Source organism: Nocardioides sp. CCNWLW239 (assembly GCF_037137035.1).
GTDB lineage: Bacteria > Actinomycetota > Actinomycetes > Propionibacteriales > Nocardioidaceae > Nocardioides.
Genome location: NZ_JBBBNW010000003.1, coordinates 1007970 through 1064027 on the forward strand (window position 1 = coordinate 1007970; position 56058 = coordinate 1064027).

45 protein-coding genes, 1 pseudogene and 1 riboswitch are annotated in these 56058 nt (G+C 70.1%); of the genes and pseudogenes, 16 read left to right on the forward strand and 30 right to left on the reverse strand.

Features of this window, described 5'->3' with window-relative positions; translation table 11 throughout:
• Positions 1-106 precede the first annotated feature (106 nt).
• On the reverse strand, positions 107-541 hold the full coding sequence (locus WBG06_RS16715) for an OsmC family protein (RefSeq protein WP_336738004.1): 435 nt from the start codon (positions 539-541) through the stop codon (positions 107-109).
• 37 nt (positions 542-578) lie between these two features.
• On the opposite strand from WBG06_RS16715, the gene pepN reads away from it, so the two are divergent.
• From pepN to WBG06_RS16730, 3 genes are read left to right on the forward strand one after another with little or no spacing between them, the layout of a single operon-like run.
• Positions 579-3029: an aminopeptidase N gene (pepN, locus tag WBG06_RS16720; protein WP_336738005.1), complete on the forward strand. Its 2451-nt coding sequence runs from the start codon at positions 579-581 to the stop codon at positions 3027-3029.
• Positions 3030-3089: 60 nt separating this feature from the next.
• Complete coding sequence (locus WBG06_RS16725; RefSeq protein ID WP_336738007.1) at positions 3090-4289, forward strand: exonuclease SbcCD subunit D; 1200 nt, start codon at positions 3090-3092, stop codon at positions 4287-4289.
• Positions 4289-7234 (forward strand): SMC family ATPase, encoded by a 2946-nt coding sequence (locus WBG06_RS16730; RefSeq protein ID WP_336738008.1) that lies wholly within the window; start codon positions 4289-4291, stop codon positions 7232-7234. Before WBG06_RS16725 ends, WBG06_RS16730 begins: the two co-directional genes overlap by 1 nt.
• Positions 7235-7362: 128 nt before the next feature.
• On the opposite strand, the gene gcvP is transcribed toward WBG06_RS16730, so the two are convergent.
• The 12 genes from gcvP to WBG06_RS16790 form a co-directional block, all read right to left on the reverse strand.
• Positions 7363-10251 carry an aminomethyl-transferring glycine dehydrogenase gene (gene gcvP, locus WBG06_RS16735; RefSeq protein WP_442945469.1) on the reverse strand — a complete coding sequence of 963 codons (2889 nt, stop codon included), beginning with the start codon at positions 10249-10251 and terminating at the stop codon, positions 7363-7365.
• 59 nt (positions 10252-10310) lie between these two features.
• A riboswitch (glycine riboswitch) is annotated at positions 10311-10401 on the reverse strand.
• A 103-nt stretch (positions 10402-10504) separates the two neighbouring features.
• Positions 10505-11122, reverse strand: a complete 618-nt coding sequence (locus WBG06_RS16740) for a MerR family transcriptional regulator (protein ID WP_336738010.1) — start codon at positions 11120-11122, stop codon at positions 10505-10507.
• Between the two features lie 341 nt (positions 11123-11463).
• Positions 11464-11931: a bifunctional nuclease family protein gene (locus WBG06_RS16745; RefSeq protein WP_336738011.1), complete on the reverse strand. Its 468-nt coding sequence runs from the start codon at positions 11929-11931 to the stop codon at positions 11464-11466.
• Between the two features lie 29 nt (positions 11932-11960).
• Positions 11961-12713 (reverse strand): transcriptional regulator FtsR, encoded by a 753-nt coding sequence (ftsR, locus tag WBG06_RS16750; RefSeq protein ID WP_336738012.1) that lies wholly within the window; start codon positions 12711-12713, stop codon positions 11961-11963.
• Positions 12714-12716: 3 nt separating this feature from the next.
• Entirely contained in the window at positions 12717-13199 is a 483-nt protein-coding gene (locus WBG06_RS16755) for an FHA domain-containing protein (RefSeq protein ID WP_336738013.1), read from the reverse strand.
• Between the two features lie 101 nt (positions 13200-13300).
• On the reverse strand, positions 13301-13687 hold the full coding sequence (gene gcvH / locus WBG06_RS16760; RefSeq protein ID WP_336738077.1) for a glycine cleavage system protein GcvH: 387 nt from the start codon (positions 13685-13687) through the stop codon (positions 13301-13303).
• A gap of 93 nt (positions 13688-13780) precedes the next feature.
• Positions 13781-15178, reverse strand: a complete 1398-nt coding sequence (locus tag WBG06_RS16765; RefSeq protein WP_336738014.1) for a DUF881 domain-containing protein — start codon at positions 15176-15178, stop codon at positions 13781-13783.
• Positions 15171-15503, reverse strand: a complete 333-nt coding sequence (locus tag WBG06_RS16770; RefSeq protein ID WP_179657782.1) for a small basic family protein — start codon at positions 15501-15503, stop codon at positions 15171-15173. The genes WBG06_RS16765 and WBG06_RS16770 overlap by 8 nt, the downstream gene beginning before the upstream one ends.
• Positions 15500-16429 (reverse strand): DUF881 domain-containing protein, encoded by a 930-nt coding sequence (locus WBG06_RS16775; protein WP_336738016.1) that lies wholly within the window; start codon positions 16427-16429, stop codon positions 15500-15502. The genes WBG06_RS16770 and WBG06_RS16775 overlap by 4 nt, the downstream gene beginning before the upstream one ends.
• Positions 16422-17162: a CDP-alcohol phosphatidyltransferase family protein gene (locus WBG06_RS16780; RefSeq protein WP_336738017.1), complete on the reverse strand. Its 741-nt coding sequence runs from the start codon at positions 17160-17162 to the stop codon at positions 16422-16424. Before WBG06_RS16780 ends, WBG06_RS16775 begins: the two co-directional genes overlap by 8 nt.
• Positions 17163-17178: 16 nt before the next feature.
• Positions 17179-18237, reverse strand: coding sequence for a hemolysin family protein (locus WBG06_RS16785; protein ID WP_336738018.1), 1059 nt, complete (start codon positions 18235-18237; stop codon positions 17179-17181).
• The gene (locus tag WBG06_RS16790; RefSeq protein ID WP_336738019.1) at positions 18237-19580 is read right to left on the reverse strand and encodes a hemolysin family protein; all 1344 of its coding nucleotides are present in this window, start codon (positions 19578-19580) and stop codon (positions 18237-18239) included. Before WBG06_RS16790 ends, WBG06_RS16785 begins: the two co-directional genes overlap by 1 nt.
• Before the next feature lie 258 nt (positions 19581-19838).
• Between WBG06_RS16790 and WBG06_RS16795 the strand changes: the two genes are divergently transcribed.
• Complete coding sequence (locus tag WBG06_RS16795; protein ID WP_336738020.1) at positions 19839-21479, forward strand: GMC oxidoreductase; 1641 nt, start codon at positions 19839-19841, stop codon at positions 21477-21479.
• Positions 21480-21771: 292 nt separating this feature from the next.
• On the opposite strand, the gene WBG06_RS16800 is transcribed toward WBG06_RS16795, so the two are convergent.
• Together WBG06_RS16800 and WBG06_RS16805 are read right to left on the reverse strand one after the other, a co-directional pair.
• Positions 21772-23556, reverse strand: a complete 1785-nt coding sequence (locus tag WBG06_RS16800; protein ID WP_442945470.1) for a gamma-glutamyltransferase family protein — start codon at positions 23554-23556, stop codon at positions 21772-21774.
• Between the two features lie 22 nt (positions 23557-23578).
• Complete coding sequence (locus WBG06_RS16805) at positions 23579-24673, reverse strand: threonine aldolase family protein (protein ID WP_336738022.1); 1095 nt, start codon at positions 24671-24673, stop codon at positions 23579-23581.
• Between the two features lie 211 nt (positions 24674-24884).
• Between WBG06_RS16805 and WBG06_RS16810 the strand changes: the two genes are divergently transcribed.
• Both WBG06_RS16810 and WBG06_RS16815 read left to right on the forward strand, forming a co-directional pair.
• Positions 24885-26006 carry a calcium:proton antiporter gene (locus WBG06_RS16810; protein WP_336738023.1) on the forward strand — a complete coding sequence of 374 codons (1122 nt, stop codon included), beginning with the start codon at positions 24885-24887 and terminating at the stop codon, positions 26004-26006.
• Between the two features lie 156 nt (positions 26007-26162).
• Positions 26163-27560, forward strand: a complete 1398-nt coding sequence (locus WBG06_RS16815) for a Gfo/Idh/MocA family protein (protein WP_336738025.1) — start codon at positions 26163-26165, stop codon at positions 27558-27560.
• A gap of 152 nt (positions 27561-27712) precedes the next feature.
• On the opposite strand, the gene WBG06_RS16820 is transcribed toward WBG06_RS16815, so the two are convergent.
• From WBG06_RS16820 to WBG06_RS16830, 3 genes are read right to left on the reverse strand one after another with little or no spacing between them, the layout of a single operon-like run.
• A complete protein-coding gene (locus WBG06_RS16820; protein ID WP_336738079.1) occupies positions 27713-31069 on the reverse strand; it encodes an ATP-binding protein in 3357 nt (1118 codons plus the stop codon).
• A 2-nt stretch (positions 31070-31071) separates the two neighbouring features.
• The gene (locus WBG06_RS16825; RefSeq protein ID WP_336738026.1) at positions 31072-31734 is read right to left on the reverse strand and encodes a DUF4194 domain-containing protein; all 663 of its coding nucleotides are present in this window, start codon (positions 31732-31734) and stop codon (positions 31072-31074) included.
• Positions 31727-33226: a DUF3375 domain-containing protein gene (locus tag WBG06_RS16830; protein WP_336738027.1), complete on the reverse strand. Its 1500-nt coding sequence runs from the start codon at positions 33224-33226 to the stop codon at positions 31727-31729. The genes WBG06_RS16825 and WBG06_RS16830 overlap by 8 nt, the downstream gene beginning before the upstream one ends.
• Before the next feature lie 99 nt (positions 33227-33325).
• Here WBG06_RS16830 and WBG06_RS16835 point away from each other — a divergent pair, with 99 nt between their 5' ends.
• Positions 33326-34504, forward strand: a complete 1179-nt coding sequence (locus WBG06_RS16835) for a L,D-transpeptidase (RefSeq protein WP_336738028.1) — start codon at positions 33326-33328, stop codon at positions 34502-34504.
• A 19-nt stretch (positions 34505-34523) separates the two neighbouring features.
• Here WBG06_RS16835 and WBG06_RS16840 read toward each other — a convergent pair whose 3' ends face one another.
• The 3 genes from WBG06_RS16840 to ptsP all read right to left on the reverse strand — a co-directional run bounded on the left by WBG06_RS16840 (position 34524) and on the right by ptsP (position 37311).
• Complete coding sequence (locus tag WBG06_RS16840) at positions 34524-35075, reverse strand: hypothetical protein (RefSeq protein ID WP_336738030.1); 552 nt, start codon at positions 35073-35075, stop codon at positions 34524-34526.
• Between the two features lie 108 nt (positions 35076-35183).
• The gene (locus WBG06_RS16845) at positions 35184-35609 is read right to left on the reverse strand and encodes an SRPBCC family protein (protein ID WP_336738031.1); all 426 of its coding nucleotides are present in this window, start codon (positions 35607-35609) and stop codon (positions 35184-35186) included.
• A 25-nt stretch (positions 35610-35634) separates the two neighbouring features.
• A complete protein-coding gene (gene ptsP, locus WBG06_RS16850; RefSeq protein WP_336738032.1) occupies positions 35635-37311 on the reverse strand; it encodes a phosphoenolpyruvate--protein phosphotransferase in 1677 nt (558 codons plus the stop codon).
• 106 nt (positions 37312-37417) lie between these two features.
• Here ptsP and WBG06_RS16855 point away from each other — a divergent pair, with 106 nt between their 5' ends.
• The 5 genes and pseudogenes from WBG06_RS16855 to WBG06_RS16875 all read left to right on the forward strand — a co-directional run bounded on the left by WBG06_RS16855 (position 37418) and on the right by WBG06_RS16875 (position 42329).
• A complete protein-coding gene (locus WBG06_RS16855; RefSeq protein ID WP_336738033.1) occupies positions 37418-38200 on the forward strand; it encodes a DeoR/GlpR family DNA-binding transcription regulator in 783 nt (260 codons plus the stop codon).
• Positions 38197-39150, forward strand: a complete 954-nt coding sequence (locus tag WBG06_RS16860; RefSeq protein WP_336738034.1) for a 1-phosphofructokinase family hexose kinase — start codon at positions 38197-38199, stop codon at positions 39148-39150. The genes WBG06_RS16855 and WBG06_RS16860 overlap by 4 nt, the downstream gene beginning before the upstream one ends.
• A pseudogene (locus tag WBG06_RS16865) lies at positions 39147-41221 on the forward strand (PTS fructose transporter subunit IIABC). The gene WBG06_RS16860 and the pseudogene WBG06_RS16865 overlap by 4 nt, the downstream one beginning before the upstream one ends.
• A 37-nt stretch (positions 41222-41258) precedes the next feature.
• Complete coding sequence (locus WBG06_RS16870; RefSeq protein ID WP_091042092.1) at positions 41259-41516, forward strand: HPr family phosphocarrier protein; 258 nt, start codon at positions 41259-41261, stop codon at positions 41514-41516.
• Between the two features lie 201 nt (positions 41517-41717).
• The gene (locus WBG06_RS16875) at positions 41718-42329 is read left to right on the forward strand and encodes a DUF5134 domain-containing protein (RefSeq protein WP_336738035.1); all 612 of its coding nucleotides are present in this window, start codon (positions 41718-41720) and stop codon (positions 42327-42329) included.
• A 7-nt stretch (positions 42330-42336) separates the two neighbouring features.
• On the opposite strand, the gene WBG06_RS16880 is transcribed toward WBG06_RS16875, so the two are convergent.
• From WBG06_RS16880 to WBG06_RS16910, 7 genes are all read right to left on the reverse strand, one after another.
• The gene (locus WBG06_RS16880) at positions 42337-43614 is read right to left on the reverse strand and encodes a pyridoxal-phosphate dependent enzyme (RefSeq protein ID WP_336738036.1); all 1278 of its coding nucleotides are present in this window, start codon (positions 43612-43614) and stop codon (positions 42337-42339) included.
• Positions 43615-43616: 2 nt separating this feature from the next.
• Complete coding sequence (locus tag WBG06_RS16885; RefSeq protein WP_336738037.1) at positions 43617-44996, reverse strand: alanine racemase; 1380 nt, start codon at positions 44994-44996, stop codon at positions 43617-43619.
• The gene (locus WBG06_RS16890; RefSeq protein ID WP_336738038.1) at positions 44993-46210 is read right to left on the reverse strand and encodes a copper chaperone; all 1218 of its coding nucleotides are present in this window, start codon (positions 46208-46210) and stop codon (positions 44993-44995) included. The genes WBG06_RS16885 and WBG06_RS16890 overlap by 4 nt, the downstream gene beginning before the upstream one ends.
• Positions 46211-46213: 3 nt before the next feature.
• Positions 46214-47392, reverse strand: a complete 1179-nt coding sequence (locus tag WBG06_RS16895) for an aminotransferase class V-fold PLP-dependent enzyme (RefSeq protein ID WP_336738039.1) — start codon at positions 47390-47392, stop codon at positions 46214-46216.
• Positions 47393-47410: 18 nt separating this feature from the next.
• Positions 47411-47635, reverse strand: a complete 225-nt coding sequence (locus tag WBG06_RS16900) for a heavy-metal-associated domain-containing protein (protein WP_336738040.1) — start codon at positions 47633-47635, stop codon at positions 47411-47413.
• A 106-nt stretch (positions 47636-47741) separates the two neighbouring features.
• Entirely contained in the window at positions 47742-48446 is a 705-nt protein-coding gene (locus tag WBG06_RS16905) for a GAP family protein (protein WP_336738041.1), read from the reverse strand.
• Positions 48447-48544: 98 nt separating this feature from the next.
• Entirely contained in the window at positions 48545-48694 is a 150-nt protein-coding gene (locus WBG06_RS16910) for a hypothetical protein (protein WP_336738042.1), read from the reverse strand.
• Positions 48695-48834: 140 nt separating this feature from the next.
• On the opposite strand from WBG06_RS16910, the gene WBG06_RS16915 reads away from it, so the two are divergent.
• The 3 genes from WBG06_RS16915 (at position 48835) to WBG06_RS16925 (ending at position 52413) form a co-directional block, all read left to right on the forward strand.
• Positions 48835-49527, forward strand: a complete 693-nt coding sequence (locus WBG06_RS16915) for a hypothetical protein (protein ID WP_336738043.1) — start codon at positions 48835-48837, stop codon at positions 49525-49527.
• Between the two features lie 130 nt (positions 49528-49657).
• Positions 49658-50758: a flavin-containing monooxygenase gene (locus WBG06_RS16920; protein WP_336738044.1), complete on the forward strand. Its 1101-nt coding sequence runs from the start codon at positions 49658-49660 to the stop codon at positions 50756-50758.
• Between the two features lie 32 nt (positions 50759-50790).
• Positions 50791-52413 carry a helix-turn-helix transcriptional regulator gene (locus WBG06_RS16925; RefSeq protein ID WP_336738045.1) on the forward strand — a complete coding sequence of 541 codons (1623 nt, stop codon included), beginning with the start codon at positions 50791-50793 and terminating at the stop codon, positions 52411-52413.
• 66 nt (positions 52414-52479) lie between these two features.
• On the opposite strand, the gene WBG06_RS16930 is transcribed toward WBG06_RS16925, so the two are convergent.
• On the reverse strand, positions 52480-53061 hold the full coding sequence (locus WBG06_RS16930) for a GIY-YIG nuclease family protein (protein ID WP_336738046.1): 582 nt from the start codon (positions 53059-53061) through the stop codon (positions 52480-52482).
• A gap of 242 nt (positions 53062-53303) precedes the next feature.
• Between WBG06_RS16930 and WBG06_RS16935 the strand changes: the two genes are divergently transcribed.
• Entirely contained in the window at positions 53304-53657 is a 354-nt protein-coding gene (locus WBG06_RS16935) for a hypothetical protein (protein WP_336738047.1), read from the forward strand.
• A gap of 664 nt (positions 53658-54321) precedes the next feature.
• On the opposite strand, the gene WBG06_RS16940 is transcribed toward WBG06_RS16935, so the two are convergent.
• Positions 54322-56007, reverse strand: coding sequence for a nuclease-related domain-containing DEAD/DEAH box helicase (locus WBG06_RS16940; RefSeq protein ID WP_336738080.1), 1686 nt, complete (start codon positions 56005-56007; stop codon positions 54322-54324).
• Between the last annotated feature and the right edge of the window lie 51 nt (positions 56008-56058).

Here is a 56058-nt window from a genome sequence, read left to right on the forward strand (position 1 = left end):
GCGCGGGCGTGTGGGGGGGGGTCGGGGGGCGGCCACCTGGCTTCCCCCCGCGTTAACACGCGATGTTGCCCCCCGGACTACCCCGACAGAGCACCAGAACCAACCCTCAGAGATCGCCCTCGACGTAGCTGATCGGGGTGCCGACCGCGACGGTGCGGCCGACGGTGCACAGCCGGGTCTCGGACTTCTTGATCGCGTCCGGGAGGACCGTGCGGGCTGCGTCGCCGGCCTCGCCCTCGGGGAAGGTGATGTCGAAGGTGACCGAGATGTCGACGAGGCGGTTGCCCTGCTCGTCGCGGATCTTCGTGGCCGCGGCGAGGGCCTCGAAGGTCTCCATCGGGGCGCGCTTGCCGGTGATGAAGTCGACGTCCAGGGCGCTGCAGCCGGCGAGCGCGGCGAGGAGCAGCTCGACCGGGGTGAAGTCGGGGTCGTCGCCGTGGCCGAGCACGACGGTGCCGCCGCGGGCGTTGGTGGCACGGAAGCGGTGCTCGCCGATCTTCTCCAGGGAAACGGCGCGCTGGGCTGCCTCAGAGGAACTCATGAGGGTAAGAGTGCCACCTGGCGTTAGCCTGTGCGACGTGACCACCCAGAGCATTCCCCTGCGCCGTGACGAGGCTGCCGCCCGTGCCGGTCTGCTGACGATCGAGGACTACGACGTACGCCTCGACCTGACCACCAGCGAGGACACCTTCGCCTCGACGACGACGATCCGGTTCACCTCCAACGGTGGCCCGACGTTCGTCGACCTGAAGCCGGTCTCGGTCGGGCGGATCACCCTCAACGGCAACCCGGTGGACCCGGCCACCCTCGCGAAGGGGCGCCTGCCGATCACCACGCAGGAGGGCACCAACGAGCTCGTGGTGGAGGCAACGATGCCGTTCCGCAACGACGGGGAGGGGCTGCACCGTAGCGTCGACCCGGCGGACGGGCGGGCCTACGTCTACGGGATGTGCTTCATGGACGCCGCCCCGACGATCTTCGCCTGCTTCGACCAGCCCGACCTGAAGGCGCCCTACACCTTCCACGTGACCGCTCCGCACGACTGGACGGTCATCGGCAACGCCCCCGGGACGCAGACCGAGCCGGGAACCTGGGAGTTCGAGCGGAGCCAGCCGCTGTCGACGTACTTCGTCACGCTCGTCGCCGGCCCGTGGCACATGATCTACGACGAGCACGACGGCATCCCGCTGTCGCTGAGCGCGCGGCAGAGCATCGCCGCCGACCTCGACAAGGACGCCGAGGAGCTCTTCACGATCACCAAGCAGTGCTTCGACGAGTTCCACCGGCTCTTCGGCATCCGCTACCCGTTCGGCAACTACCACCAGGCGTTCGTGCCGGAGTTCAACGCCGGCGCGATGGAGAACCCGGGCTGCGTGACCTTCCGCGACCCGCTCGTCTTCACCTCCCGCGTGACCCGTGGCATGCGGATCCAGCGGGCCACCACGGTCGCCCACGAGATGGCCCACCAGTGGTTCGGCGACCTGGTCACGCCGCAGTGGTGGGACGACCTGTGGCTCAACGAGTCGTTCGCCGAATACATGGGCAACCGGGTGACCGCCGAGGTCACCGAGTACGCCGACGCCTGGGCCGACATGTCCTACGCCCGCCGCCAGTGGGGCCTGACCGCCGACCAGCGCGGCTCCACGCACTCGGTCGCCGGCAACGGCGCCGAAGACGCCGTCTCCGCGCTGCAGAACTTCGACGGGATCTCCTACTCCAAGGGATCGGCGATCCTCCGTCAGCTCGCGGCGTCGCTGGGCGACGACGTCTTCTTCGCGGGCGCGATCGACCACTTCACCAAGCACCGGTTCGGCAACGCCACCATGCACGACCTGTTCGCGTCCTGGGCCTCCGCTGCCGCCGCGGCAGGCGTCGAGTTCGACCTCGACACCTTCACCTCCCAGTGGCTGCTCACCGCCGGACCGGACACGCTCTCCTGGGACCCGGCCAAGATGGTCGTCAACCGCACTGCCCCCTCGCTGCACCCTGCGGACCGTTCCCACACCTTCCGCGCGGCGATCCTCAACGGCACCCGGTGGACCACCGAGGAGATCACGGTGACCGGTGACCAGACGCCGTTGAAGGTCGCCGCCAACGCCGTCGTGCTCGACCCCTACGACGACACCTGGGCCGCCGCGATCCCCGACTGGGAGACCGTGCAAGCGCTCAAGGCAGCGCTCCCCGAGGTCACCGACGACGGCCTGCGTGCGGGCGTGTGGAACAACCTGCGCAGTGCCTGGTTCAACGCCGCCGTCGACCCCGCCGACGTCATCGACATCGCCGAGGCGTCCCTGCCGATCGAGGACGTCGAGGACACCCCGCGGCGCACCATGCCCTGGCTGTTCGGCGCGGTCGTGCCGCTGGCGCCCGCCGGGGCTCGTGAGCGGCTCCACGAGGCGGCGCTGCGCAAGCTCGACGAGGTCCCGCCCGGCTCCGAGCTGCAGCTGTCGGCCTATCGCGCCGCCATCCGGTCGGCGACCTCCGAGTCGCTGCTGCGGGAGTGGCTGGCTGCTCCCCCGGCCGGCATCGAGACCGACCTGGACCTGCGCTGGCGGATCCTCGCCAAGCTGGCTGAGAACGGCTTCGCTTCTCGTGAGGAGCTCCAGGCGGCGTACGACGCGGAGCCGGCCAACGACGCCCGCATCCACCTCAACGGCGCGCTGGTCAGCATCCCCGACGCCGAGGCGAAGACCTACGGTTGGTCGGTGTTCACCGGCGAGACCGATCTGCCCAACTACGACATCCTCGCCGCCGGTCGCGCGTTCTGGACCGGGCCGGCCGAGCTCACCGCGAGCTATGTGGAGCGCTACTTCGCCGAGCTTCCCGCCACCGCCGACAAACGGTCGGGCTGGAGCCTCGCCGAGGCGGCCGAGGCGTTCTTCCCGAGCGGGGCGGTGTCCGAGGAGACGCTCGCCGCCGCGCGGGCGGTTATCGAGCTGGATCTGGATCCGGGCGTACGTCGCCGGGTCTCGGACGCAGCTGACAACCTGCAGCGACAGCTGGCGATCAAGGTGACCTACCCCGCGTAGCAGGGCTCCGGCGGTGAGTCGGCGGCACGACTGTCCGTGCTCACCGATAGTTTTCGTTTCATGCGGATCCTGCACACCTCCGACTGGCACCTGGGCCGGTCCTTCCACCGGGAGGGCATGCTCGGGCACCAGGCGGCGTACGTCGACCATCTCCTCTCCGTGGTGGAGCAGGGATCGGTCGACGTGGTGTGCGTCTCCGGCGATGTTTACGACCGTGCACTTCCGCAGGTCGACGCGGTGCGGCTGGCCTCCGAGGCCCTTGCACGGCTGGCGGCGTCGCGGGCGAAGGTCGTCATCACCAGCGGCAACCACGACTCGGCCCAACGGCTGGGCTTCGGTTCCGAGCTGATCGATGCCGCAGGGATCTTCATCCGCACCGACCTGGCCGGAGTGGGACGCCCGGTGATGCTCCCCGACGAGCACGGCGCGGTCGCCTTCTACGGCCTCCCCTACCTCGACCCCGACGCCGCGCGGGCGTCCTGGGGGCTGGAGTCACGCTCCCACCAGGCTGCGCTCACTGAGGCGATGCGACGGGTCCGCGCGGACCTCGCCGACAGGGGTGGCCGCAGCGTGGTGATGGCCCACGCCTTCGTCACCGGCGCAGAGCCGTCCGACTCCGAGCGAGACATCTCCGTCGGTGGCGTCTCGATGGTGCCGGCAAGCATCTTCGACGACGTCTCCTATGCCGCCCTCGGCCACCTCCACGGCCGCCACACGATCACCGAGACGGTGCGCTACAGCGGCTCGCCGCTGGCCTACTCCTTCTCCGAGGCCAACCACATCAAGGGATCCTGGCTCATCGATCTCGACGAGTCGGGCTTCGTGGCCAGCGAGTTCGTGGAGGCACCGGTCCCGCGCAAGCTGGCCAGGCTGCGCGGCACGCTCGAGGAGCTGCTCAGCGACCCGCGCCACGAGGTCCACGAGCAGTCGTGGGTGCAGGTCACCCTGACCGACCGGATCCGCCCGGCACAGGCGATGGAGCGCCTGCGCCGACGTTTCCCGCACACCCTGGTGCTGGGATTCGAGTCCACCGCGCCGGTCCTGGGCGCGCTGTCACGGCCCGACCCGTCCCGGCCGCGACGCGACATCGACCTGGTCACCGAGTTCGTGGCCCAGCTGCGCGGCGAGCCCGCCGCCAAGGCGGAGCTGGCGCTGCTGCAGACGGCTGTGGACGCCTGCTGCGAGGATCCCGAGGTCGACACCCTCGACTCCGCCGCCGGCGGTGCCGAGGACGAGGAATGGCTCGAGGTGCTGTTCTGATGCGCCTTCACCATCTGGAGGTGACCGCTTTCGGGCCGTTCACGGGCACGGTCGACGTCGACTTCGACCAGCTCTCCGAGGCAGGGCTGTTCCTGCTCTCGGGCGCCACCGGCGCCGGCAAGACGAGCGTCCTGGACGCCGTCTGCTTCGCCCTCTACGGCGACGTACCCGGTGACCGTTCCGTCGCGAAGCGGCTGCGGAGCGACCGAGCGCCGGCCGAGGTCGCGACCCGTGTCGTCCTGGAGGCGACGCTCGCCCAACGCCGCTTCCGGATCACCCGCTCGCCGTCGTGGGAGCGGCCCAAGCGGCGCGGCGCCGGCACCACGACCCAGCAGGCCTCGGTCGTGCTCATGGAACAGGTCGGCGATGAGTGGCGCACCCTCACCACCCGCCTCGACGAGGCCGGCCACCTCGTCTCCGAGCTGCTCGGGATGACGCTCACCCAGTTCGTCCAGGTCGCGATGCTCCCCCAGGGCCGTTTCCAAGCCTTCCTCCGTTCCAGCGCCGAGGAGCGCAAACGCCTGCTCGAGCGGCTCTTCCGCACCGAGCGATTCGCGGACGTCGAGCGCTGGCTCCGGGAGCGCCGTGTCGAGCTCCGGCGCCGCTCCGAGGAGCTCAACGCGGGCGTCGCCGAGGTGGTCAGCAGGATCAGCGAGACCGCCGCTGTCACGCTTCCCGAGGACTGGGACGTCCACGACCTCGGGCTCCCGGCCGGCGACGGCGCGATCGCCACCTGGGCCCGTGCCCTGACCGAGGAGGCCACCGAGGCGCAGGCTGTCACCTCCGGCGCCGCGATGGAGGCTCTCGCCGCGGAGTCGGAGACCCTCAGCGCCCTCGACGCCGCTCGTGCGACGGCCGAGAAGCAGCGCGGTCTCCGCGCGGCCGCTGCGGCCGAGAGCCGCCTCCTCGCCGCAGCCGAGGAGCAGGAGGAGCGCGTACGCCGCGTCGAGGCCGCCCAGCGGGCCGAGGCCGTGGCCGGGGTCAGCGAGCTCGCCGACCAGGCGCGCCGCGAGCACGCTTCGGCAGCATCCCTGGCGCCGCGCAACCTGACCCTTGCCGAGGCCAAGGCTGCCGTCGACCGGATCTCTGCACGCGTGGCCCAGGCCCGCACCCTGGTGCCGGTCCAGCGCCGCCTCAGCGAGGTCACTCGTGCCATCGCCGCGACCGAGGCCGAGCGCGACCGCCTGCTCACCCGGATGCGCGAGCAGGAACAGCTCGCCGAGGACCTGCCAGAGAAGGCCGAGACGCTCACCGTCGAGCTGGCGACGGCCACCGAAGCGGCCGCGGCGATCCCGGTGCTGCGCGCCCAGGTCGCAGCGTTGGCCGAGGTCGGCCGGCTCACCGCGGACCTCGCCGACGCCCGGATCCGACACGAGTCGGCCCGGACGGCCGCCATGGAGGCGCGCACCCACTATCTCGACGTACGACAGGCCCGCTTGGACGGCATCGCCGCCGAGCTCGCCGGCGCGCTCGCGGTCGGCGCGGACTGCCCGGTGTGCGGTTCCCACGAGCATCCCCACAAGGCCTCTCCTGCCGACGGCGCACCCGACGCTGCCGCGGAGAGGTCCGCTCAGGCGGCCTACGACAACGCCAGCGCCGAGGAGCACGCGCGCGACCAGCACGTGCGCGACCTCACCGTCCGTCTCCAGCTCGCCCAGGCGGCTGCCGGGGAGACCGACGAGCCGGCAGGGTCGGCACAGCATGCCGATCATGCCGAAGCAGCCGAGCGGCTCGCCGGCCTGGAGCGCCGGGCCGCTCGCGAGCCCTCCCTCCGCGCCGACCTCGCCGCTCTCGAAGAGACCCGGGCCCGCTCGGCCAAGATCCGTGTCGAGCTCGAGACCCGCGCGGCCGAGCTCGAGACCACGCTGCGCCATCTCACCGAGGAGTGCGAGCGTCTCGAGGAGCAGCTCGCCGACGTACGCGGCACCCACGCCGATCTCGATGCCCTGCTGACCGGCCTCGAGCGCGACCAGCAGGACGCGACCACCGCCCTCGAGCGTCTCGAGGCCGCGACTCGCGCGGCCGAAGCACTCGCCGGGGCCGAACGCACCCTGAGCGCGACCGCGGCCCGCGCCGGTTTCGACTCACCCGAAGCCGCGCTCGCCGCCGCTCTCCCACCGGAGCAGCTCGCAGCGCTGAACGGCCAGATCAAGACGTACGCCGACAGTCTCGCGGCCGCCCGCGCGACCCTGGACTCCCCCGGAGCCGCCGAGATCCTGGCGACCGCCGAGCCCGATCTACCGGCGCTCGCCGACGCCCACCGTAAGGCCGCCGACGCCGCCGACGCCGCTCGCTCGGCGGCTGACACCGCCGCCACCCGGGCCGCCCGTCTCGACTCGCTGCAGCGCGATCTGGCTCAGGCGCTCTCCACCTGGGCCCCGGTCCGCGCCGATCTCGAGGTAGCGGCCCGGCTCGCTGCCTTCGCCGAGGGGAAGAGCAGCGACAACCAGCTCCAGATGAGCCTGTCGGCGTACGTCGTCGCCTACCGCCTCACCCAGGTCGTCGCGGCCGCCAACGAACGGCTGGCGAAGATGAGCGACCAGCGCTACGCCCTCGAGCACTCCGCCGCCAAGGGCGCCGGCGACCGCCGCGGCGGACTCGCGCTGATGGTGCGTGACGACTGGTCCGGCGAGTCGAGAGATCCCGCCACGCTCTCCGGAGGCGAGACCTTCGTGGTCTCCCTCGCCCTCGCGCTCGGCCTGGCCGACGTGATCATGAACGAGGCCGGCGGGCAGATGCTCGACACCCTCTTCGTCGACGAGGGCTTCGGCTCCCTCGACGCCGACACCCTCGACGACGTGCTCGACGTCCTCGACACTCTCCGTGAGGGCGGCCGCATCATCGGCGTGGTCAGCCATGTCACCGAGATGCGCGAGCGCATCCCCACCCAGCTCGCGGTCACCAAGGGCCGCGAGGGCTCGACCCTCCAGATCCACGGCGCCTGACCCAGCCAGCCGAGGCGTCGCTCCGGTCGGCCGAGAGGTCACTGTCGTGCCAGCTCGGCCGACCGTGGCGACCTCTCGGCCGGCAGAACTGACGTCTGGGCCGACGTACGTGACGCCTCGGCTGGGGTTTACTCGGCGAAGGACTCGACAGGCGGGCAGGAGCAGACCAGGTTGCGGTCGCCGTAGGTGTTGTCGATACGGGCCACGGGCGGCCAGTACTTGTCCGGGTCGATGCCGCGGGGGAAGACGGCCTCTTCGCGAGAGTAGGGGCGGTCCCACTCGCCGACGAGCGCGCGCGAGGTGTGCGGGGCGCCGCGCAGGACCGAGTTCTCGGCGGTCCACTCCCCCGAGGCGACCCGGTCGATCTCGCCCTTGATCGCGATCATCGCGTCGATGAACCGGTCGAGCTCGGCGAGGTCCTCGGACTCGGTCGGCTCTACCATGAGCGTGCCGGCGACCGGGAAGGACATCGTCGGGGCGTGGAAGCCGTAGTCGATGAGGCGCTTGGCGACGTCGTCGACGGTCACGCCCGTCTCCTTCGTCATCGGGCGCAGGTCGAGGATGCACTCGTGCGCGACCAGGCCGGTCTCGCCGCGGTAGAGCACCGGGAAGTGCTCGTCCAGGCGCGCGGCCACGTAGTTGGCCGACAGCACAGCGGCAGCGGTCGCCCGGGTCAGGCCTTCGGCACCCATGAGCCGGATGTAGGCCCACGAGATCGGCAGGATGCCGGCCGATCCGTACGGAGCAGCCGAGATGGCGCCGATGCCGGAGCGCTTCGAGGCGTCGGGGTGCAGCGAGTGCGAGGGCAGGTAGGGGGCCAGGTGGGAGCGGACCGCCACCGGACCGACGCCCGGACCGCCACCGCCGTGCGGGATGCAGAAGGTCTTGTGGAGGTTGAGGTGAGAGACGTCGCCGCCGAACTCGCCCGGCTTGGCGTAGCCCAGGAGAGCGTTGAAGTTGGCGCCGTCGATGTAGACCTGGCCACCCGCCTCGTGCACCAGCTCGCAGACCTCGGTGATGCCCTCCTCGTAGACCCCGTGGGTCGAGGGGTAGGTCACCATGATCGCGGCCACCTTCTCGCCGTGGTCGGCCAGCTTCGCCCGCAGGTCGTCCAGGTCGACGGTGCCGTCCTCGGCCGACTTCACGACCTGGACCTTCATCCCGGCCATCGCCGCGGAGGCAGCGTTGGTGCCGTGGGCCGAGGACGGCATCAGGCAGATGTCGCGGTGTCCCTCGCCCTGTGCGTCGAGATAGCCGCGGATCGCCATCAGCCCGGCGAACTCACCCTGCGAGCCGGCGTTCGGCTGGATGGAGACCTCGTCGTAGCCGGTGACCTCGGCCAGCCAGCCCTCGAGCTCGCCGACGAGCCGTGCGTAGCCGGCCGCGTCCTCGGCGGGCACGAACGGGTGCAGGTCAGCGAAGCCGGGCAGCGAGATCGGCTCCATCTCGGTGGTCGCGTTGAGCTTCATGGTGCACGAGCCGAGCGGGATCATGCCCTTGTCGAGGGCGTAGTCGCGCGCGGAGAGCTTGTGGAGGTAGCGCAGCATCTGGGTCTCGCTGTGGTGCGCGTTGAAGACCTCGTGGGTGAGGTAGTCGGTGGTGCGCAGCAGGCCGTCGGGCAGCGCGCTCGCCGTGGTGCGGTCGATCTCCTCCAGGTCGAAGCCCGAGACGCCGAAGGCGTTGAGCACGGCCGACAGGGTCGAGCGCGTCGTCGCCTCGGAGGTCGAGATGCCGACCGTGTCTGCGTCCACGAGACGCAGATGTACGCCGAAACGACGCGCCGCGGTGACCACATCGGCCGCCCGGCCGGGCACGGTGACACACAGCGTGTCGAAGAACGTCTCCGAGACCAGCGGAAGCCCGGCCGACCGGAGCGCGGCAGCCAGGACCGCGGCGTAGCGGTGGGTGCGGGTCGCGATCGTCTTCAGCCCGGCGGGACCGTGGTAGACGGCGTACATCGAGGCGCCGACGGCCAGCAGCACCTGCGCAGTGCAGATGTTGGAGGTCGCCTTCTCGCGACGGATGTGCTGCTCGCGGGTCTGCAGGGCGAGCCGGTAGGCAGGCCGCCCCTCGGCATCGACGGAGACGCCGACGAGGCGACCGGGAAGGTGCCGCTCGATCCCCTCGTGGACGGCCATGTAGCCGGCGTGCGGACCACCGTAGAAGAGCGGGATGCCGAAGCGCTGGGTCGAGCCGACCACGACGTCGGCGCCGAGCGTGCCGGGCGCCTCCAGGACGGTCAGCGCCAGGAGGTCGGCGGCGACGACCGCGAGGCCGCCCCGCTCGTGGGTGGCGTCGATGATCGGCTTCAGGTCGGGAACGCGGCCGGAGGCACCGGGGTACTGGATCAGCACGCCGACCACGTCGCCCTCGGGCAGACCCTCGGAGAGGTCGGCGACGACGACCTCGAGCCCCATCGCCTCGGCGCGTACCTTCACGACCTCGATCGACTGCGGCAGCGCGTCGGCATCGATGACGAACGGACCGGAGCCCTTCCGGTTGGCCCGGTGCACCAGCGCGAGCGCCTCGGCGGCCGCGGTGCCTTCGTCCAGGAGGGAGGAGTTGGCCACCGGCAGGCCGGTCAGGTCACCGACCATCGTCTGGAAGTTGATGAGCGCCTCGAGACGCCCCTGGGAGATCTCGGGCTGGTAGGGCGTGTAGGCGGTGTACCAGCTCGGGTCCTCGAGCACGTTGCGGCGGATCACCGGCGGCGTCACGGTGGCGTGGTAGCCCAGCCCGATCATCGCCTCGCCGGGCTTGTTGGAGGCGGCGATCTCGCGAGCCAGCGAGGCGACCTGCGCCTCGGTCAGGGCACCCGGCAGGTCCAGCGACTCCGCCGACCGGATCCCGGCCGGGACCGCAGCGTCCATCATCGCGGCTACCGAGTCGTATCCGAGCCGCGAGAGCATGGTCGCCTCGTCAGCGGCCGAGAGCCCGACGTGGCGCTCCACGAACGGGGAGGCGGCATCGAGCTCGGACAGGGTGGGCGTGTCGGACACAGTGGCTCCTGAGGGCATCTAAGACAACTCGTAAGCCCTCCCCCTCTGTCACCGCACCTGCGCCGCTTCAGAGTTGCCTGGTCCGCACGGTCGTGGGTGCCTGAGAGTTTCCGGGGAGGAATTGCCCCTTCGGCGCCCCTTCAAGAGGAGCTCTCCCGTGCGGGATGGTCAGCACCACCAGCATAAAGGAAAGACCCCGAGGTCCCGCCTCCGCGGTGCCTCGGGGTCTTGTCGATGCTGAGAGTTCAGCTCCGGGCTTCGCCCGGTCGTCTCATCCGGCGTTGCGGGCGGCGCGCCTGGCGGCCAGCTCGTCGGAGGCCGAGCCGGCCGGCTCGCCGTCCTCGGCCGTACGCTCGCTGGGGAGCTCGGAGAGCGTCCCCTCGATCTCGCGCCAGACACCACCGATGGCGATGCCGAAGACGCCCTGCCCGCCCTGGAGCAGGTCGATGACTTCGTCGTTGCTGGTGCACTCGTAGACCGAGGCGCCGTCGCTCATCAGGGTCACGCGGGTCAGGTCATCGGTGCCCCGCTCACGCAGGTGCTGCACGGCGGCGCGGATCTGCTGCAGCGAGATGCCGGCGTCGAGCAGCCGCTTGATGACCTTGAGGATCAGGATGTCTCGGAACGAGTAGAGGCGCTGGGTGCCGGAGCCGGTGGCACCACGCACACTCGGCTCGACGAGTCCGGTGCGGGCCCAGTAGTCGAGCTGCCGATAGCTGATCCCAGCCGCGTTGCAGGCCGTCGGCCCGCGGTAACCGGTGTCGCTCGGCAGTGGCGAGACATCGTCGGTGAAGAGAAGGCCCTGCTCGTCAGCCTGCTCCGCCGCGCGTTGCGCGTCGACGTCGCCCTGGCTGGGCTTCTGCTCGTGGTCGAACACGATGTCCTCCATCGTCTACTCCGTTGCGCGTAACTCCACTCGGGGAATGAACGGCTGCGGCGGGGGGACCACATCGTTGGAGTTACAACAGAGACAACTACAAGGTAAGCGCCGCAAGGGCCCCGGTCAAAGAACCTGTTCCGGCGTGTCGCCAACCCTAACCCTACGGTTGAACGTGAGGGTTGCGCTGACTCCAGCGCTGCGCGAACTGCGAAGCAATCGCCCACAACCCAGCGCTGGAGCGCTCCTCGTCTGGACTGACCAGAGCGAGGGAGCGAAGCGACTGAGCGGCCGGAAGGAAGACGAGGATCAAGCGCAAGCGCTGCGCGAATTGCGAAGCAATCGCAAATAACTCAGTGGGACTCGAAGTCCTCGGGCGTGATCTCGTCGAGGAACTCGCGGAACTTCTCGATCTCGTCCTCCTGCTCGGCCGGGACGGCGAGTCCGGCCTCATCGAGGACCTCGTCGGAGACCACGATCTTGGTCCCCGTACGCAGCGCCAGCGCGATCGAGTCCGAAGGCCGAGCGCTCACCTCGACACCCGAGGCGAAGACCAGGTTGGCGTAGAAGACACGGTCGGTCACCGACGTGATCTGGACCTCGGAGAGCTCGTTGCCGGTTGCCTCCACGACATCCTTGAGCAGGTCGTGGGTCAGCGGCCTCGGCGGCACCACGCCCTGCTGGGCGAAGGCGATCGCGGTCGCCTCCACCGCGCCGATCCAGATGGGCAGGTATCGCTCACCCGCCACCTCGCGCAGCAGCACGATCGGCTGGTTGGAGGGCATCTCGACTCGGACTCCGAGCACATCGACCTCGCGCATGGGACCAGCCTACCCGCCCGCGCACGCACTCAACGGTCGCGGAGCCCGGACTTCACCAAGGTGGCGTGCAGACGCACCGCGAGGGAGGCGATCTCGCTGCCGATCTGCTCGGCCCGGCCCTGCGCGCCGGTGTTTCCGGGCCGCCGCAGCGGCGCGACGATCTGCTCGATCAGGCCGACCTCACGATCGGCGGCGGCCTTCATCCCCCGCAGGTGACGGGGTTCGATGCCGAACTCGGCCAGCTCCTTGGCCGTGCGCGCGATCGCGAGAGCGTCGGTGTCGTAGTGACCGCTGCGCAGCGGAACCACCAGCGCCATCTTCTCCAGCTCGCTCAGCAGCTCGTCGTCGACCTCGGCCACCTTGAGGAGCTCGCGGCGCGAGATCCGCATGTTGTCGGTGCGACGGAACGCCTCGGGCCCCGGCGCCCCGTCGGGCGTCAGGGCTACCGTCGGGACGGTGGGCACGGTCGCCTCGATCTCGGGCGGCTCGAGACCGCGGTCGATCGCGTCGAGGTGCTCGCCGATGACCTTGAGCGGCAGGTAGTGGTCGCGCTGCATCCGGAGGACGTAGCGCAACCTCTCCACGTCCCGCCGGGAGAACTTGCGGTAGCCCGCGGGCGTGCGCTCCGGCTTGATCAGTCCCTTGTCCTCGAGGAACCGGATCTTCGGGATCGTGACCGTCGGGAAGTCGGGACGCAGCTGGTCCAGGACCTGCCCGATGTTGAGCCGCTCCCCCGAGTCGCTGGCCGGCCGTTGAGGGTCAGGCGTAGCGGCGGCGGCCATCGGCTAGGCGCCTTCGTGCCCGGCGTAGAAGACGAGCCGGAACTTGCCGACCTGGACCTCGTCGCCGTCCTTGAGGACAAACTTCTCGATCCGGTCGCGGTTGACATAGGTGCCGTTGAGGCTGCCGACATCGGAGACCTCGAAGGTGTCGCCGGTGCGCGCGAACTCTGCGTGACGACGCGAGACGGTGACATCGTCGAGGAAGATGTCGCTGTCCGGGTGACGACCCGCGACCACGGTGTCCTGGTCGAGCAGGAAGCGGCTTCCGGCACCGGGACCACGCTGCACGACGAGCATCCCGTTGCCCCGTGGCAGCGCCTCGACGGTGGCCGCCTCGATCGGGCTGAGCACCCGGTCGGAGGTGTCGGCGTCAGCCCCGAGCTGAATCGTCGAGGTCTGGTCGGTCCCGGTCAGGCTTACGCCACACTGCGAGCAGAACCGCGCTTCGTCGGGGTTCTGGCTGCCGCAAGCGGGGCACACGGACATTTTTGAGCTCCAGGTTCATCGAGGGCCGGGCACACACCCTCAAGTGAACGTTGAGGGATGGTAACCGCAACCTATCAGGTCGGCCCAGGTGTTCGGTTGAGTTACGCGTCGAGCGATGCCTCGTACGCCGCAGCGTCGAGGAGGCTCTCCAGCTCGGCAGGATCGGCCGGGGTGATCTCGAAGAGCCACCCACCGCCGTAGGGATCGTCGTTGACCAGCTCGGGCGTGGCGTCGAGCGAGTTGTTGACTGCGACGACCTCACCGGAGATGGGCGCGTAGATGTCGCTGACAGACTTGGTCGACTCCAGCTCACCGCAGCTCTCACCGACCTTGATGGTGTCGCCGATCGCAGGCATCGAGACGTAGACGATGTCGCCGAGGGCGTCCTGGGCGTAGTGGGTGATCCCGATCCGTACGGACCCCTCGGTCTCGCCGGGGTTGCGCAGCCACTCGTGCTCGCTGGTGTACTTCAGGTCCTCGGGGTACACGGGCATCTCCTCATCATGTGTACAGGTCTGGCTACGGAAGATCGTCCCGCGAGCCGGTTGACGAAACCCTACTGCGCCCTACCGGTGAAACCTTCAGCGGGACACGGTGTGGATCGACTCGATGTCGATCTTCTCCTCCGGCTCCACCGTGACCTCCGCGCCCTGCTCCTCGAGCTGGTCCTGCGGGCCCTGGTAGAAGTCGATCGCGCCGGCCAGCGTGTCGGGCGGCCCGATCACCTGGAGTCGGTAGGGCGGGGTGATCAGCTCGCCGCCGACGTTGAGGCCCGGAGCGGGCTGGCTGACCTCGATGGAGGACGACGCGACCAGGCGCACCGCCTCGCCGTCGGCACCCTCGATCTCCATCGCCTCGGCACCGCTGGTGCGCAGCTCCTCGATGAGGTCGAGCAGCGCCGTCAGGCGCAGCGGGTCGGCACCCGGGTCGATCTCGATGGTGATGCCCGGGCCGCTGACGGGCACCGTCCCGGCGATCACCCGGAGCGTGTCGACCTGCTCCTCGGCGCGCTGCAGCGCGGTCTGCTGCTGCAGGGTCTGGTCCTCGAGCTCGTCGCGGGTCGCCTCCAGCTCCTCGATCTGCTCCTGGGCCTTCTGGGTCGTGCCGGCCAGGCCGGAGAGGATGTCGATCAGCTCCTGCTCGCGCAGACCGGCGTACGTCGAGTCCTCGGTGTTCGTCTGGACCTGCACCACCGCCGCGTAGCCGAGTACGCAGAGCAGCACCGCGACGGCCACCTGCCCGCGCCGGAAGTGGGTGAGTGCGTCGAAGAGCCGTGCCCGGCCGACCAGCGGGGCCGGCTCCTCAGCCTCCTCAGGGTCCGTGGGCTCCTGAGGCTCATCAGCCTTCTTGGGCGGCTCAGGTGTCTCGGCGACCTGCTCGGACTGGTCGGATTCGTCGGACTGCTCGGGCGTGTCGTCCGCGGCAGGATCGGCGGGTTCATCGGGCTTGTCGCCCTCCTCCCCCACAGGCTCCTGCGGTTCGGCCGGGGCTTCGGCCTCGACGGTCCCCGGCTCCGCGTCATCGGTCGGCTCGTCCGTCGCTGCCTCGGCGTCGGCCACCTCCTCGGAGTCGACGACGGGCTCCTCCTCGGCAGCCTGCGGCTCCTCAGGCTCGCCGGCGATGACATCGTCCGCTGTCTCGTCAGCAGCGGACTCCTCCGCAGCGGACTCCTCGGTAGTGCCGGTCTCGGGCTCATCTGCGGACTCGTCGGCAGCCTCGTCTGCGGACCCGTCCGTGGCCTCGTCGGTCGTGTCGTCGGTCGTGTCGTCGGTCGTGTCGTCGGTCGTCTCGTCGGTCGTCTCGTCGACCGAGCCCGGCTCAGCAGCCGACTGCGTACCCTCGTCCGAGGCCTCGGCCGTGACCAGGTCCTCGACGACGGTCTCTTCCGCCGGCGCGGCGGGCTTCTTCGCCGCCGCCTTCTTCGCAGGGGTCCGCTTGGCCGCGGTCCGCTTCGCGGGCCGCCTCTTCCGCTCAGGCATGGAAGATGTGCCTCCGGATGGCGGCGACGTTGGTGAAGATGCGGATACCGAGGACGACGATCACGCCCGTGGAGAGCTGACCGCCGACGCCGAGACGGTCTCCGAGGTAGACGATGCCGGCGGCGATGACCACGTTGCTGATGAACGAGACGACGAAGACCTTGTCGTCGAAGATGCCGTCCATGAACGCGCGCAGCGCGCCGAAGACGGCGTCCAGTGCGGCGACGACGGCGATCGGCAGGTAGGGCGCCAGGCCGACAGGCACCTCGGGCTGGAAGAGCAGTCCGAGCACGATGCCGATCACTAGGCCGATGACGGCGATCATTCTTCGCGGTCCCCTTCGCTTTTCTCTTGCTTGTCTTCGTCGGTCTTGGCGGTGGGCTTCTCGGAGGCCTTCGAGCCCTTGTCCTCGCGGTCGATCCCGAGATGGGTCAGCTCCAGCAGATCCGGGGGTGCCGCGGGGAGGGTGAGCCGATCGATGTTCTCGACCTTGTAGGGCATCCCGTAGTCCTGCGTGGTGGTGTGGATCATCGCGCCGGAGACCGTCTCGGCGAAGCGTGCGGCCAGCGTACGCGTGTCGCCGATGGCCGACACCTCATAGGGCGGCGAGAGCGAGACGTCGTTCATCCGCAGCGCTGCACCGGAGGTGATCACCCCGCTGCGCGGGGTGACCCGCTGGCCGTCGACGGCCACGGCTGTCGCACCTGCCTGCCACAGCCCGTTGACGATCACAGCGAGATCGTAGTCGCGGACGGTGCCGCCCTCGCTGCCGTCGGCGGCGTTGTCGATCGTGATCCTGATCCCGGAGCCGGTCACCGGCGCGAACCCGGTCTCCTCGGCCGTCGCCGCGGCGGTCGAGGAGGCGGCCTCGGCTCGCTGTCCGAGGGCGTTGAGTGTGGTCTCCCGGCTCTGGTTGCCCTCACCGAGCTCGGAGATCTCCTGGTGCAGCTCGGCGATCCGGTCCTGGCGCTGCTCGATGCGGTCGACGAGGACCTGCCTGCTGGTCTGGCGGACGTCCTCGTTGCGGGACGTCTGGACCGCGGCGGTCGTGGCCAGCAGCGCGAAGAGTCCGACGACGACCATCGCCCAGAGGCCGGGGCGGCGACGCCGGGTGGACTCCTCCTCCGACGGCTCCCGCCGTTCGGCGGCGGCCTTGTAGTCGGAGTCGATCGCCTGGTCGGTGATGCGGTCCAGCAGCGGCTTGGTGACGTAGGCGCGCAGGTCCTCGGAACCGGGGATCTGTTCAGGCACGAGTCGCCCCGCCCTTCTCCAGCGGTGGCGTGGTGGCCATCAGGCGACGCACCTCCTGAGCGTAGAGGACCAGGCTCCACCACAGCAGCAGAACCCCCCACAACGCGAACGCCCAGCCGAACGCCTGCGCCACCTGGATCGGCAGGCTCGGCTCCAAGCCGAGGTCCAGCGTCTCGGGGATGTCATGGCTGAGATAGACCAGCGGGAAGGAGACCAGCAGGCAGAACGCCGCCACCTTGCCGAGAAGATGGACCGGAAGCGTACGCACCCCGCGGCTGCGCAGCGCCGGGATCATCGCCAGCAGTGCGAGGAACCGCAGCGGCACCAACAGCGCGATCGGCCATGGCATCACCTCGATCTTCCAGAGCGCGAACGTCGCGGCCAGGACGAAGACGGTGTTGGCCGCGACGTCGAGCAGCTCGCCCGTACGGCGGCGGCCCAGGTGCTTGCGGTTCAGCCAGCTGTCGAGAAGGTCGGTGACCACCGCGAGACCGAAGGCGGCGAGTGCGATCGTGTCGTCCTTCGCGACCACCACCGCCCAGAGCATGATCGGCGCGTAGACGAGCCGCAGGATGCTGAGCAGCTTGCCGAGCCGGTGGCCGGACGACCCACCCGAGCTCGTCGACGAGCTGGTCGGAAGGACGGGCTGGTTGCGGCCGACCGAGCCCCGCGGTCGCCGCCGGGCGTCACGGTCATGACGCAGGCGGGAATCACCGGATCGACGGTTGGGCACGGACAAACCCTAGTGGTTAGTCCGAAACAGTCGAGTCATCGGCGTGGGCGGCGTCGCGGATCTCACCGACCAGCTCCTCGATGACGTCCTCCAGCGTGGCCAACCCGATCGTGCTGCCGTCGTCGCGGACGACCCGGGCCAGGTGGGCACCGCGACGCTGCAGCGTCTCGAGGGTCTCGTGCAGGGCGTCGTCCGGAGTGACCGTTGCGAACGGCCGGATCCACTTGTTCTGGACCGGCTGCCGGCGGCGTACGTCATCTGGCTCCAGCACATCCTTGATGTGCAGGTAGCCGACCAGGTCGCCGCCGTCGTCGGCGACCGGGAAGCGGCTGTAGCCGGTGGAGGCGCACACCGTCTCGATGTCCGCACCCGAGGCGCCCCGCGGCACGATCGTCCAGTCGGCGATCGGGATGGTCACCTCGGCCACCGTCTTCTCCGTGAAGCCGAGCGCGCCGGCCAGGCGGCCGTACTCGTCCTCCTCCAGAAGCCCCTCACCGCGCGACTCCTCGACCATGGCGGCCACCTCGGCACGGGTGAACGCCGAGCTCACCTCGTCCTTGGGCTCGATCCCCAGCGCTCGGATGCATGCGTTGGCCACGAGGTTGAAGGCGGCGATGATCGGGCGGAGCACGTAGACGATCGCGTAGATGGCCGGTCCGAGCACCAGGGCGGCCTTGTCGGGACCGGCGAGCGCGATGTTCTTCGGCACCATCTCGCCGACCACCACGTGCAGGTAGGTGACCACGAGCATCGCGATCACGAACGCGACCGGGTGGTGGAGCGCATCGGGCAGGCCGATCAGGTCGAACCCGGGCTCGAGCAGGTGCGCGAGCGCCGGTTCGGTGATGGCCAGCAGCAGCACCGAGCAGACCGTGATGCCCAGCTGGGCGCCGGCCATCATCAGGCTGATGTTCTCCATCGCCCGCAGCGTGATCTTGGCCATCTGCGAGCCGGCTTGGGCGGCGGGCTCGATCTGGCTGCGCCGGGCGGCGACCAGAGCGAACTCCGAGCCGACGAAGAACCCGTTGGCAAGCAGCAGGACCAGGCCCAGCAAGAGCCCCATCGTCGTAGACATCAGCCGACCACCTTCATCGAGATCCGGTCGATCCGGCGTCCGTCCATGACATCCACGGTGAGCTTCACGTACCTCGCGTAGACATCCTCGTCGTCCGCCCCCGGCGGCGGCGTGCCGGGAACGGTCAGCTCCGCGCTCGCACCACGTTCGGGGATGCGGCCGAGCAGGCTGAGCATCAGACCGGCGACGGTGTCGTAGTCCTCCCCCTCGGGAAGGGCGACGCCGGTGATGTCCTCGACCTCGTCCGGGCGCAGCAGCCCCGACAGCGACCAGCCGCCGTCGCGGCGCAGCCGGGCCCTGGCGCTGAGCGGGTCGTGCTCGTCGGCGATGTCACCGACGATCTCCTCGATCACGTCCTCGAGCGTGACGATGCCTGCCTGGTCGCCGTACTCGTCGAGCACCACCGCCAGCTGGAAGCCCTCGGCCCGCAGCAGCGCCATCAGCGGGTCCAGGCGGAGGGAGTCGGGGACGACGACCGGCTGGACCATCAGATGCTTGACCTTGGCCGTGGGGCGCTCGTGCACCGGTAGCGCGACGGCGGCCTTCACGTGCACGGTGCCGACCACCGCCTCGTTGTCGTCCAGCACCGGGAACCGCGAGTTGCCGGTGCGCCGGGTCAGCTCGATCAGGTCCTCGGCGCGGTCGTTGTGGTCGAGGCTGTGGACGCGTACGCGTGGGGTCATGATCTCCCCCGCGGTGCGGGTGCCGAACTCGACCGAGCGCTCCATCAGCTCGGCGGTGTCGGCATCGAGCGTGCCCTCGTGGGCACTGCGCTGGATCAGCGAGGAGAGCTCGGCCGAGCTGCGCGCGGAGCGCAGCTCCTCCTGCGGCTCCATGCCCAGGCGTCGGACGATGGCGTTGGCGGTGCCGTTGAGCACCTTGATCGGCCCACGCATGATCCGGGTGAAGGCGCGCATCGGACCCTGGGTGAAGCGCGCGGTCTCCAGGGGCAGTGCGAGCGCGAGGTTCTTGGGGACGAGCTCGCCGAAGAGCATCGTCACGATCGTCGACAGGGTCAGCGCGACGGTCACCGCGATCGCCGAGACCGCGCCTTCGGGGAGTCCGGTGGCAAGCAGCGGCGCGTCGATCAGCTCGGCGATCGCCGGCTCCGACATCCACCCGATGCCGAGGTTGGTCACGGTGATGCCGACCTGCGCTCCGGAGAGGTTGCTCGAGAGCTCCTTCATCGCTCGGAGCACTCCCTGGGCGCCCTTGTCGCCCTGCTCGGCGGCCATCTCCACCTGGGAGTGGTCGACCGTGACCAGGGAGAACTCGGCTGCCACGAACACGCCACAGGCAGCGACCAGCAGCAGTGCCAGCAGAATGAACAGCACCTCGGTCATAGGGCCGACCTCGAATGGCGCAGCGAGCATGGATATTGGCCGGGTTGCGGTCCGTCCATCGGGGTTCAGATCATCCTTAGCTGTTGGAAGTGCCGACAGCCTACATCGCTGCGGTTGCAGTGCTTTCTTCGCTGGGCAGCGTCACCTGCCTATTAACGAGACGCACCGTCCACCATTTGGTTGCCTTCCTTGACGCTCCGGGACGATTCGCTCGACTCTTGCCGCCACATCATCGATATCTCGAGCCGAGGAGTCTCCTTGACCACGTCCGCGCCCGGCCCCAGTCCCACAGCCGCATCGCGGCGTACGTTCCTCGCCGGCGCGGCCGGTGCCGCCGGCGTCGCGGCCGCCGGCCTGATCCCAGGTCCGGCCACCGCCTTCTCACCCCGCAGGATCCGGCTGATCCGCGAGGAGCACCGAGCGGTCGTCATCGGGTCAGGGTTCGGTGGCGGCGTGGCCGCGCTGCGACTGGCTCAGGCCGGCGTCCCGGTCACGGTGCTCGAGCGCGGCCGCCGCTGGCCGACGGGCCCCGACGCGCAGACCTTCCCGACCGTGCGTGACCTCGACAAGCGGGTGCTGTTCCACACCACCGCTCCGGGTGCCCTCAAGCCCCTGCAGAAGCTGCTCGGCACTCCCCTGGACTTCGGCCCGTACGTCGGCCTGCTCGAGCCGGTTCTCGGCCAGAACATGCTCGCCATGTGCGCCGCCGGTGTCGGCGGCGGCTCGCTGGTCTATCAGGGCATGACGCTGCAGCCCTCTGCGGAGGTCTTCACCACCTGGTTCCCGAACGAGCTCGACTACGACCTGATGGACCGGGTCCACTACCCGCGTGTCGCCAGGATGCTCGGCGCCGCGACCGCACCCGACGAGCTGATCGCCTCGGACAGCTACCGGGTCTCGCGTACGTTCGGCGAGCGTGTCGAGGCCGCCGGCTATGACCTGCAGAAGATCCCGATGCCGATCGACTGGTCCTACGCGCTCGCGGAGCTGCGCGGCGAGATGGCGCCGTCCTACACCAACGGCGACTGCGCTCTCGGCGTCAACAACGGCGGCAAGCACTCCGTCGACGTCACCTACATCCAGCAGGCCGAGGCCACCGGACTGGTGCAGGTCGCGACGCGGCACAACGTGACGTCGGTCGCGCGCGCCGCGGACGGCCGGTGGGAGGTGCATGTCGATCGTACGAACGATGCCGGCGACGTGGTGGAACAGAAGATCCTGACCACGCGCGCGCTCGTGATGGCGGCCGGTTCGCTCAACACCAGCAAGCTCCTGGTCCGCGCCGCCGGCACCGGCACCATCCCGGATCTTCCCGAGCAGCTCGGTCAGGGTTGGGGAACCAACGGCGACCGGATCTACATGTGGCGCCCCTTCGACGAGAACCTCACCGGTACGCAGGGAGGGCCCGTCGTCTATCAGAGCCAGGACTGGACCGACCCCGCGACGGCCAACACGGTGATCCAGGCGTCGTTGCCGCCACTCCCTCTCGGCCTCGACCTGGGCGCCACGATGCTGGTCGGTTTCGGCGTCAGTGCCGACCGTGGCAGCTTCCGCTACAGCTCGCTGACCGACTCGGTCGCGCTGCGATTCCCCTTCGGTGGCGACTCGAGAAGCTATCGCGCCATCCACGAGCGGGTCTCTCGGATCAGCGGTGGGCTCGGGGCCCTGATCGACACCAACGCCATCGTCAACAGCACCTGGCACCCCCTCGGCGGAGCCAACATGGGCACCGTGTGCGACCTCGACGGTCGCGTCCAGGGACAAGAGGGCCTCTACGTGCTCGACGGCGCTCTCATCCCCGGAACCACCGGGGCCTGCAACCCGTCGATGACCATCGCCGCCGTGGCCGAGCGCGCGATGGACAACGTCGTCGCGAGCGACGTCGGGACCGTCATCTGAGGTCGTTCATCGAGCCGTTCTCGGCCCCGGTAGAACCTTGCAATGCAAAATTCTGCAGATTTTGCTCGAAAGGGGTGACAACCCCTTGGGTGATGCGGCAACATTGTTCTTGCCCCGCTGGTGACCCGAGACGCCAGCGGGGTTCTCACGTTTTGCCGAGAAGTCAGAAATCGACGCCGAGGCGTCAGAGATCGGCATCCAGACGTCAGTCTCTGGCACTCGATTTTTCGACCGCTCGCTGTCGAGAACTGACCTGTCGGCGCCAGATTTCGACGTCTCGGCGCGCTTGGGGCTACCGACCGACCGCGTAGCCCTGCGCTCCGCGGGGGTTGGCGGCGGCCGAGAGGGTTCCGGTCGCTGGATCCCGGGTGACCGCCGAGAGCCGCCCGAGCGACCAGTCACCACTCAGTTCGACGACATGCCCGACCCGACGCAGATGATCGACGACGTCAGCCCCCAGCCGGTCCTCGAGCACCGCCCCGGCAGGGACCCACGTACGCGGCCAGAACGACCCTGGGAACGAGGTCGAGTGAAGCGCCGGAGCATCGATGGCCTCCTGCGGCGAGTAGCCGCCGACGATCGTCCGCAGCAGATAGAGCAGCTGCCACTGGTCCTGCTGGTCGCCACCGGGCGAACCGACAGCGGTGACGGCCCGCCCCTCGCGCAGGACGAGGGTCGGGGTGAGCGTCGTGCGCGGTCGGCGCCCGGGCAGGAGGGTCGAGGGCAGACCGGGCTCCAGCCAGGTCATCTGCAGCCGGGTGCCGAGGCAGAAGCCGAGCTCGGGGATGGTCGGCGACGACTGGAGCCAGCCGCCCGAGGGCGTCACCGCGATCATGTTGCCCCAACGGTCGGCGACGTCGATGTGGCAGGTGTCGCCGCGGGTCTCGCCCTCACGGGAGACGGTCGGCTCCCCCACCCCGGACGCCGCCGCGGCCGGGTCGTAGGACTCCCGCAGCGGCGGAAAGGTCTTCGCGCCCAGTCCGGGCCGCACCTCGGCCGAGGCGACATCGGCGATGAGGGGGCGGCGAGTGGCTGCGTACTCCTTGGACAGCAGAGTCGCGATCACCTCCGGATCGGCACTGTCTCCGTAGTGGGCGTCACGGTCGGCGAAGGCGAGCTTGGTCGCCTCCAGGATGGTGTGCGCCCCCTCCGGCCGGCTCGGGTCGAGCAGCACGTCGTCCAGCGGCTCGAGCAGGTTGAGCGTCTGCAGCAGCACGGGACCCTGGGTCCACGGCCCCGCCTTGGCGATCGTGTGGCCGCGGAACTCGGTCGTCACCGGCCTCTCGTACGCAGCGGAGAACCCAGCCATGTCGGCCGCCGTGATCACCCCGGAATGATCGGTTCCGGAGGAGTGCCGGTGGGGGTCGCGTACGAACCGTTCGATCGCCTCCGCGACGAACCCGCTCCCCCAGGCGGCACGAGCCGCGTCGATGCGCTCCTCACGGGTCGCGGCGCCGCCGCCGGCGGCCACGAGGCGGTCGAGCACGGCCGCGTAGGCCTCGTTGCGAACCATCGTGTCGGGCTCCGGCAGCTCGCCGTCGACGAGCCAGTGCGCCGCCGAGGTCGGCCAGTGGTCACGGAACAGGTCGGCCACGGCGGCGATCGTGGAGACGGCCCGGCCCAGGATCGGGTGGCCGTTGCGGGCGTAGTCGATCGCGTACGCGAGCACGTCCCCCAGCTCCCAGGTGCCGTGGTCGCGCAGCAGCATCAGCCAGGCGTCGACAGCGCCCGGGACGGCGGCCGCCAGCGCGCCGGAACCGGGGACGAGCTCGAGCCCCTCCGCCCGCATGTGCTCGACGGACGCTCCTGCAGGAGCCGGCCCCTGACCCATCAGCACCGTCGCCCCACCGTCGGCGGACGCGAAGATGCCGACCAGGTCACCACCGGGGCCGTTGAGATGAGGCTCGACGACGTGCAGTACGAACCCACCGGCAACCACGGCGTCGAAAGCGTTGCCGCCACGCTCGAGCACGGCCTGCGCGGTGCCACTGGCCAGCCAGTGCGTCGAGCCGACCATGCCGAACCGCCCCAGCAGATCGGGACGGGTCTTGAACGCGGCTGGCGGGGTGTAGGTCACGGGTTTCCTCTCGTCGGAACGGTCAGGGCAGGAGTTCGGCGATCAGCCCGGCGATGGTGTTCGGGTCCTGGTCGAGCGCACCGTCGCCGACGGTCAGCTCGGTCACCACCCGCCCCGGCTCCTCGGCCGCCGACCACGGCCGGCTGAAGGCGAGCGAGCGCTCCTCCGTCGCTGCGAGCAGACGCGTGTTGACGTCGTCGGGTTCGCCCGCGGCGTAGAGGAGGAACGTGTTGGTGTGCGGCACCTGCGGCTGAACGGTGATGCTGTCCGGCAGGGCTGCGGCGAGGGCGCGGGCCCACTCGACGTGGTCGGGGATGCGCGGAAGCCGATCGCGTAGCCCGACGAGCGCGGCGACCGCCTCGGGGGTGGTGTGGAACAGCGTGCCGCCCATGCGGTGGCGCCACAGCCGTGCCTGTGCGAGGAAGTCCTCGTCCCCCACGAGGGCCGCGCCGGCAAGACCGCCGAGGCCCTTGTAGAAGCTGACGTAGAGGCTGTCCGCGACCGCAGCGATCTCGGGCAGCTCCTTGCCGAGGAAAGGCTGCGACTCCCAGATCCGGGCACCGTCGACATGGAAGGCGATGCCACGCTCGCGACACGCCTGCGAGAGGTCGGTCAGCTCCTCGAAGGTCGGCAGCAGACAGCCGGCGTCGCGTAGCGGCAGCTCCACCAGGACCGCCGCCAGCGGCCCCGGGATCACGTCCAGGTGGGCTCGGGTCGGCGTCGTGCGTCCGGTGGTGAGGTGCTCGATGAGCAGGTCCTGGAGGATCCGGGCGCCGTCGTCCTCGTGCACGAGCAGGTGGGAGAGATCGGGCATGGCAACGCGACGGTGGCCGGCAGTGTCGGCGTGGATCCGCAGCGCGACCTGCTGGGCCATCGTGCCGGAGGGAAAGTACGTCACCGGCCTGCCGAACAGCTCGCTCACGGTGGCCTCCAGCAGCGCCACCGGACCCCGCTCGCCGTAGAAGTCCCACTCCTCGATCCCGAGCTCACGGCAGGCCTCGGCAAGCCCGTCGAAGACCTCTGCCGGCGTCCGGTACGCCGGGAAGATGCTGTGCCGGGAGGCGAACATCGCCGCCCGTAGCCGCTCGTTCAGAGAAGCCTTCTGGTCGCCGTCCACGCGGTCACCCTAGCGGCCCGGCACGCGCCGCTTCCGGGCGGTTTCCCGGCCTTCTCGCCGGCTTTCGTGCGATAACGCGGAGAACGACCCCGGTGTGCGATAGTGCGCAGTTCTGCCAGGTGATGTGCCCGGCGGCAGGCCCGTCGGCCACTCACGCGGCATCAGCGCCGAGCATCCTCGTCGCGGTCCGACGGCGGGATAGGGTCACCCCATGAGTGCGCCAGCGGTCCGGGGCCGCCTGCAATGGTCCGTCGTCGTGCCGATCCTTGCCCTGGTCGTGCTGGTGTTCGCGTGGGCGCGCCACGATCACTGGACGATCCTGGCCGTGGTGGCGGCGGTGCTCATCGGCGCGGTGCTCAGCGCGGTCCACCACGCCGAGGTCGTCGCGCACAAGGTCGGCGAGCCGTTCGGGTCGCTGATCCTCGCGGTCGCGGTGACGGTGATCGAGGTCGGCCTGATCGTGATGCTGATGACCAGCGGCGGTGACAACACCAGCACCTACGCCCGGGACACCGTCTTCGCGGCCGTCATGATCACCCTCAACGGCATCGTCGGGCTCTCGCTCATGGTCGGTGCCATCAAGCACGGCCTGGTCAGCTTCAACGCCGCCGGCACCGGCTCGGCGGTCGCCACCGTGATCGCGCTGGCCGGCCTCACCCTGGTGCTGCCGACGTTCACGACCACCGCGCAGGGCGCGCAGTACTCGCCCTCTCAGCTGGCCTTCGCCGCGATCGCCTCGCTGGCGCTCTACGTCGCCTTCCTCTTCACCCAGACCGTCCGCCACCGCGACTTCTTCCTCCCCGTCACCAGCGACGAGCACGGCCGGATGACCGGGCTGGTCGACCTCGACAAGGACGGCCACGCCGACCCGCCGACGGCCGGCGAGGCCGCACTCAGCCTCGGCCTGCTCCTGGTCTCGCTGGTCTCTGTCGTCGGCCTGGCCAAGGTGCTCTCCCCCACGATCGAGAGCACCGTCAAGAGCCTCGGCTTTCCGTACGCGGTCGTGGGTGTCGTGATCGCCCTCCTCGTCCTCGCCCCCGAGTCCATCGCTGCGGTGCGAAACGCCTCCCGCGACCGGGTCCAGACCAGCCTCAACCTCGCCTACGGCTCCGCGATGGCCTCCATCGGACTCACCATCCCCGCCATCGCGGTGGCGATGATCTGGCTCGAGGGCCCGCTCGTGCTCGGCCTCGAGGCGACCCAGATCGTGCTGCTGGTCATCACCTTCTTCGTCACCGGGCTCACCGTCGTCCAGGGCCGCGTCTACGCCCTGCAGGGCTTCGTCCACCTGGTGCTGCTGGCGTCGTTCCTGTTCCTGTCGATCCAGCCTTAGGCATCTCCCCTTCCCGGAATGCTCGTTTATGATTGATTAGGGCATCTTTCGATCACTCTTGACAAGAGGGTCTCCCTCTCGGGACATTGGTCGGCAACCCCGCGGGCCCCCATCCTCCCGTGGGTCGATCTGAGGGAGTGGTCTCGAATGGTTGACATGCCTTACCCGAACCGCCGCACCGTCCTCGGTGGCGCGATCGCCGCCACCGCCGCCGTGGCCGGCGGCGCCGTGATCAACTCGGCGAGCGCAGTACCGGCCCGCCGACCAGGCCAGAGGTCGATGATCGGCGTGCCCTTCGAAGCGGTCGACACCGTACGGATCGGCGTGATCGGTCTCGGAAACCGCGGCATGGGGATGCTCAGCGGCTGGGCCGCCGTGCCGGGCTGTACCGTAGCCGCGGTCTGCGACATTCGCGCGCCACGAGCCAAGACCGCTGCCGATCACGTGGAGGCGGCGGGCAAGCCGCGGCCGGTCGAGTACGGGGGCAGCGCGTCGTCCTACCAGAAGATGCTCAGCCGCGAGAACCTGGACCTGGTGTACATCGCCACTCCGTGGGAGTTCCACCACCGACAGGGCCGAGCAGCGCTCCTCGCGGGCGCGCACGTCGGCGTGGAGCTGCCGATCGCAACGGAGCTCGACGAGCTGTGGGACCTGGTCGACACCTCTGAGAAGACCCGCAGACACCTGTGGCTGATGGAGAACTGCAGCTACGGCCGCAACGAGCTGGCGATGCTGAAGATGGCCCATGAGGGCGTCTTCGGCGAGGTCACCAACGGCCATGGTGGTTACCTGCACGACCTGCGCGAGCTGCTGTTCAGCGATACCTACTACACCGACGCATGGCGGAGGAAGTGGCACACCCGCAGCATCGCGAGCTTCTACCCGATGCACGGGCTGGCCCCGATCGCCGCGGCGATGGACATCAACCGCGGGGACAGGATGCTCACTCTTCAGGCGACCGCCACCGCCCCTCGCGGACTGGCCGACTACCGCGAGCGCCACATCCCCCGCGACCACCCTTCGTGGAAGGAGGAGTACATCAACGGCGACCTGGTCACCTGCATGATCAGCACCGAGCGCGGCCGGATCATCCGTGCCGAGCACGACGTGTCCTCACCGCGCCCCTACAGCCGGATCAACAGCCTGGCCGGGAGCCGCGGCATCATGGAGGACTACGTGCCCGTCGGTGCGGCTCGCGCGCGGGTGTATGTCGAGCCTGACCACAGCGGGCACTCCTGGCGCGACTTCACCTCCTACCGTGATGAGTTCGACCACTGGCTGTGGAAGACCGTCGGCAGCCAGCCGAACCCCGGGGGGCACGGTGGCATGGACTACATCCTGCAGTGGCGGGTGGTCCAGCAGATGCGCGCCGGGCTTGTCCCTGACCTCGACGTGTACGACGGTGCTGCTTGGTGCTCGCCGGTGCCGCTGAGCGTCAAGTCGCTCGAGAACGCCGGGCGTCCAGTCGAGGTCCCCGACTTCACCCGCGGACGATGGGCGGAGAAACGGCCGGGTCTCGACTCCGCCCAGTCCGAGATGCCGCCTGTCGGCTGAGCTCCACCTGCGGCGGACGCCGGCCCGCTATGACCGAGGGTCCGAGCTTGTGACTTCTTCACAAGCTCGGACCCTCGGTCGTAGTCGGCGCGCGCTCACCGGCGACCTCACCTCGACCACAGCGCGGTGACAGGCCGCCACCCACTGAGCCTTCAACGGACCGAGACCTCCTCGAGGCCGACCTCGAGCTTCGGGAACGAGTGTCCCGCCGCGTCCTTCAGCACCGTGTATTGCACGTCGACGTGCGGCTCGATGGCGCTGTGCTTGTCGTTGGGCGCGCCGATGATGAGCTGGAAGCCGAGGCCACGCCAGGCCCCGATCGCCCGGCCGGTGAAGCGGGCGTCGGCCTTGATCAGCGCCTCGTCGAGGAAGACCGGGGCGTAGCGCGGCCGCTCCGCTCCGGCGTCGCCGAGCTGGTAGCGCAGCGCGGCGCCGACGATGAAGGCGACCAGCTCCTGCGACTCACCACCGGACTTCTCGCCGATGTGGTCGTAGAGCGCCACATGCTCACCCGTCGAGGCGGTGACCTTCTCAGCGCTGACGCGGACGTGGTTGCGTACGTCGATCAGGTCGGCGAAGTCGGGCGCCGTGCGACGCATCCGGTCGATGAGCCGGGCCATCCGGGTGTAGGCCTGCTCACGCGCCTCGTTGGTCGAAGCGTTCTCGATGAGGTCTCGGACGGCGCGCAGCTCGCGACGGAAGCGGCCACGGACGGCCGACTGGCCCTCCTGGGTGTCGATCCGCAACCGGTGGTCGTCGTCGTTGAACGGCAGCTCGGCGAGGATCTGGTTGATCGGGTCGATCCGGTCGCGGATCTCGCGTACGGCCCGAGACAGGGTCGAGTCGAGATTGGTCAGGTCGTTGCCCGACAGCTTCAGCAGCGAGTCGCGCCACTCGACCTCGAGCTCGTGCAGGCCGCTGGTCTGCAGCTCGTCGAGGAGCCGGTCGAAGTCGGCGTAGGAGGCCTCCGGGTCGGTGTGGAGGTTGGGGTTGGGCCAGCGCTCGAGGAAGGCCTCGAAGGTCTGCTGGAGCTGGATGCGGGCGGTGCCGATCCTCTCCTGGGCGCCGGCGCGGTCGGTGTCGAGGCTCTCCCCGGCCCGGGCGAAGACGGCGTCGAGCTCGGCGAGCGCGTCCTCACGACGGCCGGCCTCCTCGCCTCCGGCGGCCTTGAAGAGCTGCTCGAGATAGTCGGCCTGGGCGGCCGCGATCTCAGTGCCGGAGGCCTCGGCCTCCTCGAGCGCATCCTTGGCACGGTCGACCTGCTCCACCACATCGCTCCAGCGCTCGTCGAGCTCCTTGACGGCGCTCTTCGTGGCACCGATGCCCTCACGCAGCGAGTCGACCTTGGCGCGGGCGCTCTTCAGTCGGTCCTGGAGCGTGGCGATCTCCGGGTTGTCCGCCGTGACCTCTGCGATCACGGCAGACCACCGGTCGCGCTCGGCCTCCGCCCCGGCGACGTCGACCTGGTCCCAGGTCAGCGCGGAGACCGCCTTGAACGACGTACGCCGCAGGTCGAGCTCCTTGATGGCGCGCTCGGCCTCCACGACCGCGACCTTCGCCGTCTCGGCGTCCTTGCGTGCAGACTCGAGGAGCTCGGTGAGCTCGGCGACGCGGCGGGTGTTGGTGAACCCGAGCACGTTGCCGGCGCCGTGGCCGCCGTGGGCTCCGCGCGCCCCCTGCGAGACCTGACCGGTGACGGTCAGCGCCATCCGGTGCTGAGCGAGCAGGGCGGGCGTCGGCACGCAGACGTAGCCGTGCCGCTCGGTCAGCCGCTTCTTGAGCCAGCCGGTGAACACGCCGCGGCGGTAGTCCAGGCGTCCCGGAAGAGTGCCCTCGTCGAGGATGGCGGTGTCTGCCATCCCGGTGGGCACCGCCTCGTAGCGGATCCGGGTGCGCTGACGCACCGACTCGATCGCGGCTCGGAAGACACCGACGTGAGCGGCGTCGACGAGCATCGTGGTGGCGAATCCACCCAGCGCCAGGTTGAAGGCCTCGCGCCAGGCCTCGTGCTCGGTGCGCACCTCGACCAGCTCGCCGACGAACGGCATCTCCGCCGGACTCAGTCCGGCCGCCTCGGCCAGCACCGCACGCGCCGCGCGCAGCGGCTCGGGGATGTTGTTCTTCGTCTTCTCGGCGTCGGCGAGCTCGGCCTCGAGCCGGCCGACCGCCGTGATCGCCTCCGCCTCGGTCGACCGCGCGGCGGCGTAGGCATTCAGGGCGGTCGCTCGGGCGTCGTCGTCGACCAGGGCCTCCTGGGCGGCCGCCTGAAGGGTTTCGAACTCGCCGGGGGTCGTGACGGCCGTGCCGAGGACGGCGAGCTCCTTGTCGAGCAAGTCGCGGGTGCGACGTACCTGATCGGCTCGGGCCTCGGCCGACTTGATCTCGCGAGTGGCCTCCTCGAGCCGGCGGCCGCCGGAGGCCGCCACCGTGACCGCGAGACCGTCGCGCTCGGACTCCGCGGCGTCGATCAGCGCCTGCTTCTCGGACACCGCCTTCTCCGCGGCGCCCTTGCGGGCGCTGAGGTCGGCCTCCAGCTCGCTGAGCAGGTCGACCCGTTTCCCGGCCCGCCACAGGCCGGCAGGAGTCGTCTCGTCGGTGAAGGACCCGATCCCGTCGACGATCTCCAACCGGGACGCGGCGTCCTCGATGGCGGCGCGGTGCTCGCGGATCGGCGTCAGCGCACGCACCTGCTGCTGGGCGGTGACCATCCGGTCACGGGTCGCGGAGAGCTCGTCGAAGTGGGCGACCACACCGTCGGCGGTGGCGAGGCTCTCGGGCTCCTCGAGCACCATCTTCTTGTAGAGATCATCGACCGTGGTGATCTGCTGCCCCGCCTGGATCCGGCCCAGCAGGTTGACCGCCTTCTCCCCGTCACCCGCCGCGCCGATCCCGAGCGCGGAGTGGATCCGGGCCGTGAAGTCGCGGTCGGTGTCGATCGGGGTCAGCCCGACCTCGGCGACCGCGGCACGCGTGAACCGGTGAGCGGCGGCCGGTTCCAGCGAGCGTACGTCGAAGCCGGCCTCGGCCACGGCACGGAGCTTGGTCACGTCGTCGAGGTTCTTCGCGGACGCGGGCACGTACCAGGCCCGGACCGCGGTGAAGCAGGCCCCGGTCTGGTCGGTCCAGGTCATCGCGATCGCCGACCAGGTGTCGCGGCCGTCGCCGCGCAGCACCCGGACCTTGGTGCCCTCGGCGGTCTTCGCCTCGTCGATCTTGCCGCGCGCGTAGGAGAGGATGTTGCGCTGGTCCAGACCGCGCGGCCGGCCCACGACACCGCCGTTGGAGGCGCCGTTGAATGGCGTCGTGTGCGGCATGATCAGGGCGATGTAGGCGTCCATCAGGGTCGACTTGCCCGACCCCGAGCCGCCCGTCAGCAGGGTCGCGGTCGGCGAGAAGCGCACCCGGTGGGCACCGTCGTAGCCGCCCCAGTTGACCAGCTGCAGCTCGCTGGCGACCCACTGCCGACCGGTCGAACGCGCCGGGATGAGGCCGAAGAGGCTGTCGATCATGTTCACGCTTGCGTCTCCTGCTCCTTCAGCCATGCCTTGAGCTCGGCGAGCTTCTCGACACTCAGCACGATCTCGACCAACGGCGTGATCCGATAGCGGTCCTCCGACTCCTCCTCGAGAAGCCCCTCCCGGGCGAGCCGTTCGACCGCCCGGCGGATCTCGCGGCGCGCGGAGGCATCGCCGCTGGTGACGTCGAAGTAGGTGAGCACGGTCTGCTCCAGCTCGTCGGCGTCGACCCGCGCGGACCTCTCCCCCGCACCACGCTCGCGTTGGAAGACGGTGCGCAGGTGGACCAGCACGAGCGTCTCGGCCCGCGAGTAGGCGTCGTCCTTGAGGAGCACCGGCACGTCCAGCTCCTCCGAGCGCACCTGCCGCTTGTAGGCGATGCCACGATCGTGGTCGACCACGAGCCGCACGAACAGGTCGTGGAGCCGCGACTCGATCACCGCGTGGTGGTCGAGCAGCGTACGCCACTGGCTCGGGCTCCGCTCCGCGGTGATGAACCGGCGGCGCAGCAACTGGACCAGCACCCGGCGTACATCGGCGTCCAGGACGCCGCGGTCGCCGACGAAGAGCTCCGTCGGGTCGTCCTCCATCGAGACGGGCTCGATGAAGCCTTCCGGTTCGCTGCCGTAGGCGACCGTCTCGGTCTCGGTCTCACTCAACGTCGGCCCCTTCGCCATCATCGTCTGTCAGCTTCACCGCGCCGAACGCGAACCTGCGGCGCACCCCGTCGGCTCGCACCGCCTCGATCGTGGAGATCTCCCCGGTCTCGGCCATCCCTCGCCGGTGGGCGATCTCCAGGAGCCCGAGCAGGTCGACCGGGCGCCGGATCTCCTCCGGCGCGGCCGCGAAGACCTCGGCGATGTCGACGGGCCCGTCGGCGGCAGCCACGTAGGCGTCGAGATGTGCCTCGATCGCCCGGTAGCCGGGTCCGCCCCAGGCCTTGGTGTCCTCGACCGCACTCTCCACGTCGCCCCAGTCCGCCAGCGGCGCCGGCGGCTCGGGCGGCCGCAGCTCGCTGACCGACTGGCGCAGGTGTCCGAGATCAGCGACCGGCAGCCGGCGCAGCGGCTCGATCGGCTCGGCGGTCCGCGAGGCCGGCATCCACGCCTGCAGCCCGACCATCACATCGCGCAGCAGGTCGTCGACCTGCCGGTCGCGGGCCGGGTCGTGCGTACGCACCTGGGTGGTGATCACGTGGGAGGCGGTCTGCTGGGCGGCCAGGACCTCGGCGACCCCGGCCTCGATCCGGCGTCCGACGGCGGCCAGCTCGGCCCGCTCGGGCGGCGCCATCTCCCGGGTGAACCGGTGCCGCAGCACCGTACGCAGGTTGGCGGCCAGGTCGTCGAGCCGGCGCGGGTCACCGATCATCCGCAGCGCCCCCGCGAACGCCTTGCCCTCGGGCGTGGAGGCCATCACGTCCTTGCCGCGCTGCAGGTATTCGCGCAGGACCTCGCCGGCCGGACGTACGTCCTGGCGCAGGTCGGTGACCACGTCACGCTGCATCGCCCGGATCGACTCGACGACCCGGGCGAAGTCGGCGGGGAGCTCGCGGGTCAGGTGGAGGATGTTCTCGGCCTGCTCGAGCAGGGTGTCGTCGTCGACGGTGTCGACCACGCCGGTGCGGTCCAGGCGGGCGATCTCGGCGCGGCGCTCGGCGATCTCCTCGGTCAGCCGGGCCACCCGGGTCAGCACGTCGGGGTCGGCGTCCTGGGCGAGCCGCTCGACCGCCTCCAGGAGGGTCCGCACCCGCGACTCGGAGACCCGTGCCCGCGACCCGCTCGCCCGTCCGGCGATCTCCAGGGCACCCACCGCATGGGCGGAGAGCCGGTAGACCTCGTCCTCGCCCTCGATCTGGCGCAGCAGCCACCCGGCGCGCACCCACTGCCGGCACAGGTCACGCGCCGTGCCGACCGGGAGCATCACCTCGCCGCCCTCGCCCTCCGCGTAGCCGGTGGCCCGGAGCCGGTCCAGCATGTCCCCGATCTCGGCGTGCGCATCGGTCACCGGCACCGAGGAACGCTCGGAGGTGAAGGTCACCGAGAGCACCGCCACGACGAACGGGGCGAACCGGCCGTGCAGGAGGTCGAGCATCGGGTTCTTGAAGGCGGCCAGAGCCCCGGCGTACGCCGCCTCGACGCGAGTGTCACTCATCGGCAGATACCGTACGCGGCACCGCCGACAAGCCCACAACCTCCAGCACACGCGCGCGTGGACTGAGAATTCGGTTGCCACCTACCGCATAGTTATCCCATGCGGGTTCGTTCCTTCCCTGTCGTCGTGGCCACGGTCGCGCTCCTCGGGCTCTCCGGCTGTGCTGGGGTCCCCGACACCCCGGAGACGGCCGCGAAGGGCGAGGCGACGGCATCGCCGTCGCCGAAGGCCCTCGCCGCCACGATCTCCCCCGCCGACGGCGCCAAGGACGTGCCCGTCGACAAGCAGGTCACGGTGACCGCGACCTCGGGCGAGTTCACGACCGTGAAGGTCGCCAAGCCGGACGGACGCACCGTGCCGGGGACGTTGTCGGCGGACAAGAAGACATGGACCGCCAACGACTTCCTCGACCCGGCGCTGCGCTACACCGTCACCGCCACCGGTGAGACCGGCACGGTGACCAGCAGCTTCACCACCCGAGCGCTCGCCCTCGACCAGCAGACCTTCGCCACGATCGTCCCCGTCGACAAGTCCGAGGTCGGCGTCGGGATGCCGGTCGCGGTCTACTTCGACATCCCGGTCAAGGACCACGCCTCCTTCGAGAAGCGCATGCACGTGACCTCGACCCCGGCCCAGGCCGGCACCTGGCACTGGGTCTCCGACACCGAGGCCCGCTACCGCCCGCAGCGCTACTGGAAGCCCGGCACCACGATCAAGGTCGACCTCGACATCAACGGCGCCTCAGCGGGAGGCGGCGTCTACGGCCAGCACAGCCGCACCGCCACCTACAAGGTCGGCGACGCGCACGTCTTCAAGGTCAATGCGCGTACGCATCAGATGAAGGTCTTCAGCAACGGCAAGCTGCTGCGTACGATCCCGATCACCACCGGCAAGCCCGGTTTCACCACGCGGTCGGGGATCAAGGTCATCTCCGAGAAGCACCGGGTCAAGGAGATGCGCTCGGAGACGATCGGCATCTCCGACCAGAGCTCGAGCGACTACTACTCCCTCGACGACGTCGAGTACGCCATGCGGATCAGCAACTCCGGTGAGTTCATCCACGCCGCGCCGTGGTCGACCGGGTCCCAGGGCTATGCCAACGTCTCCCATGGCTGCACCGGCCTCTCCACCGCCAACGCGGCCTGGCTCTACGGCCTGGCCCGCATCGGCGACGTCGTCGAGACCACCGGCACCGACCGGAAGATGGAGTGGGACAACGGCTTCGGCGACTGGAACCTGTCCTGGGCCGAGTACGCGAAGGGCTCCGCGCTGCGCTGAGGCCGATCCGACGCTGCGGTCAGTGATGGATGATGATGTCGGGATGGGCGTGGCCGTGGATCACCGCTTCGGCCTCGAAGTACAGGTACGCCAGGCCGGCCCCCATCGCAACCGCGGCCACGGTAGCCGGCCCGAAGTCCGTGGAGAGCATCGACGTGACGTCGGCGCGGGCACGGGTCAGGTCGACGTTGTCCGGTGAGTCCGTGCTCGACAGCTGCCCGGCACCCTGCACGAGCCGCTGAATCGCCGCAGGCGTCAACTCGGTCCGCAGCACGGTCTCGACGGTCCGCAGCACCCGGTCTCCGTCTCCGAGCCATCGCCGGAACCCGTTGGGATCCGAGCCGGCACGCAGACGGAGGCGCGAGCTGCCCCACAGGACCGTCGCCAGGGTCTCGGTGTCCGCGTCCGAGAGCGGCTCGAACCGCTCGGTCAGCTGTGCGCAGGCCGCCTTGAGCTTGGGGTCGAGCCCGCTGAGCTCATCGATCCACGCCCACCACAGCTCGAGCCCTCGAAACGGGTTGAACGGTATGAGCAGGTTGTCCAGCGGACCGGGCGTCGGAGTGGTGACCATGGCGTCCTCCTGGGCGAGGGTCAATTTGCATGCTCGCACCGACCCGCCCCTCGGCCATCCACTAAATGGCGTATCCCCCGGTTCACCGCTTGCGTCTGAGCCTGCCGTCTATCCGCGCACGACCAGCCCGCGCCGGCAGCCGAGCATCATCTGCCGGTGGTTCCAGGTGAGCACCGGGCGCAGCGCGATCGAGGCCACACCGAGCAGCCCACGTACGACGACCTCCTGCTCGAACGCCATCCGGCTGCCGACCGCCGTCGGCGTCAGCGTCCACCGCGCGAACCCGTCCAGGTCCCCGTCGAGGCCGACCTCCAGCGTCGGGAGATCCCGACTGACCGCGTGCAGCACGATCTCCAGGTCGTAGGGCAGCACCGAACGACACACCAGCAGCGCGTCGTCGTCGCTGAGCTTCGCCACCGCCCGCACCTGCGGCCACCACCGCGGGTAGCGCTCGACGTCGACCAGGACGTCGCGCACCGCCTCCGGCGACAACGGCAGCTCCCAGGTCTCGGCGAAGACGTAGCGCGCGGGCATGACGCCCAGTGTGCCTCGGATCCGATCAGCCCAGCAGCGTGGCGACCGCCTCGTGGCCGAGCGCCGGGGACAGCGCGCCGAGAGCCGCCTCCGCGGCGTCCTCGCACAGCCCGGCGCTCACCGACCCGAGCCGGGCGCCGACCGCAGCCACGGCGGCAGGCGCCATCGACAGCGAGGTGATGCCCAGTCCGACGAGGACCGGCGCGAGCAGCGGGTCGGCGGCGGCCTCTCCGCAGATGCCGACAGGCTTGCCGGCGCTGCGTCCCGCTTCGGCGGTGATCGCGATCAGCTGCAGCACCGCCGGCTGCCAGGGGTCGGTGAGGTGGGCCAGGTCGGTGGCCAGCCGGTCGGCGGCCATCGCGTACTGGGTCAGGTCGTTGGTGCCGATGGAGAGGAAGTCGACGACGTCGAGCATCCGATGGGCCATCAGCGCGGCCGCCGGCACCTCCACCATGACCCCTGCTGTGAGACCGCGGGCGCGGACCAGGGCAGCGAAGTCGGCAGCCTCTTGGACGGTGGCGACCATCGGCGCCATGACCCAGGTGTCGGCTCCGGTGCGCTCGGCGGCGATGGCGATGGCATCGAGCTGACGCTCCAAGAGGCCAGGGTTGTCGGCGGCGAGACGGAGGCCGCGGACGCCGAGGGCCGGGTTCTCCTCACCCTCGTGGGTCGCGAAGGCGATCGGCTTGTCCGAGCCCGCGTCCAGGGTGCGTACGACGACGTGGCCGCGATCGGCGAACGGCGCGAGCACCTCGGCATAGACGTCGGCCTGCTCGGCGACCGTGGGCTCCTCCCGGCGGTCGAGGAAGCAGAGCTCGGTGCGGAAGAGGCCGACGCCCTCGACCTGACCGTCGGCCGCGTCGCGCGACGAGGAACCGTCGGCGACGTTGGCGAGGAGCGCCACGGGTTGGCCGTCGGCCGTACGTCCGGGGCCGGACCAGGAGGCGACGGCACGGCGCCGGGCGAGGTCCGCCTCGGCACGGGCGGATGCGTCCGGCCCCGGCTCCAGGTCGACGGTCCCGGCTTGGCCGTCGACGAGCACGGGGGTACCGGCGGCGATGCCGGTCGCCTCGGCGACACCGACCAGGCACGGGATGCCGAGCTGGCGGGCGATGATCGCGGTGTGGCTGGTGGGGCCGCCGCGCTCGGTGACCAGCGCGACCACCTTGCCCCGGTCGAGGGCGGCGGTGTCCGAGGGTGCCAGGTCGGCGGCGACCAGCACGCACGGCGTCTCCGGAAGGTCCACCCCGGGCTCGGGTTCGCCGGCGAGGTGCGCAAGGACCCTGCGCTCGATGTCGCGCAGGTCGGTGACCCGCTCGGCCATCAGGCCGCCCATCCCGCTGAAGAGTGTGACGAACTGCTCGACCGCGGCCCCGACGGAGGCGACCAGGCCCTCCCCCGCCCGCAGGTGCTTCTCGACGGCGACGCGCAGCCCCTTGTCCCGGGCCAGACCGGCACTGGCGCTCAGCACCGAGGCGGCTGCTCCCGAGGCGTTCTCCGCGCGACGGGCGAACCCGTCGGCGACGGCGGTGGCGGCCGCCTCGTAGGCCGCGAGGGCGTCCTCGGGCTGGTCGAAGCCGCGGCGTTCGAAGGCCTCGAGGGCAACCGGGTCGACCTCGGTCCGCACCACGTGAACAGGCGCCAGCACGATCCCCGGAACCACCGGAGTGCCGGAGAGGACAGATGAGTGAGACGTGACCATGACCACAAATATCTGCCCTAACCCCTTGACTAGTCAACACATTCGGGCCTAAAACAACATATGTGGGCATTCACAAGTTCGAAATCCACTCGAAACCACATCGACCATGAAGGAGGCCGGGATGTACGCCGAGGAGCGACAGATCGCGACGGCCCGTCTCGTCGCCGAGCGCGGGCGGATCTCCGTGGCCGATATCGCCGAGCGGTTCGAGGTCACCACCGAGACCGTTCGGCGTGACCTCTCCACGCTGGAGCGCCGCGGCCTGGTCCGCCGCGTGCACGGCGGTGCGGTGCCGGTCGAGGCGGTGGCGGTGCTCGAGTCTGCGCTCGGCGAGCGGGAGCAGACCTTCACCGCCCAGAAGGAGCGCATCGCCCACGCGGCACTCGAGCTCCTCCCCGCGGCCGGCGGCACCATCGCCATCGATGCCGGCACGACCACCAGCCGGTTCGCCCACGCGCTCCCCCGTGACCACCGGCTCACAGTGGTCACCCACGCCGTTCCGGTCGCCGCGATGCTGGCCGGCAGCTCCCAGATCGAGCTCCACCTGCTGCCCGGCCGGGTCCGCCCGGCCACCCAGGCCGCGGTCGGTGCGGAGACCGTGGACGCGCTGAGCCGGCTGCGGGTCGACGTCTGCTTCGTCGCCACCAACGGGCTGACCCTGGCCCACGGGCTCTCCACCCCCGACCACGAGGAGGCGGCGACCAAACGGGCGTTGGTCAACGCCGCCCGCCGGGTGGTGTGCCTGACCGACTCCAGCAAGATCGGCGTCGAGACCACGCTCCGCTTCGCCGCACTCGGCAGCATCGACGTACTGGTCACCGACAGCGACATCGACGACGACGTCGCCGACGAGCTGCGCGAGAGCGGCCTGGAGGTCGTGATCGCATGATCGTGACACTGACCGCCAACCCGAGCATCGACCACACCGTGATGCTCAGCGGCCCGCTGCGCCGTGGCGAGGTCCTGCGGGCCCGGGCCACGAGCTCGCAGCCCGGCGGCAAGGGCGTCAACATCTCCGGGGCCGCGTACGTCGCCGGGGTGCCGACCCGTGCCGTGATCCCGTGCCCTGACCTCGACCCGATGGTCGCCGAGCTGCGGGCCGCCGGCCTCGACGTGGTCACCGTCGGGCCTGCCGGCCGTCCGCGCATCAACACCACGGTCACCGAGCCGGACGGCACCACCACCAAGCTCAACGGTCCCGGCGCCACCGCGACCTCGGCTCTGCTCGACGCCCTCGCCGCCCGGCTCGTCGAGGAGGCCGAGGAGGCCGGCTGGGTGGTCCTGGCCGGATCGCTCCCGCCCGGAGCCCCGGCCGGTTGGTACGCCGAGGTCGTCAGCGCCCTGCGCGCCACCGACGCCCGCATCGCCGTGGACACGAGCGACGCACCCCTCGAGGCCCTCGCCGCCGGCCTCCCGGCCGGAGCACCCGACCTGCTCAAGCCCAACGCCGAGGAGCTCGCCTCGATCACCGGGGCCCACTCCCTGACCGACCCCGTCGCGGCCGCGATGGCCGCCCGGACCCTGGTCGACCGCGGTGTCGCCGGCGTGCTCGCGACCCTCGGCGGCAACGGCGCCGTCCTGGTGACAGCGGACGGCTCGTGGCACGCCACCCCACCGCCAACCGACGTGGTCAGCACGGTCGGCGCCGGTGACAGCTCGCTGTTCGGCTATCTCCTCGCCGAGCTGCGCGGACTCTCCGCCCCCGAGCGGCTCGCGCTCGCCGTCGCGTACGGCAGTGCGGCCGCCGGCCTCCCCGGCACCACCCTTCCCACCCCACCTCAGGTCCGCGCCGATCTCGTCTCGGTACGCGGCCTCGACCCCATCACCGGAGGACTCTGATGTCCGCACTCATCACCCCCGAGCTCGTCACGCTCGACGCCGACCTCGGCGCCGACAAGCACGACGTGATCCGAGCTCTGGCCCGGCGCGTGGCCGACTCCGGCCGTGCCACCGACGTCGATGCGCTGATCGCCGACGCGCTGGCCCGCGAGGGGGTCTCCGCCACCGGGCTGCCCGGCGGTCTGGCGATCCCCCACTGCCGTACGTCCGGGGTCGACGAGCCCGTGGTGGCCTTCGCCCGGCTCTCCCGCCGGTCGACTTCGGCGCCAAGGACGGTCCGGCCGACCTCGCCTTCCTCATCGGTGCGCCCGCCGGCGGGGATGCCACCCACCTCACCATCCTGACCAAGCTGGCGAGGGCCTTGGCCCGCCCCGAGTTCGGACGGATGCTGCGCGAGACCGGCTCGGTCGAGGAGTCCGCGCAGACGATCCTCGGCGCGGTCAGCGACGAACCGGCCACCACCTCGAGCCCGGCGCCGGCCCCGGTCGCCGCTCGGGAGCCGGGCCCGGAGGCCTCGGCGCGGAAGCGCTCGCTCGTCGCGGTCACCGCCTGCCCGACCGGGATCGCGCACACCTACATGGCTGCCGAGGCGCTCCAGGCCGCGGCCGCACGGGCGGGGGTGGAGATCGCGGTCGAGACCCAGGGCTCCGCCGGCGCGACGCCCCTGCCGGCCGAGACGATCGCGCAGGCCGACGCAGCGATCTTCGCCGTCGACGTCGGGGTCCGCGACCGAGTTCGGTTCGCGGGCAAGCCGCTGGTCTCATCGGGCGTGAAGCGTCCGATCGACGACGCCGACGCGATGATCACCGAAGCGCTGGCGGCCGCCGAGGACCCGCGGGCGGCCCGGGTCGAGTCCGGCGGCGAGGATCCGTCCGAGTCCGCTGCGGCGGGCTCCGAGAGCTGGGGAGCGCGCACCCGCCGGATCCTGATGACCGGGGTGTCCTACATGATCCCGTTCGTCGCCGCCGGCGGTCTGCTGATCGCACTGAGCTTCCTGCTCGGCGGCTACGACATCACCGACGTCTACGGCGCGGTGATGGTCGACAACACGATCACCAACCTGCCCGACGTACAGGCTCTCGGTCTCGAGCACGCCCTCTTCGACAGCGGACTCGCCGTCTACATCGGCGCGCTCTTCTTCGTGATCGGCAAGACCGCGTTCATGCTGTTCGTCCCGGCGCTGGCCGGCTACATCGCGTACGCCATCGCCGACCGTCCCGGCATCGCCCCCGGCTTCATCATGGGTGCCCTCGCGACCAACCTGTTCGGGGTCGTCAACGCCGACGGCGTCGCGGCTCCTGCGACCGGGTTCCTCGGTGCGATCGCGGGCGGTGTGCTCGCCGGCATGATCGCGCACTGGGTCAGCGGCTGGCGCGTGCCGAGCTGGGCACGCGGGCTGATGCCCGTGCTGGTGATCCCGCTGGTGACCTCGATCCTGGCCGGTCTGACGATGATCGTCGTGCTGGGCAAGCCGATCAACTGGCTGATGGAGCAGCTCACCGACGGTCTCGCCGCCCTCGACGGCACCAGTGCGGTCGCGCTCGGCGCCGTGCTCGGCCTGATGATGGCCTTCGACATGGGCGGCCCGCTCAACAAGGTCGCCTACAGCTTCGCCGTCGCCGGCGTCGGTGCCGCCTCGCTCGCCGCCGATGCGCCCGAGCTGCGGATCATGGCGTCGGTCATGCTCGCCGGCATGGTGCCGCCGATCGCGATGGCTCTGGCCACCGTCGTACGTCCCCAGCTGTTCACCCCCGCCGACCGGGAGAACGGCAAGGCCGGATGGCTGCTGGGGGCCTCCTTCATCACCGAGGGAGCCATCCCGTTCGCCGCCGGCGACCCGATGCGGGTCATCCCGGCCATGATGCTCGGCAGTGCCGTCACCGGCGGCCTGTCCCAGCTGCTGGAGGTCGGCGTCCGCGCACCGCACGGCGGCATCTTCGTCCTCTTCGCCGTCACCAACGTCCTCGGCTATCTGATCGCCCTGGCCGCGGGGGTGGTCGTCGGCGCCGCAGCCGTCATCGCCCTCAAGTCCATCGGCCGAGCCTCGGTCCCCGCCGGGGCCACCAGCTGACGCAGTCCTCACCACCCATCAACCGAAGGAAACGCCCATGCCCACTCAGACCGTCACCGTCGGTTCGGCCGTCGGCCTGCACGCCCGCCCCGCCGCGATCATCTCCGAGAAGGTCGACGAGCTCGGTGCCGAGATCACCCTCGCCGTACCCGGCGGTGAGCCCGTCGACGCCGCCTCCTCCCTGCTGATCATGACCCTCGGCGCGGCCAACGGCGACAAGGTCGAGGTCACCGGTCCTGACCAGGCTGCCGTCGACGCCATCGCCGCGCTCGTCGCTCAGGATCTCGACGCCTGACCGAGCCGTCGCCCCCGTCGGCCGAAGCGTCAGGTAGGTCGGCCGAGTCGGCGCGTACGTGCCGACTCGGCCGACCTAAGTGACGCCTCGACACCTCGGCCGTCGATGTTCACCGAGGTAACTCGGTCGGCATCGGCATCACCCGGGCCCGATCTCGAAGACCAGCCCCCTGCGGGCTGCTGAAGCACTACGTTTGATCGTATGGTCGAACCGCCCTGGGACCTCCTGCTGACCGGCGCGTTCGTGATCACCGGAACCCTGGGTCTCTGGACTCTTGTCGTCGGCCCCGACCGGGTCGGAGCTCCGCGACGGCCGCTCGATGCGTTCGCCGTCCTTCACATCAACCACGCGGCGATGAGCGCCGCGATGATCTCGATGATCTGGGTGATCGTGTGGGGCTTCGCCGTCTGGGTGCAGATCGCGCTCTTCGCGATGCTCGCGGTGGCGCTGCTGCCCGCCCTGCGGCGCGCGAGCGACCGGGCGCGCAGGGCCGATCTGGTCGGACACCTCGCCCTCAATGCGGCGATGATCTGGATGCTCGCCGCGATGCCCGTGCTCATGGCGGGCACGCACTCCACCAGCGTCGAGGGCCATGCCGGCCACGCAGGCGCCGGTGCTGCGGTGGCCCCACCGGCCGGACACACCCCTGGATGGGCGGTCGCGGTCAACTCGATCTTCGTGGCGATCTGTCTCGCCGGCCTGCTCTGGTGGGTGCTGCGTGCGGCGGCGGCTCGCAGGCACCGTCTCCCTGCCGCGGCTCATGGCCTGATGGCTGCGGGGATGGGCATGATGCTGTTCCTGATCCCGTCGTAAACGGAGATCAGACCCCGGACAGGGGCCGGCCGCTGTCACGCCAGCCGAGGACGCCGCCCTCGAGGTTGTAGGCCTGGCGTCCGGTCGCGGCCGCTCGGGCGGCGAACCGCGCGGACCGGTCCCCTGTCGGGCACACGAACACCACCCTGGATGCCTCCGAGAACGGCATCCCGGCTTCCATGACCTGCTCCAGCAGGTCGTCGCGGAGGTTGATCGCACCGGGGATGTGTCCGGCCTGATAGGCCAGAGCGGTGCGTACGTCCACCACGACCACGTGCTCGCCAGCGGCGGTCCACGCCTCCACCTCCTCCGGCCCTACGGACGGCGCCGCGCCCGCGACGGCCGGGCGCGACGCCCCGAACAGGTCGGGACGGCGGTGGCGGTAGTAGGAGAGGTAGGGCTCCATCCGGTCGCACGCGATGACGACGGCGGTGACCGGTCCCCCGGGCCCGGACAGCAGCCGGGCCCGGGCGGCCGCGAAGGCCGCCCCGGTGGTCGGCCCGGCGAGGACCCCGTGGCGCGTGGCGAGCTCGAGGCTCGCCGAGATCGCCTCGGCCGAGTCCACGGCCGTGATCGCGTCGTAGAAGTCCGGTTCGAAGAGCCCGACCTCCCACATCTCCGTCGCCGAGCGGATGCCGGGGATGAAGTCCCCCTCGGCGGCGACGACGCCGACGACAGCGGTCTCCGGGTTGCGCTCCCGCAGGTAGGTCGCGGCACCTCGCGTGGAGCCGGTGGTGCCGAGCCCGCCCACGAGCAGGTCGACGGGGCCGGCGTCGCGATGGATCTCGCGGCCGGTCTGCTCGTAGTGGGCCCGCAGGTTGTCCTCGTTGGTGTATTGCGAGGTGTGGTGGTAGCGGCCGGGCTCGCTCGCGACGAGGTCGCCGATCACCCCGAAGACGTCGTTCGGCGCGGTCGGGTCCGGGCACTCCGAGAGTCCCGGCATCTCGGTCACCCGGGTGCCCAGCAGCGACAGCATCTCGCGGACCTCGCGCACCCGCACCCGGTTGGTGAAGGCACGGAACTCGACCCCGTGCATCGAGGCGATGATCTGGAGGGCCTTCGCGGTGTTGCCGCTCGAGGCCTCCAGGACGACCTGGCCGTTCTCGGCGATCGCGTCGATGTGGTCGCGCAGCAGCCCCCAGGCGACCCGGTCCTTCACGGAGCCGAACGGGTTGGCCGACTCCAGCTTCAGGAAGATCTCGGCGTCGGGTACGCCGTGGGCAGCCGGGTCGAGCCGCAGCAGCGGGGTCTCGCCGATCATGTCCAGCACGCTGTCGTAACGCATCGTCAGCTCCCGTGGTCGTCGTCAGCGGTGAAGATGAACCGGTCACCGTCCAGGACCGCCGCGACCTTGGGCGGCGGCGGATGTCCGGCTGCGGCGGAGGCAGAGAGGTCCATCTGGTAGGCAGCGGTGTTCACGAACGCGAGTACGTCGCCGCTGACCGGCTCGGAATCGAGGAACACCTTGCGACGGCTGATCAGGTCGGACTCCAGGCACAGCCGTCCGGCGAGGAAGAAGCCGTCGCCCGGCCGCTCACGACGCCCGTCGACCAGGGCCGGATCGACCAGGGCCGGATCGACCAGGATCGGGTCGACCAGCACCTCCTGGTCCGCTGGGGCGATCTGGTTGCGGGACAGGTCGAGCACGACCAGGTCCCGCCCGGCGGCCCGCTTGCGGTAGAGCACCGAGGCCAGCGTGACACCGGCGTGGTCGACCAGCGCCTTGCCCGGTTCGATCCACAGCGTCAGCAGGCACTCGCGCAGGACCTCGGCGACCGGTCGCCGCTCGATCTCGGCCGTCAGGAACCGCTCGAGCACATCGGTTGCCGGGTGGTGGTTGCCGTACTTGTGTGCGGCGGGGGCCGCGACGTCGTGACCGGGCCACACCAGATCTCCCGGGGTTGCGAGGGCCTGCGCGTACCGCTGGAACGGCACCGGGTCGTCCACGAAGCGCTGGCGGAACCCGCCTCCGATGTCGATGACCGAGGGCCGCAGACCGTTCCGGTGCGCGGCGGCCACGACCACCATCGCCTCGGTCAGCGCGTCCACCCGCGCAGCCGGGTCGGCGGTGTCGAGGTGGAAGGCGACACCGCGCAGGTCGAGCCCGGGGGCGCGACGTACGGCCTCGAGGGCTGCCCCGGTGTCGGCGAGGTCGATGCCGAACCGCGACGGTGGCACCGCCGGCGAGGCGAACCCGGAGAGCCGCAGCAGGACCGGGACGGTGCTTCCGTCGGGCACCGCATCGGAGAGACGGTCCAGCTCCCAGAGGTCATCGGCGTTGGCGGTCACCCCGAGTGCGGCGATCCGTTCGATGAATGCCGGTGACTTCGGACCGGTGGCCTCGATCCGGTCCGGCGCGAACCCCGCCGCCAGGGCGCGGTCGAGCTCGGCCGAGGAGGCCACGTCCACGCCCAGCCCCGCAGCGTACGCCTCCGCCAGGAGCGCCCTCGAGGCGTTCACCTTGTGCGCGTAGAAGACCTCGTGCGGAACCCCATGACCACTGAGAACCTGCTCCAGCGCGGCGGCGTTCTCAGCCATGACCTGCGGAAAGACGACGTGGAGCGGAGAGCCGAACCGTTCGGTCGCCTCGCGCACGGCTCCACGGTCTCCGAGGAATCGCGCAGCGATCGAGTGCTGTGCCGCCGGGAGCGGATAGCGAGCGCTCACCCGTCGGCCACCGTGTAGCCGGAGTCACGCAGGTCGGCGAAGACCCGGTCGCGCTGCCCGGCATCGGTGAACCGGGCCCGCACCCGCTTCGCGTGCAGGTCCACCTCGATCAGCTCCGCGGCCTGGGCGTCGAAGACGGCGGTGATCGTCACCCGGCAGTGTCGGCAGGTCATGTCCGGGACCCCGAACTCCTGCTCCCCCGCTGCGAAACCGGCGTCCCCGCCGGCGCGACCGGGTGCCTCCGTGATCCTCACCGACGCGACCGCCGACCGGAAGGCGCCGGTCAGCACCTCGGTCACCGCGGCGAGCGGTTGAACACGATGCCCGTCGACCTGATGGGCCCGCTGCCCGAGACAGACCGGCCGCTCCCCTGCCGGCAGCAGAGCGTACTGTCGCGAGATCTGGTCGAGCTCGACGTGGTAGCGGTGGAGGGCGGCGCGCACCCCCAGACCCTCCGCGTGGGCCCGCTCCATCACCTCGTGGGCATCGGCGATGGTGCGGCGCTTCATCTCGGCGAGCAGCGCGACGGTGTCGGAGGTGTAGCGCAGGCGGCCACCGGCACGTTCCAGCCGCACGGGGATCATGCCGCGGCGATAGGTGGAGGCCTGGAGCTCCCAGAACCAGGTCGAAGCCACGGTGCCGTACAGACCGGATGCCACCAGCGCCTCCGCGAACTCGACGGGGTCCTCGATGCCGACCTGTCCGGCGAGCATGCCGTGCTGGACGAGCGCACGGCCGGCAGCCTCGGCGCCGACGCGGAAGATCTCGCCGGGCTCCTGGTCGGTGGTGGTGTCGGCGAGGACGTCCAGAGCGTCGTCGTCGAGTGCGTCCGAGCGGGCGGTGACGGCGCCGTCGGCCGCGATCCTCTCGGCCACCGAGATCACCGCCTCTCTGGCCGCGATCGGCAGGAGAGGTCCGAGCGGCCCGGGTCCGATGTGGCCGCTGTTCGCGATCCCACGGGAGTCGCGCCAGGTGATGCGGTGGGTGGCGCTGACGACCTGGTCGGGTCGGCACGGCCGCATGAACGACTCCAGGTAGCGACGCTGCCCCGTCGTGAGCACTCCCCCGGGTTCGGGCCGAAGCTCCTCGACGCGATACTCCAACGAGACGGCCGGGGTCGTCGGCGCGGGACCGCTGAGGAAGTCGACGCCGGCGACCTCGGCCAGGATGCGGGCGGCGGCAGTGCGGTCGTACCGGATTCCTTCGTCGTGCACGTGTCAGGTCCTTTCGGCAGCCGCGGCGAGGCCCCGCAGGAGTCGGTCGACGTCGTTCTCGTCGTTGTAGAGGTGGAAGCTCGCCCGGACGACGTCGTCCCGGGCGCCCTCGAGACAGTGGTCGCCTGCGCGTACGTAGACACCGCCACGTTCGAGCGCGAACGCCACGTCCGCGCCGGCCTGGCCATCGAGACTGAAGGCAGCGATGCCGCTGTGCGCGCAGTCCGCCTCGACCGGCGGTCCGAGGAGGGTGACTCCCCCGATCCGGGCGGCGCCGTCGGCGAACCGGGCGGCTAGGCCGGCGAGATGGCCGCCGACCCGGTCGAGCCCGATCCCGTCGACGAATGCGGTGGCGCTCGCGAGCGCCACCGCGCCCACGCCGTCGAGACTGCCCTCCTCAGCGGCGTCGGTGAGCGGGGACACGTGGTGTGCCGGGCCGCTGCGGGCCGCTGCCCGGTCGACCGCGATCCGATGATGCTGACCGCGACGTACGTAGACCGTGCCCGTGCCTGGCGGCCCGAACATCTTGTGGCCCGAGACGACAGCGAGCTCGGCGCGGGACCCGGCCAGCCGCAGCGGCAGCCGTCCGGCGCTCTGGGAGCAGTCGAGACAGACGGTCGCTTCCGGCGGGATGGCGAGCTCGGCCAGGTCGGTCCGGGTGCCGTGGAGGTTGTGGACGTCGGTCACGACGACGACCGCGGTGCGGTCGCTCGCTGCTCGCGCGAAGTCGTCGGCGTCGATGCGCCCCAGCCGGTCACGTCGGTACGCCACCGCCCGGACGCCCTGGTGACGCATCCGTTTCGCGAGCCGGAGCCAGGGCCGGACCGTCGAGAGGTGGTCGCCGGAGCAGTAGAGGATGTCGCCGCCGTTCGCGAGGGCGGCCGGCCCCCACCGGTCGGCCAGGAACGCCATCGCGCCGGTGGCGCCGCGGGTGAAGGCCACCTCGTCGGGGAACGAGGCTCCGAGGAACGCGGCGACGGCGGCGCGGGCATCCTCGACACGGCGCAGCGCATCGCGCGCCCACGGATGTCCGCCCCGACCGGGGTTGGCGGCAGGCCCGCGCAGCTCGGCGGTGAGCTGCGCGATGACGGGTTCGGGGCAGGGGGTGCCGGAGGCGGCGTCGAGATAGACGAGATCAGGTTCAGCGGTGAGGGCCGGGAAGAGTTCACGGGAGCCGAGCACGGACGACTCCGGCTCCGGTCAGGTTTCGCGAGCGATCGTGAATCCGGCCTTGGCGAGCGTCGATCTGAGGACTCTCGGCTCCACCGGCGCATCGGCCGTGACGCGCGCGCTCGAGACGGCTCCCGGGTTCAGATCGACCTCGACGCCGTGGACGCCGTCGAGGTTTCCGAGAGCGTTGGTCACGCTCTCGACACAGCGGTTGCAGGTCATTCCATCGATGCGCACTTCGAACTGAACCGACATGAGACTGCCCTTCAGTAGGACTTCGCTGGTGGTCAGAAAATATCACCGAACCGAGGGCCGCGCGGTCGGTTCGGCGCGGTCGGTACGGGGCATCGCGCGTACACCGTCAGCTCAGGATCTGCGCGAGACCGCGGCCCACGAACAGCACCCCGAAGACGATGAGCACGACGATGCCGATGATGCGGTTGTGGGCGAGCAGCCAACGGGTCGCGGTCCGCAGCCACTCCCGACCCCGCTCTCCGGCGAGGAGGAACACGATCATCGGGACGACGAAGTCGACCATGCTCGCCGCCAGCAGCAGCGCGACACCGACGACCTGCGTACCCACCGTCGTGTCGGCCGTGATGACGATGCCCAGCCCGGAGAGCAGGATGGCGACATTGGGGTTCACCAGCGCCAGGAGCAGACCGGCTCCGAGCACCAGGCGGAGCGACGGGTCACGCAGCCGGGAGACCCAGCCAGGCTCCGCCTCGGCCCCGGGGGCCATCGCGCCCGGCGAGCGAGGATCCACCGAGCGACGTACCGGCCGGAACCAGGAGATGCCGGCCGCGATCACGAACAGGGCACCGACCACGAGGCTGATCCAGCCGCGGATCGTCGACGGGTCCTCGGTCCCTGTCTCTGCGGCACGGCCCGCCACGAGGGCGATCGCCGACAACATCCCGTAGACGACCAGGAACGGCGCCGCCAGCGCGACCACGTTGCGGAAGGGGTGCGAGGACCCGAGCAGGAGCAGACAGGCCACGATCGCGGCGGGTGTGACCGCCAACCCCACCATCTCCGGCAGCAGCTGGCCGACGAGTTCCCACATGAGCACAATGTCGCTGTTCCGGTGGCGCCCGCCCTCACCTCTTCCGGGGGATCTCCACCCGTATCGCGATCAAGGACTGCCGCACGCTCATCCGACGATCAGTCCCCGTCACCGTCGCCGGCGATCCCACCACCGCCACCTTCGGGTCCGAGCGGGATCTTGTCCTCGAGCTGGTAGGCGATCGTCTCCTCCAGCGGCACCGACGGCGGGAGCTTGCTGAAGTCCTCGGCTGGCTGCTGCTTCGTCATCTCTCGAGTATCCCTCCACCTGAGCTCCGGCGTTCGGGAAACCGATCCGGATGCTCTTCGGGCGGACCGGAATTGGCGAGGCGGCCCACGGCCAGGTGCGGCATGCTGATCGGATGCCGTTGTTCACCCCGAGGTGCCCCGTGTCGGAGAAGGCTCGGCACTGGGTCGAGACGTCGGTCGACCGGCTGCGCGTGGAGTTCGGCGACGCCGCACTGTTCGGCGAGGTGCTCACGCCGGGCGACGTGCTCGCAGGGTGGTCACCACGGAGCGATCTCGGGGACGTCGAGCAGCTGCTGGAGCTGGTGTGCGTCCGTATGGACGCCCCGCACGCCTCGATCGATCTGCGCCTCACCGACGAGGCCGCGGACCCGGATCTCGGCGGCACCGTCCCCCTGTCCAGCCGGTGGAGCGGCGAGGCCGGTCACTACCAGCGCGAGGGCGATCGCTTCGTGGTCGCGGTGAGCCGCGGAGAGCTGAGGAACCCGATATCCCTGACCGCGACGCTCGCACACGAGGTCGGTCACGTCCGGCTCCTCGGCGAGAACCGGATCTCACCCGACCAGTACGACCAGGAACAGCTCACCGATCTCGCCACCGTCGTTCTCGGACTGGGCGTCTTCAGCGCCAACGCCGCCTTCGACTATCACCAGGACAGCACCGGCTGGCGCACCCGGCGCCTCGGGTATCTGGGCGAGCAGCTGTTCGGCTACGCCCTGGCGTACGTCGCTCACTGCCGTGGCGAGCATGCCCCCGCCTGGGCGGCGCACCTGGACACGAACCCGCGCACCTACATGAAGCAGGGTCTGCGGTATCTCAGGACGCGTGACACCTGAGCACCGATGAGTACGCAGCTGAGCACCGCCTGACCGGCGCGGATGGGTAGATCGACCCACTGACAGTGGTGGTCGAGATGCGCCGTACGACCGATGCGGAGCGGCCGCGCGCGGACCTAGCGTCGCCGGTATGGACACCACACACATCGAGACGATCATCATCGGCGCCGGCCAGGCCGGCCTGGCGACCGGCTATCACCTGCGTCGCCGCGGCCGCCCGTTCCTGATCCTGGACGGGAACGCACGTGTCGGCGACAACTGGCGGCGCCAGTGGGACACGCTCCGGCTCTACTCACCGGCCAAGTACGACGGCCTCCCCGGGCTGGCGTTCCCGGCGAAGAGGTGGTCGTTCCCCGGCAAGGACGACGTGGGCGACTACCTCGAGACGTACGCCCGCACCTTCGAGCTGCCCGTGCGTCTCTCGACACGGGTGAGCAGGCTCGAGGCGGACGCCGGCGGCTTCCGGGTCACGACCGACGGTGGCACCTGGACCTGCGAGAACGTCGTGGTCGCGACCGGCTCCTTCGGACGTACGCCGAACGTGCCGGATGTCGCCGCGCAGCTCGACCCGTCGATCCTGCAGCTCCACTCCAGCGAGTACCGCCGCCCCGGGCAGCTGCGGGAAGGGCCGGTGCTCGTCGTGGGGGCCAGCCACTCCGGCTGCGACATCGCCTTCGAGGTGGCCGAGTCCCGGCCGACGATCCTGGCCGGCCGCGACTGCGGCCAGATCCCGCCGCGTCTGGAGTCGCCGGTGACGCACGTGATCTTCCCGGTGCTGCTCTTCATGTGGCGCCACGTCATCACGCGGCGGACGCCGATCGGGCGCAAGGAGATGCCCGCAGTCCGACACCACGGCGGGCCGATGCTTCGGGTGAAGCGGTCCGATCTGGCCGCCCGCGGCGTCGAGCGGGTGACCTCCAGGATCGAGGAGGTACGCGACGGATTGCCCGTCGTCGACGGCGAGCCCCGTGAGGTCGCCAACGTCGTGTGGGCCACCGGCTTCCGGCAGGCCTTCGACTGGATCCATCTGCCGGTGCTCGACGAGGACGGCTGGCCGCGGGAGATGCGCGGCGTGGTCGCGGACGCCGACGGGCTCTTCTTCTGCGGACTCAGCTTCCAGTACGCGTTCAGCTCGATGCTCCTCGCCGGCGCCGGCCGCGACGCGGGCCTTGTCGCCGACCGGGTCACGTCCCGGATGCGGTCGCTCGAGCGGGTCTCTGTCGCCGCCTGATCGGCGTACGCTCTCCAGGGGAGGTTCCTGCCGTGGCCGACGTCCAGCCGGAGAGCGCCCGCGTCGACTACGACCGCGGCGACTGGGCCGCGGCGTACGCAGCATGGTCGGCGGCCGACCCCGCCGTGCTCTCGGCCGGTGACCTCGAGGACTTCGCCGTCGCCGCCGAGCTGACCGGTCATCATGACGAGACCATCGCCGCCCTGCAACGTGCCTTCTTGCTGAGCCAGGACGCCGGCGATCTCGGGCGCTCGGTCCGCTGCGCGTTCCAGATCACGATGACGGCGCACGTCCACGGCGAGAGCGCGCTCGCGCGCGGCTGGACCTCGCGAGCGGAGGGGCTGGTCGACGGCTCCGACGACGGCGTCGAGGTCGGCTGGGTGAACTTCCTGCGGATGTTCCGCGCCCTGGGCACCGGTGACTTCGGCTCGGCCGCCGGCTACGCCGACAAGGTGGCGGAGTGCGGCCGGCGCCACGCCGAACCCGACCTCACCGCCCTGGGCCTCTGCTCCCAGGGCCGGCTGGCGATCTACTCCGGCCGGGTCGTCGACGGGCTCACCCTGCTCGAGGAGGCGATGGTCCGGGTGATCGCGGGCGAGGCCTCCCCCGTCGTCGCCGGCCACGTCTACTGCACCGCGATCGAGGGCTGCCAGGAGATCAGCGACTTCGGCCGGGTCGCGGAGTGGACGGCCGCCCTCGAACGCTGGTGCGCCGCCCAGCCGGGGCTGCTGGCGTTCACCGGCCAGTGCGCGGTCCACCGCGGCCAGCTGTTGCGGCTGCACGGCAAGTGGCAGCAGGCTCTGGAGGAGTTCGAGCACGCGACCCGCCGCTACCAGGAGGTGCACGCACCGGACGCCGTCGGGCTGGCGGCGTACGAGGCGGGCGAGGTGCTTCGGCTGCGCGGCGAGTACGCCGAGGCCGACGCCGCCTACGAGCGCGCCGCCGACTCGGGCTTCGACCCGCAACCTGGTCTCGCGATGCTCTGGGCGGCCCGTGGGCAAGGCGCCGCGGCGCTGGCCGCGGTCGACCGGCTGCTCGCGGAGACGGGCGGTCCGGTGCAGCGCTGCCGCCTCCTGCCCGCCGCGGTGGAGGTGCTGATCGATGCCGGCGAGGTCGACCGGGCCCGCGAGGTGGCTGCGGAGCTCGACGCCCTCGCCGGCGCCTTCGGCTGCGACTGGCTGGAGGCCGCCGCCGCGCACGCGCACGGTGCCGTCGAGCTGAGCGCCGGGGACCCCGCCGGTGCCCTCCCCTACCTGCGCAAGGCCCAGCAACTGTGGGCCCGCGCCGGCGCCACCTACGACCGCAGCCGGGCCCGGCTGCTGACCGGGCGCGCACTGGCAGAGGCCGGAGACACCGAGTCGTCCCGCCGCGAGCTCGAGGCGGCGCGTACGGCGTTCCGGCAGATCGGCGCCCGCCCTGCCGCCGACGAGGCCGAAGCCCTCCTCGCCCCCGCCTCCCTGCCCGCCGGCCTCACCGCCCGCGAGGCCGAGGTCCTCCGCCTCGTCGCCTCCGGCCGCAGCAACGCCCAGATCGCCGCCGACCTCGTCCTCAGCGAGAAGACCGTCGCCCGCCACCTCTCCAACATCTTCACCAAGCTCGACGTACGCTCCCGCACCGCCGCCACAGCCTTCGCCTTCGAGCACGGCGTGGTGTGAGGCCACGGTTCTCGAGCAACCAACTTGGCCCAGGCGACCCGAGGCCAGGTGCGGCGTGCTGCCTCGTTACCCCCAAATCTCCCAGTACGGGTAGTTGAATCCCGTTGGGTCGACTTGCTGCTTGGTAACCATGTCGTGAGCGTCCCAGGGCAGGAGTTGGTCCCAGCCGTACGCGTTGAGGAACTGCATCTGGTTCTGCGAACGTAGGCCGAGGACCTTGATCAGGAGTGCCTCGACGTCGCGACTGGCCACATCGACGTCCACGCTGAAAGCGTCTGGCCTCCAGTCGATCCGGCTCCACCCCTTCTTGTCCTCGTCGACCGCGGCCACCAGGTCGAACGTGAACCACGAGAACCGATTCCATTTGATGCCGTGCGGCTCGTTGCCATCATGCTGCTTCAGTCTCGCGCCGAGACCGCCGGCACTGCGAGCGATGCCTGTGTACTGCGGCCCGTAGTCGTCGTAGAGGATGTAGACCCCTGCGGCCTCGCGGAAGTCGCAGAGCCGAAGGCCCGGGGCATTGATGCCGCGGCGTCCGAGCAATTGCCAGGCCCGGCCGGAGCCTGGGCTCCAGTCGACGAGTTGACGGTCCCAGAACAGACCATGCGCGCCGACAAGATGACCTCCGGAAACCTCATTGACTGTCATCGCCCGAGGATTGCACAAGCACCTGGAACCTGAGATGCGAACCGTCCATTCATCCCGACGTCCCGGATGGCAGGCTCTTGATCCGTCGACGTGGCCTTGCCCCTGGTGCGGCCCTGCGAACCGCGACTCCGCCGACCATGTTGCACGTGCCGTACCTCATATTGGCTAGGTATCTCCCGCACCTCGCATCGTTATCAGCGATGTGGCCGTTTCGCCTTTCGGACATCGCTACGATCGCGCGCGTGTCCGACAGCCAGCAGTCAACAGGAAAGTCACCCACGGGCGTACTGATCGTAATTGCAGGGCTGCTCGCTGCGATACTGGTGGTGCTGATGAACCAGGACGACCACAGCGAGCCGGCGCCCGGGTCCGTTCCCACTGAGGATGCGTCTGAGATCGATCCTGTCGTAGAGGCGCAGTGCAGGGATCTGATAGCCCAGATGGATAACGCCGACGAGCGAGCAGCAGAAGCGACAAACGCCGCCGATCAAGGCACCTGGATGGACGCACGGGAGGATCTGGACGGCCGCTACCTCAAGGTTTGCGGCGAGTACGATGCCTGGGCGCGACAATCCGGCGAAGGCCCAATCCCGTAGTCATGACCCATGTGCGATCGTTGACACAACTATGCGGCGAGCGCCTCGCCCTTCGAGGTGTCGCCAATGTTGATCGCAGTCTCAGCCCAGTCTGCGGCCGCTCGGTCCTTCTCCAGGAGGCACTCAGCATGGTCCTCGTGTCCGCGATGTGGAGCTCGGGCAGCATCCACTGGATCCACAGCCCGAGGCAGGGGAGATCAAACGCCACGCGGCTCCTGATTCGCCCTGCTTAACCTCGATGATTCACGGCGTGAGGGTCTGATCGGCGTGTAGAAGCACGGTTCCTTCTGATCAGGAGAAACTTGACTTGCGACAGTTCAAGAACTCTTGATCGGAAGGCACCTGGTAGGTGAAGCATAGAAGATGGTCGACCGGTCTGGTGGTGACCGGCGATGGTTCGGCTCCAGGACGACATCACGGCCCGCGCGACGCTCCGCGATCTGGACCTTCGTGCTGCCAAAACGGCCCGGAGACTTCCGCACGAACGCTACCCAGCCGACCCTACCGACCCCGGGGTGTGTCAATCAGCCACGACGCTACGCTGTGACCTGCGCAGATATCGACGACCCCGACGATCTCGTCTCAAGTGGCAAGAGTCAGGTTGTAGCAACCGCGGACCCGGTTCAGGGCCATCCTCGACGCTCAGCGGAGGTTGCAGGTCGAATCACAGTCCCAGGCGACGCGCCACGTCCTGGCCGCCCACCCGGCGGACGACGTCCGGGTCCCCGACCACGACGAGTTGGTCAGTGGCGCGCGACATCCCGACGTAGAGCCGTTCGCGAGCGCGGTCTCGCTCGCCGACCTCGTTGAGGCAAAGCACGACGACTGGACGCTCCAGACCCTTGAAGCCGAGGACGTGGCCATAGAAGACGTCGCCGTCGTCATAGAAGCCCTTCCAGTAGCCGGTCTGGTCATGAAATTGGGTCTGCTCGACCTGGACTGGGTGCCGGTGCCCGGTGGTCAGCAGCACAATCTTGCCAGGTTCCCAGCCCTCTTCGAGGAGCAGGTCGACCTGCTCGTCGGCGACTTCGAGGGCATTCTCCGCAGCGCATCCAACGAACCGTACGGCCGGTCCATGGCCTCCGCGTGAATACATCCGCGAGGGGGCCAGCGGGCCGAACGACTCGTGGATTTCCTGGGTGTTGCGCAGGTTGTGGTCAAGGACCAGGGGCACCAGCTGCACCGGTGGTTGGCCGTAGCGGGCGAAGATCCGCTGGTTCTCGTCGGAGTAGACGAACAGTCCGCCGGTCTCTTCCGATCGTAGGGACTTGAGTACCGGGGTCCACCACGAGTCGGCGAAGTCCTGCGCCTCGTCGACCACGATCGCGTCGTACCGCTTCCCGTCCGGCACCTGCTCGGCCAGTTCACCCATCAGTCTCGGCAGCTGCACCTCCCAGAAGTCGATGTCGGTGCGTTCCCCCGTTGGGGCGCCCCATTGCCGCCCGAACTCCTCCCACGTGCCCACGAACGCAGGGCGATGCTTGCGCGGCCAGCCAGCCACCTGCCGCTTGAGGAACTCAGCCAGGCCGATCGAGTAGCACAGCAGCGCCACCCGCTGCGCCTTCACCTCACCTCTCCCCTGGGTCAGCTGCTTGGCCTGCTGTAGGGCTAAGAACGTCTTCCCGCTTCCGGCGCCGCCACGAACCTCGACCCGGTTGATAAGCCGCGTGACCTGCAGGATCAACGCCTGCTGCTCGCTGAGCCGATCCGCGGCAGCACCCCGCTCCTCGGCCTCGGCGTTGATGTCGTACGTAGTGGTCAGCCGCCCACCGAGGATGTCCGCGATCACCTCGAGATCGTCAACATCCGGAGTCCGCTGGACCGAGTCCATCTTGTACGCGTTCTGCCGGACCCTCATTCCGATGTCGCCCATGTCCGACTTGGCGTGGAGCGCCCAACGCGGCAGGTCGGGTAGCGAGAATTCGTCCGGGAACTCCGAGTACGGCGTCACGACGCCGTGCGCCCACGAGACCCGGCCCCGAGTTCCCCATCGCGGATCGTTCTCGACGTACCGGCGCAGCGCGTGCTTTGCCTCGCGGGCCTGATCGACCGGCCTGATCCACCGGCTCTCGCCCGCCGAGGTCTGGATCCAGCCCTCGTCGTACCAGACCGACGCGCCCTTCACCTCAAGGACGACCACTCCGAACTCCGGCACCAGCACAACGAGGTCAGCCTCATAGTCCCGGTCCTCATCGGTCAAGCGGACATTGGCCAGCACGATCTCGGCGTCGCCAAGATCCATCACCAACCTGTCACAGACCTGCGACTCCGACGAGGTCACGAACTGGGGGTGCTCTGGAATCAAGCGGGCCACCTGTGTGCTCGGGACTGCTGCAGGGCTAGGTGACATCTGATCTGTGGTGCCGAGAGGTGCTGCTGGAAGGATGTGTGCTGTGCCCAA

What these genes read in the sequence shown, in the direction of transcription:
- WBG06_RS16715 (WP_336738004.1), bottom strand. Translation starts at nt 541, where the DNA reads ATGAGTTCCTCTGAGGCAGCCCAGCGCGCCGTTTCCCTGGAGAAGATC.
- WBG06_RS16725 (WP_336738007.1), top strand. Translation starts at nt 3,090, where the DNA reads ATGCGGATCCTGCACACCTCCGACTGGCACCTGGGCCGGTCCTTCCAC.
- WBG06_RS16730 (WP_336738008.1), top strand. Translation starts at nt 4,289, where the DNA reads ATGCGCCTTCACCATCTGGAGGTGACCGCTTTCGGGCCGTTCACGGGC.
- gcvP (WP_442945469.1), bottom strand. Translation starts at nt 10,251, where the DNA reads ATGCCCTCAGGAGCCACTGTGTCCGACACGCCCACCCTGTCCGAGCTC.
- WBG06_RS16740 (WP_336738010.1), bottom strand. Translation starts at nt 11,122, where the DNA reads ATGGAGGACATCGTGTTCGACCACGAGCAGAAGCCCAGCCAGGGCGAC.
- WBG06_RS16745 (WP_336738011.1), bottom strand. Translation starts at nt 11,931, where the DNA reads ATGCGCGAGGTCGATGTGCTCGGAGTCCGAGTCGAGATGCCCTCCAAC.
- ftsR (WP_336738012.1), bottom strand. Translation starts at nt 12,713, where the DNA reads ATGGCCGCCGCCGCTACGCCTGACCCTCAACGGCCGGCCAGCGACTCG.
- WBG06_RS16755 (WP_336738013.1), bottom strand. Translation starts at nt 13,199, where the DNA reads ATGTCCGTGTGCCCCGCTTGCGGCAGCCAGAACCCCGACGAAGCGCGG.
- WBG06_RS16765 (WP_336738014.1), bottom strand. Translation starts at nt 15,178, where the DNA reads ATGCCTGAGCGGAAGAGGCGGCCCGCGAAGCGGACCGCGGCCAAGCGG.
- WBG06_RS16770 (WP_179657782.1), bottom strand. Translation starts at nt 15,503, where the DNA reads ATGATCGCCGTCATCGGCCTAGTGATCGGCATCGTGCTCGGACTGCTC.
- WBG06_RS16785 (WP_336738018.1), bottom strand. Translation starts at nt 18,237, where the DNA reads ATGTCTACGACGATGGGGCTCTTGCTGGGCCTGGTCCTGCTGCTTGCC.
- WBG06_RS16790 (WP_336738019.1), bottom strand. Translation starts at nt 19,580, where the DNA reads ATGACCGAGGTGCTGTTCATTCTGCTGGCACTGCTGCTGGTCGCTGCC.
- WBG06_RS16810 (WP_336738023.1), top strand. Translation starts at nt 24,885, where the DNA reads ATGAGTGCGCCAGCGGTCCGGGGCCGCCTGCAATGGTCCGTCGTCGTG.
- WBG06_RS16815 (WP_336738025.1), top strand. Translation starts at nt 26,163, where the DNA reads ATGCCTTACCCGAACCGCCGCACCGTCCTCGGTGGCGCGATCGCCGCC.
- WBG06_RS16820 (WP_336738079.1), bottom strand. Translation starts at nt 31,069, where the DNA reads ATGATCGACAGCCTCTTCGGCCTCATCCCGGCGCGTTCGACCGGTCGG.
- WBG06_RS16830 (WP_336738027.1), bottom strand. Translation starts at nt 33,226, where the DNA reads ATGAGTGACACTCGCGTCGAGGCGGCGTACGCCGGGGCTCTGGCCGCC.
- WBG06_RS16835 (WP_336738028.1), top strand. Translation starts at nt 33,326, where the DNA reads ATGCGGGTTCGTTCCTTCCCTGTCGTCGTGGCCACGGTCGCGCTCCTC.
- WBG06_RS16840 (WP_336738030.1), bottom strand. Translation starts at nt 35,075, where the DNA reads ATGGTCACCACTCCGACGCCCGGTCCGCTGGACAACCTGCTCATACCG.
- WBG06_RS16845 (WP_336738031.1), bottom strand. Translation starts at nt 35,609, where the DNA reads ATGCCCGCGCGCTACGTCTTCGCCGAGACCTGGGAGCTGCCGTTGTCG.
- ptsP (WP_336738032.1), bottom strand. Translation starts at nt 37,311, where the DNA reads ATGGTCACGTCTCACTCATCTGTCCTCTCCGGCACTCCGGTGGTTCCG.
- WBG06_RS16855 (WP_336738033.1), top strand. Translation starts at nt 37,418, where the DNA reads ATGAAGGAGGCCGGGATGTACGCCGAGGAGCGACAGATCGCGACGGCC.
- WBG06_RS16860 (WP_336738034.1), top strand. Translation starts at nt 38,197, where the DNA reads ATGATCGTGACACTGACCGCCAACCCGAGCATCGACCACACCGTGATG.
- WBG06_RS16870 (WP_091042092.1), top strand. Translation starts at nt 41,259, where the DNA reads ATGCCCACTCAGACCGTCACCGTCGGTTCGGCCGTCGGCCTGCACGCC.
- WBG06_RS16875 (WP_336738035.1), top strand. Translation starts at nt 41,718, where the DNA reads ATGGTCGAACCGCCCTGGGACCTCCTGCTGACCGGCGCGTTCGTGATC.
- WBG06_RS16880 (WP_336738036.1), bottom strand. Translation starts at nt 43,614, where the DNA reads ATGCGTTACGACAGCGTGCTGGACATGATCGGCGAGACCCCGCTGCTG.
- WBG06_RS16900 (WP_336738040.1), bottom strand. Translation starts at nt 47,635, where the DNA reads ATGTCGGTTCAGTTCGAAGTGCGCATCGATGGAATGACCTGCAACCGC.
- WBG06_RS16905 (WP_336738041.1), bottom strand. Translation starts at nt 48,446, where the DNA reads ATGTGGGAACTCGTCGGCCAGCTGCTGCCGGAGATGGTGGGGTTGGCG.
- WBG06_RS16910 (WP_336738042.1), bottom strand. Translation starts at nt 48,694, where the DNA reads ATGACGAAGCAGCAGCCAGCCGAGGACTTCAGCAAGCTCCCGCCGTCG.
- WBG06_RS16920 (WP_336738044.1), top strand. Translation starts at nt 49,658, where the DNA reads ATGGACACCACACACATCGAGACGATCATCATCGGCGCCGGCCAGGCC.
- WBG06_RS16930 (WP_336738046.1), bottom strand. Translation starts at nt 53,061, where the DNA reads ATGACAGTCAATGAGGTTTCCGGAGGTCATCTTGTCGGCGCGCATGGT.
- WBG06_RS16940 (WP_336738080.1), bottom strand. Translation starts at nt 56,007, where the DNA reads ATGTCACCTAGCCCTGCAGCAGTCCCGAGCACACAGGTGGCCCGCTTG.